General features: G+C 40.8%; 51 protein-coding genes and 1 tRNA gene (2 of these 52 running past the window's edge). 23 read left to right on the top strand and 29 right to left on the bottom strand.

Annotation, left to right across the window (positions count from 1 at the left end):
• Nucleotides 1–219, top strand: the 3' end of a protein-coding gene (locus tag J2Y37_RS04285; protein ID WP_171063413.1) for an amino acid ABC transporter ATP-binding protein. It extends 507 nt beyond the left edge of the window; the window shows 219 of its 726 coding nt (coding positions 508–726); the start codon falls outside the window, past its left edge; it ends in the stop codon at nucleotides 217–219.
• Nucleotides 220–409: 190 nt separating this feature from the next.
• Nucleotides 410–1,219 carry a hypothetical protein gene (locus tag J2Y37_RS04280; protein ID WP_349031987.1) on the top strand — a complete coding sequence of 270 codons (810 nt, stop codon included), beginning with the start codon at nucleotides 410–412 and terminating at the stop codon, nucleotides 1,217–1,219.
• Nucleotides 1,220–1,232: 13 nt separating this feature from the next.
• Here J2Y37_RS04280 and J2Y37_RS04275 read toward each other — a convergent pair whose 3' ends face one another.
• From J2Y37_RS04275 to J2Y37_RS04255, 5 genes are all read right to left on the bottom strand, one after another.
• Nucleotides 1,233–2,603, bottom strand: a complete 1,371-nt coding sequence (locus J2Y37_RS04275) for an ATP-binding protein (RefSeq protein WP_349031986.1) — start codon at nucleotides 2,601–2,603, stop codon at nucleotides 1,233–1,235.
• Nucleotides 2,604–2,608: 5 nt separating this feature from the next.
• Entirely contained in the window at nucleotides 2,609–3,286 is a 678-nt protein-coding gene (locus tag J2Y37_RS04270; RefSeq protein ID WP_004669301.1) for a DNA-binding response regulator PmrA, read from the bottom strand.
• A 14-nt stretch (nucleotides 3,287–3,300) separates the two neighbouring features.
• Entirely contained in the window at nucleotides 3,301–4,941 is a 1,641-nt protein-coding gene (locus J2Y37_RS04265; protein WP_349032016.1) for a phosphoethanolamine--lipid A transferase, read from the bottom strand.
• Nucleotides 4,942–5,097: 156 nt separating this feature from the next.
• Complete coding sequence (locus J2Y37_RS04260) at nucleotides 5,098–6,432, bottom strand: DcaP family trimeric outer membrane transporter (RefSeq protein WP_349031985.1); 1,335 nt, start codon at nucleotides 6,430–6,432, stop codon at nucleotides 5,098–5,100.
• 704 nt (nucleotides 6,433–7,136) lie between these two features.
• On the bottom strand, nucleotides 7,137–8,411 hold the full coding sequence (locus tag J2Y37_RS04255) for an MFS transporter (RefSeq protein ID WP_349031984.1): 1,275 nt from the start codon (nucleotides 8,409–8,411) through the stop codon (nucleotides 7,137–7,139).
• A 144-nt stretch (nucleotides 8,412–8,555) separates the two neighbouring features.
• Between J2Y37_RS04255 and J2Y37_RS04250 the strand changes: the two genes are divergently transcribed.
• The 4 genes from J2Y37_RS04250 (at nucleotide 8,556) to J2Y37_RS04235 (ending at nucleotide 11,593) form a co-directional block, all read left to right on the top strand.
• Nucleotides 8,556–9,182 carry a 1-acyl-sn-glycerol-3-phosphate acyltransferase gene (locus J2Y37_RS04250; RefSeq protein WP_349031983.1) on the top strand — a complete coding sequence of 209 codons (627 nt, stop codon included), beginning with the start codon at nucleotides 8,556–8,558 and terminating at the stop codon, nucleotides 9,180–9,182.
• 38 nt (nucleotides 9,183–9,220) lie between these two features.
• A complete protein-coding gene (locus J2Y37_RS04245; RefSeq protein WP_349031982.1) occupies nucleotides 9,221–10,162 on the top strand; it encodes a patatin-like phospholipase family protein in 942 nt (313 codons plus the stop codon).
• Between the two features lie 98 nt (nucleotides 10,163–10,260).
• Nucleotides 10,261–10,722: an NfeD family protein gene (locus tag J2Y37_RS04240; protein ID WP_004669312.1), complete on the top strand. Its 462-nt coding sequence runs from the start codon at nucleotides 10,261–10,263 to the stop codon at nucleotides 10,720–10,722.
• 19 nt (nucleotides 10,723–10,741) lie between these two features.
• Entirely contained in the window at nucleotides 10,742–11,593 is an 852-nt protein-coding gene (locus tag J2Y37_RS04235; protein WP_004669314.1) for an SPFH domain-containing protein, read from the top strand.
• A gap of 46 nt (nucleotides 11,594–11,639) precedes the next feature.
• On the opposite strand, the gene J2Y37_RS04230 is transcribed toward J2Y37_RS04235, so the two are convergent.
• The 3 genes from J2Y37_RS04230 to prpF form a co-directional block, all read right to left on the bottom strand.
• The gene (locus J2Y37_RS04230) at nucleotides 11,640–11,999 is read right to left on the bottom strand and encodes an MmcQ/YjbR family DNA-binding protein (RefSeq protein WP_349031981.1); all 360 of its coding nucleotides are present in this window, start codon (nucleotides 11,997–11,999) and stop codon (nucleotides 11,640–11,642) included.
• Nucleotides 12,000–12,055: 56 nt separating this feature from the next.
• A complete protein-coding gene (locus J2Y37_RS04225; RefSeq protein WP_349031980.1) occupies nucleotides 12,056–12,967 on the bottom strand; it encodes a polyprenyl synthetase family protein in 912 nt (303 codons plus the stop codon).
• A 171-nt stretch (nucleotides 12,968–13,138) separates the two neighbouring features.
• Nucleotides 13,139–14,326, bottom strand: a complete 1,188-nt coding sequence (gene prpF, locus J2Y37_RS04220) for a 2-methylaconitate cis-trans isomerase PrpF (protein ID WP_349031979.1) — start codon at nucleotides 14,324–14,326, stop codon at nucleotides 13,139–13,141.
• A gap of 355 nt (nucleotides 14,327–14,681) precedes the next feature.
• On the opposite strand from prpF, the gene J2Y37_RS04215 reads away from it, so the two are divergent.
• Together J2Y37_RS04215 and J2Y37_RS04210 are read left to right on the top strand one after the other, a co-directional pair.
• The gene (locus J2Y37_RS04215; RefSeq protein WP_349031978.1) at nucleotides 14,682–16,037 is read left to right on the top strand and encodes an amino acid permease; all 1,356 of its coding nucleotides are present in this window, start codon (nucleotides 14,682–14,684) and stop codon (nucleotides 16,035–16,037) included.
• Between the two features lie 70 nt (nucleotides 16,038–16,107).
• Nucleotides 16,108–16,183: transfer RNA gene (locus J2Y37_RS04210), tRNA-Arg, on the top strand.
• A 1-nt stretch (nucleotide 16,184) separates the two neighbouring features.
• Here the strand turns inward: J2Y37_RS04210 and J2Y37_RS04205 are convergent.
• Nucleotides 16,185–17,465: an OprD family outer membrane porin gene (locus tag J2Y37_RS04205; protein ID WP_349031977.1), complete on the bottom strand. Its 1,281-nt coding sequence runs from the start codon at nucleotides 17,463–17,465 to the stop codon at nucleotides 16,185–16,187.
• A 32-nt stretch (nucleotides 17,466–17,497) separates the two neighbouring features.
• Nucleotides 17,498–18,844 (bottom strand): MFS transporter, encoded by a 1,347-nt coding sequence (locus J2Y37_RS04200; RefSeq protein WP_349031976.1) that lies wholly within the window; start codon nucleotides 18,842–18,844, stop codon nucleotides 17,498–17,500.
• Nucleotides 18,845–19,243: 399 nt separating this feature from the next.
• Between J2Y37_RS04200 and J2Y37_RS04195 the strand changes: the two genes are divergently transcribed.
• The 5 genes from J2Y37_RS04195 (at nucleotide 19,244) to J2Y37_RS04175 (ending at nucleotide 25,310) form a co-directional block, all read left to right on the top strand.
• Nucleotides 19,244–20,920, top strand: a complete 1,677-nt coding sequence (locus J2Y37_RS04195; RefSeq protein WP_349031975.1) for an arylsulfatase — start codon at nucleotides 19,244–19,246, stop codon at nucleotides 20,918–20,920.
• A gap of 10 nt (nucleotides 20,921–20,930) precedes the next feature.
• Complete coding sequence (locus J2Y37_RS04190; protein ID WP_349031974.1) at nucleotides 20,931–21,893, top strand: formylglycine-generating enzyme family protein; 963 nt, start codon at nucleotides 20,931–20,933, stop codon at nucleotides 21,891–21,893.
• Nucleotide 21,894: 1 nt separating this feature from the next.
• Entirely contained in the window at nucleotides 21,895–23,082 is a 1,188-nt protein-coding gene (locus J2Y37_RS04185; RefSeq protein ID WP_349031973.1) for an OprD family outer membrane porin, read from the top strand.
• Between the two features lie 194 nt (nucleotides 23,083–23,276).
• Nucleotides 23,277–24,353, top strand: a complete 1,077-nt coding sequence (locus tag J2Y37_RS04180) for an aromatic ring-hydroxylating dioxygenase subunit alpha (RefSeq protein ID WP_349031972.1) — start codon at nucleotides 23,277–23,279, stop codon at nucleotides 24,351–24,353.
• Between the two features lie 12 nt (nucleotides 24,354–24,365).
• Nucleotides 24,366–25,310: a PDR/VanB family oxidoreductase gene (locus J2Y37_RS04175; RefSeq protein WP_349031971.1), complete on the top strand. Its 945-nt coding sequence runs from the start codon at nucleotides 24,366–24,368 to the stop codon at nucleotides 25,308–25,310.
• A gap of 39 nt (nucleotides 25,311–25,349) precedes the next feature.
• Here the strand turns inward: J2Y37_RS04175 and J2Y37_RS04170 are convergent, their stop codons facing one another.
• On the bottom strand, nucleotides 25,350–26,036 hold the full coding sequence (locus J2Y37_RS04170; RefSeq protein WP_349031970.1) for a GntR family transcriptional regulator: 687 nt from the start codon (nucleotides 26,034–26,036) through the stop codon (nucleotides 25,350–25,352).
• Between the two features lie 154 nt (nucleotides 26,037–26,190).
• Complete coding sequence (locus tag J2Y37_RS04165) at nucleotides 26,191–27,177, bottom strand: DUF6607 family protein (RefSeq protein ID WP_004669326.1); 987 nt, start codon at nucleotides 27,175–27,177, stop codon at nucleotides 26,191–26,193.
• 162 nt (nucleotides 27,178–27,339) lie between these two features.
• On the opposite strand from J2Y37_RS04165, the gene J2Y37_RS04160 reads away from it, so the two are divergent.
• Together J2Y37_RS04160 and J2Y37_RS04155 are read left to right on the top strand one after the other, a co-directional pair.
• Nucleotides 27,340–29,376, top strand: coding sequence for a TonB-dependent receptor (locus J2Y37_RS04160; RefSeq protein WP_349031969.1), 2,037 nt, complete (start codon nucleotides 27,340–27,342; stop codon nucleotides 29,374–29,376).
• Between the two features lie 14 nt (nucleotides 29,377–29,390).
• On the top strand, nucleotides 29,391–30,623 hold the full coding sequence (locus tag J2Y37_RS04155; RefSeq protein WP_349031968.1) for an HmuY family protein: 1,233 nt from the start codon (nucleotides 29,391–29,393) through the stop codon (nucleotides 30,621–30,623).
• A 41-nt stretch (nucleotides 30,624–30,664) separates the two neighbouring features.
• Here the strand turns inward: J2Y37_RS04155 and J2Y37_RS04150 are convergent, their stop codons facing one another.
• Entirely contained in the window at nucleotides 30,665–31,129 is a 465-nt protein-coding gene (locus tag J2Y37_RS04150; protein WP_349031967.1) for a phosphatase PAP2 family protein, read from the bottom strand.
• A 243-nt stretch (nucleotides 31,130–31,372) separates the two neighbouring features.
• Between J2Y37_RS04150 and J2Y37_RS04145 the strand changes: the two genes are divergently transcribed.
• Nucleotides 31,373–32,833: a coniferyl aldehyde dehydrogenase gene (locus J2Y37_RS04145; RefSeq protein ID WP_349031966.1), complete on the top strand. Its 1,461-nt coding sequence runs from the start codon at nucleotides 31,373–31,375 to the stop codon at nucleotides 32,831–32,833.
• A gap of 59 nt (nucleotides 32,834–32,892) precedes the next feature.
• Here the strand turns inward: J2Y37_RS04145 and J2Y37_RS04140 are convergent, their stop codons facing one another.
• The 8 genes from J2Y37_RS04140 to kdpA all read right to left on the bottom strand — a co-directional run bounded on the left by J2Y37_RS04140 (nucleotide 32,893) and on the right by kdpA (nucleotide 42,489).
• Nucleotides 32,893–33,570, bottom strand: coding sequence for a GNA1162 family protein (locus J2Y37_RS04140; RefSeq protein WP_349031965.1), 678 nt, complete (start codon nucleotides 33,568–33,570; stop codon nucleotides 32,893–32,895).
• A 2-nt stretch (nucleotides 33,571–33,572) separates the two neighbouring features.
• Nucleotides 33,573–33,935, bottom strand: a complete 363-nt coding sequence (locus tag J2Y37_RS04135; RefSeq protein WP_349031964.1) for a DUF4810 domain-containing protein — start codon at nucleotides 33,933–33,935, stop codon at nucleotides 33,573–33,575.
• Nucleotides 33,936–33,953: 18 nt separating this feature from the next.
• Nucleotides 33,954–34,625: a CsgG/HfaB family protein gene (locus tag J2Y37_RS04130; protein ID WP_349031963.1), complete on the bottom strand. Its 672-nt coding sequence runs from the start codon at nucleotides 34,623–34,625 to the stop codon at nucleotides 33,954–33,956.
• Between the two features lie 145 nt (nucleotides 34,626–34,770).
• The gene (locus tag J2Y37_RS04125) at nucleotides 34,771–35,469 is read right to left on the bottom strand and encodes a response regulator (RefSeq protein ID WP_349031962.1); all 699 of its coding nucleotides are present in this window, start codon (nucleotides 35,467–35,469) and stop codon (nucleotides 34,771–34,773) included.
• A gap of 10 nt (nucleotides 35,470–35,479) precedes the next feature.
• Nucleotides 35,480–38,131: a sensor histidine kinase KdpD gene (locus J2Y37_RS04120; protein ID WP_349031961.1), complete on the bottom strand. Its 2,652-nt coding sequence runs from the start codon at nucleotides 38,129–38,131 to the stop codon at nucleotides 35,480–35,482.
• 13 nt (nucleotides 38,132–38,144) lie between these two features.
• Nucleotides 38,145–38,756: a potassium-transporting ATPase subunit KdpC gene (kdpC, locus tag J2Y37_RS04115; protein ID WP_349031960.1), complete on the bottom strand. Its 612-nt coding sequence runs from the start codon at nucleotides 38,754–38,756 to the stop codon at nucleotides 38,145–38,147.
• Between the two features lie 9 nt (nucleotides 38,757–38,765).
• Entirely contained in the window at nucleotides 38,766–40,778 is a 2,013-nt protein-coding gene (kdpB, locus tag J2Y37_RS04110) for a potassium-transporting ATPase subunit KdpB (RefSeq protein ID WP_349031959.1), read from the bottom strand.
• A gap of 13 nt (nucleotides 40,779–40,791) precedes the next feature.
• On the bottom strand, nucleotides 40,792–42,489 hold the full coding sequence (gene kdpA / locus J2Y37_RS04105; RefSeq protein WP_349031958.1) for a potassium-transporting ATPase subunit KdpA: 1,698 nt from the start codon (nucleotides 42,487–42,489) through the stop codon (nucleotides 40,792–40,794).
• Nucleotides 42,490–42,975: 486 nt separating this feature from the next.
• Here kdpA and J2Y37_RS04100 point away from each other — a divergent pair, with 486 nt between their 5' ends.
• Nucleotides 42,976–44,322 carry an outer membrane protein transport protein gene (locus J2Y37_RS04100; RefSeq protein ID WP_349031957.1) on the top strand — a complete coding sequence of 449 codons (1,347 nt, stop codon included), beginning with the start codon at nucleotides 42,976–42,978 and terminating at the stop codon, nucleotides 44,320–44,322.
• Between the two features lie 223 nt (nucleotides 44,323–44,545).
• Nucleotides 44,546–45,775 carry an outer membrane protein transport protein gene (locus J2Y37_RS04095; RefSeq protein ID WP_349031956.1) on the top strand — a complete coding sequence of 410 codons (1,230 nt, stop codon included), beginning with the start codon at nucleotides 44,546–44,548 and terminating at the stop codon, nucleotides 45,773–45,775.
• 78 nt (nucleotides 45,776–45,853) lie between these two features.
• On the opposite strand, the gene thrH is transcribed toward J2Y37_RS04095, so the two are convergent.
• A complete protein-coding gene (gene thrH, locus J2Y37_RS04090; protein WP_241322172.1) occupies nucleotides 45,854–46,471 on the bottom strand; it encodes a bifunctional phosphoserine phosphatase/homoserine phosphotransferase ThrH in 618 nt (205 codons plus the stop codon).
• 500 nt (nucleotides 46,472–46,971) lie between these two features.
• Between thrH and J2Y37_RS04085 the strand changes: the two genes are divergently transcribed.
• Together J2Y37_RS04085 and J2Y37_RS04080 are read left to right on the top strand one after the other, a co-directional pair.
• Nucleotides 46,972–47,703: a phosphoadenylyl-sulfate reductase gene (locus tag J2Y37_RS04085; protein WP_349031955.1), complete on the top strand. Its 732-nt coding sequence runs from the start codon at nucleotides 46,972–46,974 to the stop codon at nucleotides 47,701–47,703.
• A gap of 224 nt (nucleotides 47,704–47,927) precedes the next feature.
• Entirely contained in the window at nucleotides 47,928–49,313 is a 1,386-nt protein-coding gene (locus tag J2Y37_RS04080) for a wax ester/triacylglycerol synthase family O-acyltransferase (RefSeq protein WP_004669349.1), read from the top strand.
• 35 nt (nucleotides 49,314–49,348) lie between these two features.
• Here J2Y37_RS04080 and J2Y37_RS04075 read toward each other — a convergent pair whose 3' ends face one another.
• From J2Y37_RS04075 to J2Y37_RS04050, 6 genes are all read right to left on the bottom strand, one after another.
• Complete coding sequence (locus J2Y37_RS04075; protein ID WP_004669351.1) at nucleotides 49,349–49,522, bottom strand: PA1571 family protein; 174 nt, start codon at nucleotides 49,520–49,522, stop codon at nucleotides 49,349–49,351.
• A gap of 134 nt (nucleotides 49,523–49,656) precedes the next feature.
• Entirely contained in the window at nucleotides 49,657–51,111 is a 1,455-nt protein-coding gene (gene rng, locus J2Y37_RS04070) for a ribonuclease G (RefSeq protein WP_349031954.1), read from the bottom strand.
• A 42-nt stretch (nucleotides 51,112–51,153) separates the two neighbouring features.
• The gene (locus J2Y37_RS04065; RefSeq protein ID WP_349031953.1) at nucleotides 51,154–51,720 is read right to left on the bottom strand and encodes a Maf-like protein; all 567 of its coding nucleotides are present in this window, start codon (nucleotides 51,718–51,720) and stop codon (nucleotides 51,154–51,156) included.
• Nucleotides 51,708–52,202 (bottom strand): rod shape-determining protein MreD, encoded by a 495-nt coding sequence (gene mreD / locus J2Y37_RS04060; RefSeq protein ID WP_004669357.1) that lies wholly within the window; start codon nucleotides 52,200–52,202, stop codon nucleotides 51,708–51,710. Before mreD ends, J2Y37_RS04065 begins: the two co-directional genes overlap by 13 nt.
• Entirely contained in the window at nucleotides 52,189–53,046 is an 858-nt protein-coding gene (mreC, locus tag J2Y37_RS04055) for a rod shape-determining protein MreC (RefSeq protein ID WP_004669359.1), read from the bottom strand. Before mreC ends, mreD begins: the two co-directional genes overlap by 14 nt.
• 17 nt (nucleotides 53,047–53,063) lie before the next feature.
• Entirely contained in the window at nucleotides 53,064–54,107 is a 1,044-nt protein-coding gene (locus J2Y37_RS04050) for a rod shape-determining protein (protein ID WP_228128687.1), read from the bottom strand.
• A gap of 136 nt (nucleotides 54,108–54,243) precedes the next feature.
• Here J2Y37_RS04050 and gatC point away from each other — a divergent pair, with 136 nt between their 5' ends.
• The 3 genes from gatC to gatB are packed head-to-tail and all read left to right on the top strand — an operon-like array spanning nucleotide 54,244 to nucleotide 57,577.
• The gene (gatC, locus tag J2Y37_RS04045) at nucleotides 54,244–54,561 is read left to right on the top strand and encodes an Asp-tRNA(Asn)/Glu-tRNA(Gln) amidotransferase subunit GatC (protein ID WP_004669364.1); all 318 of its coding nucleotides are present in this window, start codon (nucleotides 54,244–54,246) and stop codon (nucleotides 54,559–54,561) included.
• 53 nt (nucleotides 54,562–54,614) lie between these two features.
• Nucleotides 54,615–56,093, top strand: coding sequence for an Asp-tRNA(Asn)/Glu-tRNA(Gln) amidotransferase subunit GatA (gatA, locus tag J2Y37_RS04040; protein WP_349031952.1), 1,479 nt, complete (start codon nucleotides 54,615–54,617; stop codon nucleotides 56,091–56,093).
• Nucleotides 56,093–57,577 (top strand): Asp-tRNA(Asn)/Glu-tRNA(Gln) amidotransferase subunit GatB, encoded by a 1,485-nt coding sequence (gatB, locus tag J2Y37_RS04035; protein WP_349031951.1) that lies wholly within the window; start codon nucleotides 56,093–56,095, stop codon nucleotides 57,575–57,577. The genes gatA and gatB overlap by 1 nt, the downstream gene beginning before the upstream one ends.
• 45 nt (nucleotides 57,578–57,622) lie before the next feature.
• Here the strand turns inward: gatB and J2Y37_RS04030 are convergent, their stop codons facing one another.
• Nucleotides 57,623–57,671: the end of an ATP-binding protein gene (locus J2Y37_RS04030; RefSeq protein ID WP_349031950.1), read on the bottom strand. The gene runs 986 nt beyond the window's last position; 49 of the gene's 1,035 nt are visible here — the last part of the coding sequence; its start codon lies off the right edge, out of view; the stop codon is at nucleotides 57,623–57,625.

Here is a 57,671-nt window from a genome sequence, read left to right as displayed (position 1 = left end):
GAAATGATCAATGAAGTGCTTGATGTGATGGTTGGACTTGCTAAAGAAGGCATGACCATGATGTGTGTCACCCATGAAATGGGCTTTGCTCGTCAGGTTGCCAATCGCATTATTTTCATGGATCAAGGGAAAATTGTGGAAGACTGTTCCAAGGATGAATTCTTTGGCACCCCACGTGGTGAACGTGCTCAACAGTTTCTTGATAAAATTTTGCATTGATATTTTTTAAAATACCAACCGCTAATAAAGCAGCCTCTTTGGGCTGCTTTATGCTGAAATAAGATTAAATGATTTATCTTCTGATCAATCACATCACTAGATGTATTTTCAATTCCGTAAATGAACCACAATATGATAAAGTGACTCCTGATTGAAATGGATATGATGACTTAGGAATAGATTGCTGCTAATGGATGACTTTCAAAAATTCTTAGAAACCACTGTTATCACTCAACAAGATTCGATCCAAGCATACGAATTAAGCACGGGTAAAGTCTGGTTAAAGAAAGCGTCTGAACGTCATGGGTTGTGGTTATATACTCCTTTAAAATGGTTAGCCAAAATATTTAACCTTGGTGCCATGATCCCTGTACCCAATCAAGGTGGGGCTGCTGCGATTCAATGTGAATATAAACGTATCCAACAACTCAAAACACTCGGGATTTCTACCCCGAATGTTTTAGCACTATCTGAAAAAGGGATTTTATTAGAAGATATTGGCTCGCAACATCAAAGCAAGGTTCAACAGCTTGACCAAACCTTAGCTAGTCTTAAAAGCAATCATGAAGCACAGTTTTTATTATTTACTCAAGCCATCCAAGCTATCCAAACTCTGCATTTGAAGGATGGATATTTAAGTGAAGCTTTTGCTCGTAATATTCTAGTGGATAAACAAAATCAGTTTAGTTTTATTGATTTTGAAACAGACCCACTTGATGTACTTAGCCTACATGATTGTTTTGTTCGAGACTGGTTGCTGTTTATTTTTTCAACTGCTTATCATTTTGAGTTTGAAAAATTAACTGAAGCGAGCCAAATTTTTCATAACGCTTTGCAGACTGAACCACAAGTCTATAAAGATATCTGTAAGGTCGGCAAACGCTTAAATTGGGTATTGCGCTTCAAAGTCAGTAAAGTGGGTAATGATGGAAAGCGTATTCAAAAGTGTGTGTTATTTCTACGTTATTTAAGAGATCACGCCGAATCCACAACGAGCTAAAAAAAGACTTTATTTATTTTCTAGCATCAAGTTTTGTGCTTATTTCATACAATTCTAGTTTCTTTGGTAATTTAACCAATACCGATAAACCACCCAAATCAAGGCTTTTCGATAACGTCAAAATGCCACCTAAGCGTTGAGTCGCCTTATCGACAATCGAAAGTCCAAGGCCACTCCCCACTTCTAAATGATGGTGGATCCGATAAAAGCGTTTCAATACTTCATCGTATTTTTCTGGCTCAATCCCAGCACCACTGTCTTCGATTTGGATATAAGCAAAGTCATCCGTATCACTAAAAACCGAAATATTAATAATGCCCTGATTAGGCGTGTACTTAATCGCATTGTCGATCAAATTAAAAATAATCGAATGTACTGTTGATTCAAGACTCTGCATTTCAATCAATTCATTGCGTACAAAACCTAAATCGATTTCTTTTTGCATCGCTAAATTGACCAATTGCTCAACACAGTTGAGCGCGACATCATTTAAGCGAAATTGTGTATTCGGCTCAATCAAACTCAGAGCCACGTCTTGTTTCGCCAGTGCTAAAAGCTGTGTGACCAAATGTTGGATTCGCGCTAAACCTTTACTTAAATTTTGTAAGGCATCATGTTCAGGAAACTGCTTAATCAAAATTCGCGTTTGTAAATTCAATGCAGTTACAGGGGTTCTCAGCTCATGTGCGGCATCCGCAATAAATTGTTTCTGCTCAGTTTGAGCATGTTGAATCCGCTCAAATAAACGATTCATTTCTTCAATCGTCGGCATAAGCTCTTGAGGATAATGATCACTATTAATCGGTGCTAGTCCATCCGAATCACGCTGAGTCAGTTCTGTCTTAAAATCATCCAAAGGCTTTAAGTTCAAACTAATAATAAAAGCCAAAACCAAGATCGCAATCGGCAATAACAGCAAATATGGCATAAACATGCTGCCCGCCAACTCCCACGCAAAGGTTTGGCGTACACTTTCACGTTGACTGACTTGAATCTGATAGTGTTTAAGTGGAATCACATAAACGCGCCAGTTTCCTTGATTGGTCTGCTGACTATAAAAACCAGCTTGTTTGACTGGCGGAAGCAATAACTGACTTGGATCAGATAAATGGTTGTGATCTTGATATGCCCAAATATCAACAAGTAGCGCTTCTTTATGATAATAATAGATTTCGTGCGATTCGATACGACTCGCCATACTTGGCACTGGACGAGTTGCGGATTGCTCTGCCATATACTGCATTTGCGTATCTAAAATCTTATCGACTTCATGCAACGAAATTTTGTAGGCGGCTAAAATCAATACACAACCCAACAATAGACTGAAAATCGAGGTTCCCCAGATCAGTCTTTTCTTGAGCGAATAATGCTTAGCCTTTTTCATCACGTTTATGCTTGCCCCAAACGATAACCCAAGCCACGTATGGTGCGAATAAAATCTTTGCCCAGCTTGGCACGCAAATGATGTACATAAACCTCAATGGTATTACTGGTCACTTCACTATCAAAATCATATAACTTATCTTCAAGATTTACTTTAGAGAAGATTTTATTGGGATGTGTGACCATCGGGATTAGAATCGCCCATTCACGATTAGACAACTCGATTTGTTGCCCCTTAAAGGTCGCCAAATGTTGTTCCACATCGAGTACCAACTCACCACATTTGAGTAGCTGCGACTGATTTTTTAGCTGAGCAGTATCCGAATGCCCTCTCCGCAATAATGCATGAATCCTTGCCAGCAACTCATCGAACTCATAAGGTTTAACCAAATAATCATCTGCACCTTGATTCAAACCATCCACACGGTTTTGCAATTGATCTCGTGCTGAAATAATTAATACTGGAATCGAAGTACGCTGACGAAGTTGTTTAAGAATCTGCATCCCATCCATCAAAGGCAAACCTAAATCCAATAACACCAAATCAAAAGCATGTTTGCTCAATAAAGCCAAGCCATCTACGCCATTGTTGACCCACTCCACATCAAACTGATGATATTGCAATAGCGTCAAAGTTGACTCTGCAATCATAAAATCATCTTCTATCATCAAGATTTTGGTCATGATTTCATCTCACCTTATGGATTCAAACATGTATCTAACATGTCATTTTTAGGGTTAATTATCTTACTTTTAATATCCAACAAGCTCAGCATGGTTGGAAATAAATTATCTTGGCTAAGCTCATCTTTGGCTTGCTGAGCGAGACACTGTACTTGTTTTTTTGGGTGTTGTTTCCATGCGTCAGAAAACCACATCAACATCGGGATATGCGTTTGTTGGGTGGGTGCAATCGCATAAGGCGCACCATGTAGATACATACCGCTTTCACCCGTTGACTCACCATGATCTGATAAATACCATAAAGCTGTTTGATATTGCGTTGTACTTTTTAGTGTTTTAATTAAAACATCTAAAATATGATCGGTATAAAGCAAACTGTTGTCATAACTGTTAATCAATTGTTCTCGTGTACACCCTTGAATGGCATTGGTTTCACAGGTTGGGTTAAACACTTTAAATTGTGACGGAACACGTCTGTAATAGGCTGGCCCATGGCTGCCGATTTGATGGAGTACGATTAATCGCGGTCGCTTGTCCTTTTGATCAAGTTCAGCTAAATAAACACCAAGGCTATCAACGAGAATATCATCTAGACATTCACCCTCATTACACCACTTCTGTTGTAAAGATTCAGGGATTTTAAACTGTTCAACACGATCACATGCCCCTTTACAGCCAGAATTATTATCAATCCAAGTGACTTGATAACCTGCGCGCTTTGCTATATCCAATAAGCCTTCGCGGTGACTCGCAAGCTGTTCATCATAGGCTTTTCTTGGCATGCCTGAAAACATACATGGAACGGAGACTGCGGTGGCTGTACCGCATGAACTGACTTGAGAAAAGTTTAGAATATCTTGCTTGGAGAGTTTTGGATTGGTCTCTTTTTCATAACCATTCAAGGAAAAGCTTTCGGCGCGTGCAGTCTCACCCACGACCAACACCATCAATTTCGGCAATGTTGATACACTCTTTGCCTGCATATTCGCGTCTTCACCATAGCTTAGCAACGCTAAATTCTGTTTCGGTGCTTTGTGCTTATAATACGATGCAACAGATGCGATCAGATTTTGTGGTGAAATCATTTCTTTCAAATCACGATTTTCACGAAAGATCGCTGAAAAATCGACATAAAAGATAAACAGTAAACCCGTAATCAATAGCAACGAAAGTACAAGAGAAACTGCTTTTTTCCAGATGTGTTGAAAAAACGATTCTGACTTCAATGTCACGGATAAAATCACAATAGTGGGCAATACCACTATGCCTAAGCCCCATATCACCAAATCCCAAGACCATATATCACGCACTTCTGCGATATCGGTTTGCATCAAATTCTGGATTTGGTCTGGCGTGATCAACACCCCTAAACTCGTCACTACATAGGAGGCAAAGCCACCCATCACCACCAATACAATCGCAAGCGGCTTAGCCGTCCATGTCCAACTGAAAATCTGCAAAATAAAGTAATATGCGGCTGCAACCACAATCACCGAAGCAGTGATGAACAATCCTGACTTGAACCCAGTATATGGCGTTAGTGCCTGTATTTTTTCATAGAATACAATATTCAAAAAAACACCTAACCAAATTGCAAGCATCAGATTGAATGCAAATAGTGAGATAGTCTTGGTCTTGATTTCCTGTGGCGGCATCACATTGTAAAATTCGATTTCTGAGCTGTTTAAATATAATTTAAGAAACTTAAAAATGACTTAAAGCTCTCTACGAAACTGGTGGCTATTCATATAAACAAAAAAGTCGAGGTTAACGTTAACCTCGACTTTTTATAACTTAAGTTTTGATAAATTTTAGAAGCTGTATTTAGCCATCAAGCCAACACGATTATCTTTATAAGACTTGCCATCGAAAGTTTCACGTTTACCATTGATATACTCTACCCCCATATCAATAGGTTTTACTGGCGTATAGATAAAGTTGATCCAAGCTTGTTGGACTTTTTCATTGGCGGTAGCATTGGCTTTGGCATAGTCTGTACCATCATCGGCGAAATGAGCACCGTATGCTAAAGTCGAACGCAAGTTTGGTAAAATCTTATAGGTTCCACCTACCTGCACTGCGATTACTTCATTCTGCTCAATATCATTATTCACTACTTTATAGGCTTTGTTACTACCATATAAATAACTACTATTACCTACAACATAAGAAGCATCAGCAAAAAGTTTTAAAGGATCAGAGACTTTAAAATCTGTACCTACAGCAACCCCCCAACCTGTTTTATCTCCACCTGTCGTTTCTGACTTATAGTTTTCGACTAAAGCTCGAGCTGAGGCAGAACCTTTGCCTTCTGCATAGCCTTGGATTAATTTGGCAGTGAATACTGGTAAACTGTATTTGACGCTATCATCTGTATCTACAAATGTAGTATTACCCCCTGCATCTTTCTTGGCGATTGTAGTTATACCAGAGCTATCGCCTTCTTCTGCTGAAACAAGTAATTGTGTAGTCGGGCTCAATTTGTAGTTATAACGTACTTGCGGAAGACGCTTTGTACCACCACCAATGTTGGTGGAGAAGTCAATCATTTCAGGTGCGTGGCTCGACAAGAAGTTAGAAGTCGTTTGACCAAAAAGCCAGTTGTTATAAGTTAAGTATGCATGGCGGATACGTAATGCTTCATTGGTGCCCGCGAAGTCTACTTCAACCTTCCCCCCAACCTTCGCATCACCAACTGGCGTGGTAAAATCTAAACCAAGACGCGTTGTTTTGGCTGTGGCTCGTAATTTATCTTTCGTTTCGCCAGTTGACTTACTTACAGCATTAAAATCATCGTCTGCACCTTCAATTATATAGTTCGCATCTCCCCGAACAAAACCATATAGGCTCACATCAGCACCTGTCTTAGATTTTAACGAAGCTAATGGAGAAACGGGTGCAGTTGCTTGAGGTTGTGTTTTAACTTCAGCTAACTGTACTTGCTGTTGTTGCTGTACTTGTTGCTGCTGTTGCTGCACTTGTCGTTGTTCTTGAACTAAAGCTTTTAATGCTTCAACTTCTTGACGAAGCTTTTGAATTTCTTCTTTATCCGAAGCTGCCGCATGTGCTCCACTCATCATCAAAGCGGTGACCGTAAGCGCTAAGCCTTTAATTACAAATGATTTACCATTAAAAAATAGTTCCATCAAAAACTCCTAATCTATATTTTATATTGCCTATCCATGCTAAGTTGATCTGCACTATTCCTAAGAACCGAAAAACCAACTGTCTTCCAAAGTATTGAGTTGCATGGATTTGGTTACTAAGTTTCTACCCTTACTTCTTTGAGTAACAAATCCTACACAGCACCTTTATCTTACAGAACGATTAAAAAATTATTTCATTATTCTTATTTAGACTTTAGGCTAATACCCAAGGGCGATGAGGTCTTGTAAATTTACTTAGCTATTCACATGATTTTACTAATTGTAGCTACACTACTCCTTTTGTTTTTTTATTCCTAATTCACATAAGTTATGTGTAGGGTCTGTTGACATTTCACAGATGCTTGCGACAGTGGACATTTTTTAGATGGTACAAGGCATGTTTTTCGAAATTTAGTCATTCTAAATGAGAAAGACATAACGTAGTAACAGCAAAAAATGTCCCTGTCCCATAGGGTTATGGCTAAAACTTCCCCAAACTTCGTTACGAAACTTGACAAGGGGATCGCCATTGCCTGCGTTTCATGCCTTGTTTGAGTCGTTTTTGCCTATAACGCAATGCATGGCTGAAATGTCAACAGACCCTAATTAAACTTGTATTTAAATGGCTAAAACATACACTTCACAGCATGCTTAAAAAGCATATCCAAAATATAAAAATGAGTTACCTCTAACATTAAAATATTTTATTTCAAACACTTATGATTATTCTTATGTAAAACTATTTTTTTCCACAAGTAAATCGGCATTAATGTAAATACACCAACAATCACAATAATAATCAAATAATGATAATAACCAAATAAATCCCCCAGTACACCACTGACCATGTACAGTGAACCGCTTACTGTCGCCATAATCGACACCTGAAAAGTAAAATCTGTTCCTGCAAATGCTTTGCGACTGTATTGCATAATCAAAGTCAACATCACCACCAGCAACATCGCAGAACAGGCATCTTCAAATGCATTGACTGCATATAACCACACGGGGCTAAGCTGATATTGCTGTTCATAGGCAAATGCTAAAAACACATAACCGATTAAACTACTGATTTTTAAAACTGAGAAAAAAATCAAGGCTGAGGGTCTGGAAACAGATCGAAGTAATACACCTGCAAGCCCTGCTCCGATGAGTGCCGCAACAGCACCAAACATGGTGATGTAAACCCCAATCTGCGAAAAGCTTAAACCCATATCAACCATTAAGGGTTTTAATAATGGCCCAGATAAACCATCTGCAACTTTAAAGCTCACTAAAATAATCAACCATGCTTTTAACTCTGCGGATGATTTAAAATAATTCAAATAGTTTTTAATGGCTTGAATAACCGAAGTTGCAACTGCATCAGGGTTATTTTGTTTGCTGGAATGTATTGGTTCTTGAAAAAACAAAACAGGCAGCGTATTCAAAAAAACCAATCCAGCCAATGTCAAAAAAGTCGCTTGCCAGTGTAGCCAGTCTAAGCCCCAAAGCACGGCCCCACCACCCACAATAAAACCAAGTCGCGAACCGATCACTTGAAAAGTGTTGCCCCAATGTTGCTGATCACTTTTTAGTAAATTTACAGCCAACGCATCTGTTGCAATATCTTGGGTTGCACCCGTTAGATTCATTAGAAAGAGTAATGCAAAGAAAATGAGTAAATAACTCGGTTGATCCAAGCTTTGGATCGGGAAAAATGAAAGGATAATTAGGATAATCACACTGCATAATTGCGTTGGGATGATCCAACTGCGGTACTGCCCTAAGCGCGACAATCCGATTCGATCAACAAAGGGTGCCCAAAAAATTTTAATCGCCCAAGGCAACATCAACAGACCAAAACCGCCAATATGTGCCAATGACACCCCTTGTGCTCTTAAAATCACAGGCAAAGCATGCGTCATAAAGCCAACAGGTAATCCCTGTGCCCAATATAAAGAAAATAACAGGACATAAACCTGCCGCATATTCGGCATTATTTGCATTCCTTTAGAGTTCAATCAGCGCGCCTAAGTATCTAATTCTTCCAGCATAGTGACAATAAAATCTTATTTTTTGCCAATGCAGCCGATTTAATCAGCGTTTAACATAAAATAAGTTGTCATTATATATCTTCATTTATGCCACAACATTTTCCTGATTTACCGCCACTCGTTCCACAACGCGGAACCGCGTCTAGTCGCGCTTTATGTAAAAAACTTTTTCTTCGCCAAGGCTGGAAGATCATAGGCGAAATCCCCAATCTACCCAAAGCCGTTGCAATTATCTCACCTCATACCTCGAATATTGATGGATGGTATGGTTTTCTAGCCATCGGCGGTCTAGGTTTAAAAGTCACTGTTTTAGGCAAAGATACTTTATTTAAACCGCCCTTTAAAGCTTTTCTCAAATGGGCTGGACTAGTGCCTGTACATCGTGACACTGCCCACGGTCTGACCGAACAAGTGGTTGCGACTATTCAACAATACGACAGAATATGGGTCGGGATGGCGCCTGAAGGTACACGAAAAAAAGCGGAGAAAATGAAAAGTGGTTTTTATCATATTGCACATGCGGCTAGTATCCCGATCGTCATGTTTGCCTTTGATTATGATCACAAAACTATTTATAGCTTAGGTGCTTTCACACCAACAGGACATTATCAGCAAGATCTTGAGCAGATCATGCAACACTATGTAGGTCACTTCTCTCCAAAGAATCCAGAATGGCTGGCCGAGCCATTACAAAAACTTGTGAAAAAAAACTAGAAAAAAAAGGGCAAATCTGATCTGATGTGCCCTTCCAATTGGTTAATTTATCTACACTCGATATGAATATTGCTCGACTGTCTTGTTTGGCACTTGTTAGCTTCACATTATTTGGCTGTGATCCCACTGCAAAAAAAACTGTCCCTACTCCAACGATTCAAGCGCGTGAGCCTGTCATTGCGATTGCCTTGGGCGGTGGTGGTGCGAAAGGCTTTGCCCATATAGGTGTAATTAAAGTACTGGAGTCACATGGAATTAAACCCAAAATTGTGACGGGAACCAGTGCAGGTAGCTTTGTTGGCAGTATTTATGCCAGTGGACAAACGCCTTATCAAATGCAAAATCTTGCACTCAAACTGCAAGAGTCTGATATCCGCGACTTAACCCTTAATAGCCAAGGATTCGTTCTGGGTCAAAAACTACAGAATTACGTCAACGCGCAAATTGGCAACAAACCGATTGAGAAATTTCCAATCCGTTTCGCAGCCGTTGCAACACGCTTAGATAATGGTAAAAAAGCCGAATTTATCAAAGGCAATGCGGGTCAGGCTGTACGTGCCTCTTGTAGTATTCCAAACGTATTTGTACCTGCGCTCATCGGGAATACGAAATATGTTGACGGTGGTTTAGTCAGTCCAATCCCTGTTAAAACAGCAAAAGATATGGGGGCTGATATTGTGATTGCAGTCGATATTTCTGCTCGCCCAACGGGTGATAAGCCTTTGAGCATGTGGGGGCTGTTAGATCAGACCATTAATATTATGGGGCAACACAGTATTAATGAAGAACTCAGACAAGCGACTGTGGTCATTCAACCCAAAGTAGGACATTTAGGCGTGCTTGATCTCAAATCGAGTAATCAAGCCATCCTAGAAGGCGAGAAAGCCGCTCAAGCGAAGATCGTCGCCATTCAAAATGCAATCACTGCTTTTAAGAAGTCACCTGCTGCATTAAAGCCTGCTCCAGCGCCTAAATTCTAAAAAAACAATCTTTTTATATTCATAAAGATAATGATCTGCTAGAGTATTGGAGGTGAATATTTATTCACCTCCAATACTTTAATAATGCGAGCAAATCTATGGAGTTTGTAGTTGAACCTTGGCACTGGTTTGTATTAGGGATTTTACTGATTCTTTCAGAATTGATCATACCTGCATTCGCCGCTTTATGGTTCGGCATCGCAGCAGTCATGGTCTGCATTTTATTGTGGCTTTTCCCGATGATGGGCTTTCCAACGCAGGTCATTACTTGGGGCATTTTATCTATTTTATGTACCATTCTTTGGTTCAAATTTATCAAGCCACTTTCAATAGATAAAACCAAAGCAGGACTATCTCGTGAAGCAACTATCGGGCAAGTTGGGATGGTCATCCAAACTGGGCTTGAGCACGAACAAATTTTAGTCCGCTTTTCACTCCCTGTATTGGGTTCTGATGAATGGCATTGTCGCTGTACAACGCCAGTCAAAGTGGGTGATCGTGTTCGAGTAATTGATATTTTGGGCAATGATTTAGTCGTCCAACCACACTGCATTTCATAAACAAAAAAGAGGGTTTCAAATGTCTGTCGGTACTATAGTTGTCATTGCGTTTTTAGCATTTGTTGCGACAACCATTTTCAAAGGGGTACGTCTCGTTCCTCAAGGTTACAAATGGATTGTTCAACGATTGGGTAAATACCATACCACTTTACGTCCTGGTCTAAATTTCGTTATTCCTTATATTGACGAAGTCGCTTATAAAATCACCACCAAAGATATTGTTTTGGATATTCCGTCGCAAGAAGTGATTACTCGTGACAATGCTGTTTTAGTGATGAATGCTGTGGCATATATCAATATTACAACACCTGAAAAAGCAGTCTATGGTATTGAGAACTATACTTGGGCGATTCAGAACATGGTTCAAACTTCACTTCGTTCAATCGCTGGTGAAATGGCTTTAGATGATGCTTTGTCTTCTCGTGATCAGATCAAGGCAAAACTTAAAGCAGCCATTTCTGATGATATTGCAGATTGGGGAATTACCCTTAAAACTGTTGAGATCCAAGATATTCAACCATCACATACCATGCAATCTGCAATGGAAGCTCAAGCAGCTGCTGAACGTCAACGTCGTGCAACCGTAACCAAAGCTGATGGTGAGAAACAAGCGGCGATCTTAGAAGCGGACGGTCGTTTAGAAGCATCTCGTCGTGACGCAGAAGCACAAGTTGTTCTTGCTGAAGCATCAAAACGTGCCATTGAAATGGTCACCAGTGCTGTTGGCGACAAAGAAACGCCTGTCGCTTACTTGCTTGGTGAACAATATGTGAAAGCAATGCAAGAGTTAGCTAAATCAAGCAATGCCAAAACAGTGGTATTGCCTGCTGACGTCTTGAATACGATTCGTGGATTGATGGGTAAACACTAAACTTGTCTCTACCGATATCCTCAAAAACAGCCTACGGGCTGTTTTTTTATTGGGCCTTCAAACGTTTTTGATCTTTGAGTGGAAGCTTTTTCACGACGAGCGTATAAGAATCATGAATCAAATCGGTTAGTAAGTCGTAGCTGAGTAAATCGTTTGCAACAATAGAAATCCAGTGTTTTTTATTCATGTGATAGCCAAGTTTAATAAAAGAATATAATTCTTGGTATTCTAGAATCTTATATGGATCACATTTTACATTGACCATTTTGACACCATTCACTTCAGCCGTGAGCAAGAAGATTTTACCTAGAATCTTAAAAACTTCATAATCAGGTCCGAAAGGCTGGGCAAAAGGAAGTTGTGCTGCAATCTCTAGTGCCTCTTGATGTAACTGCTCTCCATTCATGAGATGCTCCTCGATGAATTTATCCCAATCGGCAAGATCATTAAAATGACAAAAAATTAGCTTTTTCGTGCAAGCAGGAAATGTGAAATCTCCAACAACTCCCGAGCTTGATCACCAAAGTGTGCTAAGGCCTCAAAAGCTTGATCATGCAAAGTTTGAGCATAAGCTTGGGCTTGTTCTAATCCCATAAGCGCAGGATAAGTCGATTTTTGAACCTGCTCATCTTTACCCGCCGTTTTACCTAAAGTTTCTGTGCTTGCGGTAATATCCAAAATATCGTCTTGCACTTGGAAAGCCAGACCAACGGCCTGTCCAAACTGACGTAATTTAGGAATCGCCTGATCCGTCCCTGCAAAAATCGTCACTGCACCCATCATAATTGCAGCCTGAATCAACGCCCCAGTTTTATTGCGATGAATATTTTCCAATTCAGCTTGATCGACCATTCGAGCTTCAGCTTGGATATCTAAAACCTGTCCGCAAACCATTTTTGAGCTGGCTGTTGCTAAAATCTGAACTTGTTTAAGCACAATCGCTGCATCTGTTCCCTGTCCTTGCTCATCGAACAAACGACTGCCCAAAATCTCAAATGCCATCGATTGTAAAATATCACCCGCCAACAAAGCAGTATCTTCGCCAAAAGCGACATGACAAGTTGGTTGTCCACGGCGCAATAGATCATTATCCATACATGGCAAATCATCGTGTGCCAATGAATAACAATGAATCAGTTCTACTGCAACAGCCGCACGACGAGCAGCGGCAAAATTAGGGTTGGGTTGTAATGAAGCAGTTGCATAGCACAAAGCAGGACGAACACGCTTTCCACCCAACATCACGGTGTGGTGAACTGCTGCTTTTAAAGGTTCTGGAATTGAAAACGCAGCCAATGCGGTCAATAAATCTTGTTGAATACGTTGTTGAGCTTGTTTTAAAACATCCGCATTAACTTGAGAAATAGATGACACAATTGCCTCGGGAAATCTGAATGGAAGAATAAAATGACAAGACACTTTAGCCTGTCAGAATGGCGATATCATAACATTATTTATGATCCTAAATTGTGTTTGAATTTTTAATCAAATCAAAATAATAAAGTCCCCGAAAATGGAGACTTTATCTAACATCACGCAATGAATTTAGAACGTATCACCAGGTACACGTACCCAACCTTCCATTAACACACGCGCACTACGGCTCATAATGGCTTTTTTCACAGCCCATTTTCCATTGATAAATTCAGCCTGAGCGCCAACACGAAGCGTGCCTGATGGATGGCCAAAGCGAACCGCTTCTCGCTCAGTACCACCAGCAGCCAAATTGACCAAAGTACCTGGAATCGCAGCCGCAGTACCAATTGCAACAGCCGCAGTTCCCATCATGGCATGATGTAATTTACCCATAGAAAGCGCACGAACCAGTAAATCAACGTCAGCTGCTTCAACAGTTTTACCGCTTGAAGATGGATAGGTTTTAGGTTGAGAGACGAAAGCAATCTTCGGGGTGTGCTGACGTGATGCAGCTTCAGAAATATCTTTAAACAGCCCCATTTGAACTGCACCATAAGCACGAATCTTTTCAAAACGAGCCAATGCAGCGGCATCTCCATTGATATGATCTTGTAACTCTGTACCTTGATAACCAATATCTTCTGCATTCAGAAATATCGTTGGAATACCTGCATTAATGAATGTCGCTGGAAAAGTCCCAACCTCAGGAACATCGAGTTGATCAACGACATTTCCTGTAGGGAACATATCGCCACCTTCTTCACCATCATCAGCAGGGTCTAAAAATTCAATTTGAACCTCTGCTGCGGGGAAAGTCACGCCATCTAGCTCAAAATCACCTGTTTCCTGCACTTGGCCATTGGTGATAGGTACATGCGCAATAATGGTTTTTTGGATATTTTTCTGCCAAATACGTACCGTACATATCCCATTTTCAGGAATACGATCTGCTTCGACCAAACCATTTGAAATCGCAAATGACCCCACGGCAGCAGTGAGATTGCCACAGTTACCACTCCAATCTACGAAAGGTTGATCAATGGAGACTTGCCCAAATAAATAATCCACATCATGGTTTGGCTCTGAACTTTTTGCCAAAATCACCGTTTTACTGGTACTCGAAGTTGCTCCACCCATCCCATCAATTTGTTTGCCATATGGATCTGGGCTACCAATAACACGTAAAAGCAGTAAATCACGTGCTTTACCAGCGACTTGTGCCGCTTCTGGTAAATCATCCAATTTGAAAAACACACCTTTGCTTGTACCACCACGCATATAGGTTGCTGGGACTTTAATCTGTGGAACTGAACTCATGTTAATTTCATCCTTTTATCATGTTCTTGGTACAAAATGTTGCATCTAAAACTACGGTATAGCGATATACCCTATTTTTCTAAGTCTAAGGTCAGGGTTAAAATCTACTCTGTATATTCTGCATATTGAGATAATTTAACAATGGCAACAAAATAAAAAAATGTGATCTAAACAGCAAAACAGTGGTTTGGTTGCTCAAATATTCTTCTCCCACCATTTTACCGTCAATTCAAATATATGATTTTAAAATATTTTTCCAAACTACTTTCCAGTCATAGCCTTGCTGTACTTTTACTAGGCGAAAATCTTTCAATCTATTAGAATAATCCACTTATTCCTCGTCGAGCTCAGTCCTTTGAACAACGATTCCTCTCAACTTCAGCGTGGACTAAAAAACCGTCATATCCAACTCATCGCAATGGGTGGGGCAATTGGTACGGGGTTATTTTTAGGTTCTGCACAAGTGATCCAGTCTGCTGGACCATCTATTATTTTAGGTTATGCGATTGGCGGTTTGATTGCTTTTCTAATCATGCGTCAACTCGGTGAAATGATCGTCGAAGAACCAGTTGCAGGTTCATTTAGTCATTTTGCATATCAATATTGGGGTAAATTTCCAGGCTTTTTGTCTGGTTGGAACTATTGGGTCCTTTATATTTTAGTTGCCATGGCGGAACTCACCGCTGTCGCAAAATACATTAGTTACTGGTGGCCTCATATTCCAGCTTGGGCTTCCGTCTTATTTTTCTTTGTGGTCATCACCGCAGTCAACTTAACCAATGTCAAATTCTACGGCGAGTCAGAATTTTGGTTAGCAATCATCAAAGTCACCGCAGTAATTGCCATGATTCTTTTTGGTTTGTTCTTGATTGCGACTGCTGATGCAAATTCAACCGCTTCATTTAGTAATCTTTGGACCCATGGCGGCTTCTTCCCAAATGGTTTTGAAGGCTTATTCTTCATGTTGGCTTTCCTGATGTTCGCTTTTGGTGGTATTGAACTGATCGGAATGGCGGCGGCTGAAGCGAAAGATCCAAAGAAAACAATTCCGAAAGCCATTAACCAAGTCGTGTTTCGTATCCTGATTTTCTATATCGGTTCATTAACGATTTTACTATCGCTTGTACCGTGGAATCAGCTTGACTTAGGTGGTTTGGATAAAAGCCCATTTGTAATGATTTTTAGTCAGATGGGGATCGGCTGGGCTGCTCATTTATTGAATTTTATTATTTTAACAGCAGCACTCTCGGTTTATAACAGTGGTATGTATGCCAATAGCCGTATGTTGTTTGGTTTAGCTCAACAAGGTAATGCACCGAAGGTATTTGCCAAAACCAACAAACAAGGCGTACCAATCCCTGCTGTTTTACTCTCTGCGTTATTGATCTTTGGCTGCGTACTCTTGAACTACTTTGTGCCAGAAGAAGCACTTGGCCATTTGATGTATGTCGTTGTCGGCGCTTTAGTTTTAAACTGGGCAATGATTAGCTTAACGCACTTGAAGTTTAAGGCGATGGTAAAACAGAAAGACCTAAAAACCAGCTTCCCTGCGCTTTGGTCACCTTTTAGTAACTATCTAGTTTTAGCATTTATTGCTGTAGTTCTCTATATCATGTGGCAGCAAGGCTTTAAAGAATCTGTGTTGATGATCCCAATCTGGATTGTATTGATGTTTGTTCTTTATAAAGCACTAAATCTTAAAGGCAAATAAGGCAATTGGTCGGTTTGATCAAAAGTGATTGCTTCGGCAATCACTTTTTTGTTTATAATCATTGCACTATGCGCTCATAGCTTAACTGGATAAAGCAGTTGCCTCCTAAGCGACCGACGTGGGTTCGAGTCCCGCTGAGCGTACCAATCAGAACTTGAAACTATAATCAATATTGAAACGTGTTTCGTTAGCTGAGTGAAAAGTCATATTCATCGGCATATCGTTACGATAGTGAGAGAAACGTGCACGCATTCCCAAACCCTGTAATTTTCCTTCGGGGATTTTATACCCAAGATCGAACTCAATTGATTCCTCTTTAAAACGTTGATCTCCATATTGGAGCAAATCAATATCTTGCCCTTTCGCATATCGGGTCATAAAGCGAAGTCCATTTAAGGGCAGATCACCTAACTGTGCATTTTTAAAGTCATACTCATAACGAACTGAATAGACTTTTTCATCCTTGTTGGAATAATCCGAACTCATAAAATCAAGCACAGCAGGACTTTCGGTTCCCGACAAAAATGGCAATCCGGTCGAACCAAACGACTGCATATATCCCAAAGAAATCGTATGATTGTGATAATTCAAACCAAATAAACCACTCATATGACGGTTATCAACCTCTCCGATTTGTTTGCTTCCAGTTTCAGTACTATTAAAAAAACGTACATCACTTAGAAAATTAAGTTGTTCGTTTAAAGCCTGTTTTCCGTTAAATCCTAAAAACTGTTGTTGGTAAATATCTTTAAGTTCAGCATGATAAGCTCGCAAACGGTAATCTTTTAATTGGTAACTGCCCCCAAAACTATAGAAGTGCTCAGTCGTTGCGGCTCTATCAAAACGGTGGTTAATATTATCTGCACCAACATCGGTATAGCGAATCGAATCGCGTTGACGAACTTCATCGACATAAAATCCTTCTAACTGAAAATTGGGAATTTCATTGGAAACAAAGCGAATGCCGCGATAAGTCTGTGGAAACAAACGCGCCGGAGATGAAAATATAGTCGGCAATTGCGGCACCAGATCTCCTACGAAAAGTTCATTTTTTCTAAATTTAGCTTTACCTGTTAGCCCGATTTTTCCATAGTAATCATCGCGCGAATTATCGGCATTTATTTGCAATAAACCACTACGGGCATAATCATCTGCCCGACTTCCCATTAGGTTAAAACCAGCCATAGCCAATACATCGACACCGAATCCAAGTGGACCTTCGGTATAACCCGACTGTCCTTTAAAAATTAAACCCTGCGCCCAATCTCGCGCAGCAGTAGAAGGATATGGGTCTTTTTTATAATCTCGATCAAAGTAAAAATTTCTAAGTGTCAGTTCTGCGCTACTGTCCAAAATCAGCTCAGCATGCGCCAAATGACTAAATAACGGGTACAAGCAGATCCCCACCCATACAGATGTCCTTTTCATTTATTATCTCAACTATTTAATTTTAAGCAGATTTAAGAGGTCACTTCTGAAGAAAATTCTTGTACTTGGTTTTTTCGATAAAAAGCTTTTGCTAACGCTAAAATCAGGAAAATAGCAAAAATAAACACGACCCCGTAGTACGCATAAAGTGTGGCTGGTGCTAAACCTTTATCCAAGAAAACACCTGCAACGGTTGGCGATAAAATAGCGCCAATACGCCCAAAACCAATCGCATAACCCACGCCACGACTACGGATATCAGCCGCATAGATTGTAGGTGAAATCGAATATAAACCTGCTACACAGCCATTAATAAGTGTCCCTAAAAGTAATCCAACAATTAGAGCCACACTTACTTGTGCCGAAACAGCAACAAATAAAAATACACAAATTGAGGTTAATCCTAAAAATAGGCTTAATGCGTAGAAGATTTTGATACGAGACGCAAGTAAACCAATAATTGCGGCCCCAAAAATCCCACCAATACTGATTAATATACCGATAGTCACACCTTGATCAGCCGACATGCCCATCGAAATTAAAATCTTTGGTGTCCAACTCATCACAAAATAAAAACCGAACATTACTAAAAAGAAAGCAAACCAAAGACAAAGCGTTTGAAATCCAAGATGACCACCAAACAACTTCGCAAAATCGCCCCGATTATCTTCATCAGTTTTTGGATAAAATGGTAAAACTGAAAGTGGATTAGCTCCCATACGTAGCATGGTGCTGTTAACTTGTTTTAATGCCTGTTTTGGTCTTTTTGCTAATAGATAATCTAAAGATTCTGGTAATAACCAAATACTCACAAACAGCATCATGATCGTTGCAATACCACCCGCCAAGAAAATTGAACGCCAACCTAAATGCTCAATCAGTGCAAGCGATAACACACCACCCAATGTTGCACCAATACCATAACCAGTGGACATCAAACTCACCGCAAGACTTCGCCATCGACCGTTCGCATATTCACTCGCCAAAACATTACTACTTGCAAGAATACCGCCGACTCCGATCCCTGTGATAAAGCGGAGGAACGCCAACATACTATGACTATTGACCAAAGCACACGCTGACATACTTAAGCCCGCAATCACAAGGCAAACCAAGATCAATAAACGGCGACCAATTTTATCAGCGAATGGAGCCAAAAAAATCGAACCAGCAGCCATACCAAATAGTCCTGCACTCAATAGCAACCCTATTTGTGCCCCAGAGAGTGACCATTCCACAGATACTGAAGGTGCAGTAAAGGCCATGACCATGACATCAAAGCCATCGATAATGTTTAGACAAATACAAATTAAAATCACGAACCACTGATAGCGGCTCATCTTATTTTGATTTATTTCACTGAGAACATCTCTGCTCATGTGTATATCTCCAAGATTGGACAAAATACACATATATCAAAGCAAAAAGCGTGCGATGGCTAATCATGCATATCCCTATCCAAAATGATTTATAAAAATTGTTTGATTTCACAAAACGTATGCTATCGATACGGTTGTTAAGCATCCTGCTACTTTTATATTGAATAAATGGATCCAAAAAATCAATATGTTTTTCAAATCAATTTAAAATTTAAAATTATACTCTTGTATTTTATCGTTTTTAAGCCTAAACAATATAATCAATAAACATTTATTAAATTATTAAAATTAAATATGGATCCAATTGGAAAAATAAATTATGCTTTTAGTGAGCTTACTTTTTAAACAAAAAATACCCCTTGAGTGCACGATGCACCACCCAAACCAAAGGATTGCGATATGAAGCTAAAAAAAATAGCCCAGTTCACACTTGGACTCACTTTTCTAGGAAGCCCCCTCCCCATAACTCATGCCAAGACAGCCCAAACGCCTAATATCATGATTATTTTGGCAGACGATTTGGGCTTTTCAGACATAGGGGTTTACGGTAGTGAAATTAAGACACCAAACATTGATCGCTTATTAAAGCAAGGAAAAATGCTTTTCAATTTCCATGCGTCATCAATGTGCTCACCAACCAGAGCACAACTCATGACAGGAGCTGACAATCATCTCGTGGGTTTAGGCGCGATGTATGAAACATCCAAACGCCAAGCGACTCTAGTAGGTGAGGATAGCCCTCGCGCACTACTAAAAATTGATGGTTATTCTGGTCATTTAACCCCAAATGCCTACACCCTCGCCGAAATTCTTAAGCGCAAAGATTATTACACCTTCATGGTTGGTAAATGGCATTTAGGTCACGCACCAGAACACAATCCTCATACACGTGGTTTTGATCAATCCTTTGTCCTACTGGATGGCTTCGACTTACACTTCAAAGACCAACCCAAAAACTATCCACGGAAGGTCCAATATACCGAGAATGGTCAAAAAACCGAGTTGCCCGATGGCTATTTCTCCACCGATTACTTTACTCAAAAAGCTTTTGAATATCTTGATAAGAATAAACAAGCCAAACCTTTCTTTGCTTATCTTGCCTATACCGCACCCCACTGGCCAATTCAGGCACCAGATGCTTATTTAAATCTTTATAAGGGAAAATATGATCAAGGCTATGACGCGATCAGAAAACAGCGCTTTGAAAAGCAGAAAAAATTAGGATTGATTCCAGCTAACGCCAAACTCCCAACACAACAAGGGAATCAGGCACTCAATACCAAAAGCTGGTCAGAGCTATCTCCAGAAGAACGTAAATATGAAGCTCGGAAAATGGAAGTGTATGCAGGCATGATCACCCAATTGGACGATCGTATTGGAGATATTATCCAATATCTAAAAAAACATAATCAATATGAAAATACACTCATCATTTTCATGTCAGATAATGGCGCCGAAGGGGGAAATCATAACTTCCCAATGGGTGAAGCAGACAACAGCTATGAAAATATTGGTAAAGCCACCTCCTATGTATATATGGGACCACGTTGGTCAGAAGTGAGTAGCACACCCTTCACCTATTGGAAATCTGCCGCCTCAGAAGGTGGTGTGCGAGTCCCTTTTATCATCAAATATCCGCAACACCTCTCCAAAGATCGAGGAATCAACAATCATTTTGCGACTGTACGCGATGTCTTCCCAACCGTGATGGAACTAGCAAATATTCAATCTGATCAACTTTACCCAACATCAAGCAAAAAAACTCAACCCTCTGGTTTTAGCCTAATTCCTGCATTAAAAAGCAATCATGCACGTATTCGCCCCATAAATTACTACGACTTCAAAGAGCTACACGGTAGTCGTTATGCAAAAAATGATGAATGGAAAATTGTAGAAAACTCACCATCAAAATTCAACAGTCAAGGTTGGGAACTTTATAATTTAAAAAGAGATTTCAATGAACAGCATAATGTTTCTACTCAACACCCAGATATCGTAAAAATCTTAAATGATAAGTACTTAAAATATGCCGATGAAAATGGTGTTGTCGATTTCGAACAATACATCAAGAAATAGGAGTTAGCTGATGAAAATGATCATCATGCTCTTACCACTCCTCTTCATATCTGGATGTCAAAAACATACACCCAATGAGCAGATGGCTTTAAACCTAGGCGACATATCAAAATGTTCAGATTATTCTGGCCTACCTCCCGATTGGCCAGAAAACAACACTGCAGGTAAGATTCAACTCCCTGCTGGCCAAATTCAGCTTGGTTCAACACAAGGTTATGACGATGAAAAACCTTTCAAACAAGAACCCAGCTCAGTCAAATCATTTTGGATTGACGCAACCGAAGTAACCAACGCTCAATTTGCTGAGTTTATCCAGCAAACTGGCTATATCACAGATGCTGAAAAACAAGGCGGTGCCGCTGTTTTTGTTCAACCGACTCCCCCCGTAGAGGAAATGCAATGGTGGACTTTTAAACAAGGAGCTAATTGGAAGCAGCCCTGGGGTACAAATAGCAATAGATCTCCACTTCCAAGTGAGCCTGTACGCCTAATCACATGGAATGACGCCCATGCCTATGCACATTGGTTAGGACATGACCTACCAACAGAACTCGAATGGGAATATGCCGCCAAAGGATTTCAACAACAGCCAGATATTGGCCCAACCCATCAAGGACACATTATTGCAAATTACTGGCAAGGTGAATTCCCCTATCAAAACACCCAACAAGATGGCTTTGATGACGTGGCGCCCGTAGGTTGTTTCAAGTCAAATCCCTTTGGGCTATACGACATGATTGGAAATGTTTGGGAGTGGACTCAAACGCCTTATACAGGACCAAGAGACCACCATATGGGAAATCCAGCAATTTACAGAAATGACCCAAACAGTATCCTTCAATACACCATTAAAGGAGGTTCATACCTGTGTGCAAGTAATTATTGCGCACGTTATCGCGCTGCTGCGAGACACCCACAAGAGCTTGATTTAGCAACGAGTCACGTTGGATTTAGAACCGTAAAAAGGAATTAACATGAAAGATTTTTTAACGTATGGGATGTTTGTCTCAGGGATTACTATTGCCTGCTGTTCTGCATATGCAACCGAAACTTTTAATTTTCAAAATGAGCTTAGCTTTAAAACCTTTAGCTTTGAGCGCGACTACAAAGATGATCGTAGTGCGAATTCAAACAGCTTGAGCCAAGGCTTGCTCTATCGTGGCGACTGGTCGGTAAAATTAAATGATGTCCAACTTCACCTTATGCCCAGCTTACAATATGCCTATCGGCTCAGTTCCGATCAGCACTCAAATGACTTCACCCTACCATTTGACCCTGACACAAAACAACAAGCCCAGCACTACAGTAAATACGGTTTAGGCGCAGCAGTTGAGTACCAAGACTTTCGTATCAATATCGGTGAAATCACTCCAAACACCCCACTGACACCACAAGTAGACACCCATCAATTAAGGGTTAATTACAAAGGCGCTGAATTTAAATATCATCATCAACAACAGAATTTCACGCTCGGATTTATCAACCGATATTCTCCTCGAAATGAAGAGGACTATAGAAAACTGGCTATCTCCAAACAAGAATCTGATGGTTTATATTTTTTCGAATGGAATGGAAAAAAACCACAGTACACATGGAAATTCTACAATGGTTATTTAACCGATATCATCAATCAGAGTTACTTCGCCTTTGACTATCAATGGTCAAATCAACACAGTACAAAATTCCGCATGCTTCAACACACAGATATTGGGAATGCAAAATTAGGTGAATACAACAATACATCCTTAGGCGCAATGCACTTTATACAGCATGGTAACTTTAGCACCGGATTCGGCTATCAAGAGAATTTTGGTAGAGATGGGATACCCAAACTCGATGGATCACCGATTCCACACATGATGAACTGGACATTAGGGGCATTTACTAAAGCCAATGAAAAATCCTATCACTTCGTGACTAGCTATGATTTTAAAGACCACATAAAAGGACTAAAGATCACCTACAAATACATATACGGCGATTCATTTCAAACGCAAAATAAAGATGATTTTGAACAAGAAAGCGACCTACTCATCCAATATGATTTAAATCACGTCGTCAAAAATTTGAAACTTCTCTTCTTAAACATCAACTACGATACAAAATATGGAAAAAGCCTAGATGAGCAAAGAATGATGCTTCACTATACATTAAAATTTTAAAAAACCCTAAATATGGATCCAATAAATACTTCCCTTTAAATCACCCCACAAAACAAACCAAGCTAAAAATACCAAAATCAATCAATTTAAGCACAAAATAACGTTTAAAGTTGCATTCAACCCAACTGAACGGGTTGACCAACTTTATCATTTATTATAAATTGGATCCAATAAGTGATAAGGAGACGTCACACATGTTTATTAAAAATGCTTGGTATGTGGCATGCCGCCCAGAAGAAATTCAAGATAAACCACTTGGTCGTACAATTTGTGGCGAGAAGATTGTTTTTTATCGTGCAAAAGAAAACCAAGTAGCAGCCGTTGAAGATTTTTGCCCGCATCGCGGTGCCCCCCTATCCCTAGGCTATGTGGAAAATGGAAATCTGGTCTGTGGCTACCACGGTTTAGTCATGGGGTGTGATGGAAAAACTGTTTCTATGCCAGCCCAGCGCACCCACGGTTTTCCTTGCAATAAAGCGTATGCGGCGATTGAAAAGTTCGGGTTTATTTGGGTTTGGCCAGGTGAACAAGCGTTGGCCGATGAATCAAAACTTCCAACGCTAGAATGGGCCGAACATCCTGAATGGAGCTATGGTGGCGGCTTATTTCATATCCAATGTGATTATCGCTTAATGGTGGATAATCTCATGGATCTGACACATGAGACCTATGTTCACTCAAGCAGTATTGGTCAAAAAGAAATTGATGAAGCACTACCTGTGACAAAAGTGGACGGTGATCACGTCATTACTGAACGTTATATGGAAAATGTTATTGCACCACCATTTTGGCAAATGGCACTTCGTGGCAACAATTTAGCCGATGATGTGCCTGTAGATCGTTGGCAGCGCTGCCATTTCTACGCGCCAAGCAACGTACATATTGAAGTGGGTGTCGCACATGCGGGATGTGGTGGATATGATGCACCGAAAGATAAAAAAGTATCTTCAATCGTCGTAGATTTCATTACACCTGAAACCGAAACTTCGCACTGGTATTTCTGGGGAATGGCACGCAATTTCCAACCAGACAATGTCGAACTCACCGATGAAATTCGTGAGGGCCAAGGCAAGATCTTCACTGAAGATTTAGAAATGCTGGAACAGCAACAACAAAATATTTTAAACAATCCGCACCGAAAATTACTAATGCTTAACATTGATGCAGGTGGCGTACAGTCACGCAGAGTTATTGATCGTCTGCTTTCTGAAGAAAACAAAACGACTCCCGATATACCTAAGCAGAAGTTTCCAAATATTCGTGTGATTTAAAGGAAGATGAACATGGACGTGATTATTCAGAAAATTCATCAACTCACCCCCTCGATTCGTGCATTTGAACTCGTTTCAGCGAATGGCTCAAAGCTTCCCGCTTTTGAAGCAGGCGCACACATTGATGTACATCTTAAAAATGGTTTAACCCGACAATATTCACTTTCGAATTGTTGCAGTGAGCGACATCGCTATGTCATTGGTGTTTTACATGATACTCATTCGCGCGGTGGGTCACGTTGTATTCATCATGAATACCATGAAGGCGACCATTTACAGATTGGGGAACCACGTAATTTGTTTGAGATCCAATCCAAAACCAAACAAGCCATTTTATTTGCAGGTGGTATCGGAATCACCCCCATTTTATCGATGGCATATCGACTTAAATCAGCACGAATCCCGTTTGAGTTACATTACTTTGTTCGCAGCCATGACATGATTGCTTTCTATGGTAATTTAACCGAGCATTTTAGCGATCAAGTCCATTTTCATATTCAAGATCAACCAGGTACTGGTTGTGATATGTCACATGCACTGGAGCAAAGTTCTCCTGATAAACATTTATATGTCTGTGGCCCTACAGGTTTTATGGAATTTGTTATTAGCTCAGCTTTACAAGCCGGCTGGTTGGCAGAACAATTACATCAGGAACATTTTGTTGCTCAAATCGCGGATACTTCCACGAATGAAACCTTCACCATTGAGGTTAAGGGCACAAATCGTCAAATCGAAGTGTTAGCTCATCAAACCGCAACCCAAGCCTTAATTGAACATGGTTTTGATGTGCCGATTTCCTGCGAACAAGGTATCTGTGGAACATGTATCACTCGTGTGGTTGATGGCATTCCAGACCATCGTGATATCTTCATGACGGATGAAGAGCATGCACTTAATAACCAATTTACCCCTTGCTGTTCTCGAGCAAAATCAGGAAAACTAGTGATTGAACTTTAATGTATTGAGTTCCTTTTAAAAATGGTTAAAAGGAACTCTTTAATCTTGTTCACTTAGAATATTTTTTAAAGTTTCACCCAAAATCACCACACTACTGTGCTCACGCATTAATGTTTCTGCACGCCCAGCTTGACGGTGGAGCAAAGCATCATAAATGGAACAATGCTGTAAATGCGCATAATGCAGTCGACGGTACTCCGACAAAGCTTGGGTCTGATCATAAGTAATTGCTTGTGCCGAAGCCATAGGCAACTGATTATTTTTGGCTAAGGCTTGTAGCAAGGCTACATTTTGCGCTCCTTGAATAATCGTATCGTGAAAAATTACATTAAAGTGGTGATAGCGCTCTAATTCAGCATCACCAAATTCAGTATGCTCATTAAAAAGCTGTTCTATTTCCTGAATGCATTCTTGCAAGGTGAGTTTTTGCTGATCAGTTAATCCTTGCTCTGCTAATGTTTTTGCCGCCAATCCTTCCAGTACACCACGCACCTCAAGCGCATCGTGAATAAGCTTCTCAGAAATCTCTCTCACGGTATAACCCCGTGTTGGATTTTTAATCAGCAAACCCTCTTGTTCAAGCAGACGAAATGCCATTCTGATGGGTTGTCGAGAAACCCCAAGCAAGTCAGCTGTTGGAATCTCTGCAAGTCTAGTACCGCCTTCAAAATCTCCTGCAATAATCATTTTTCTGAGTTTAATTAAAACTTGTTGTCCTGAAGACATGCTGTTCCACACACTATCGCAAATTATCTTTGATCTTCGATGCTAGCAAGTTCACTAATAAAATGAAAATAATATTTTCCTTAGAGGCGCAATTAAACACATCAAATAAACAATCCCATGCCCCAATAAAGCATGGGATTTAAGCTGTAGTTAATTAATGAATTTTACCTTCAACAAGCTGCTGATTAAGTAGCGTTTTAGCTTGTAATTTCAGTTGATCTGCTTGAACCGATTTGCCAGCTACTGATGCCGCCTCATCATTAAAATAGCTAAAATGCGACTTCTCATCTTTCTTGGCAAATTTTAAAGCAACTACTTTATTTTGATTAAATGCCTGATCCCATGCAGCTCTTACCGCACTCCAATAAGCTGCATTTTCTTTCCAATAATCATAAGCAGGTTTGAAATCAAAATTACCCACTTTATTGTATTGATTCACCCCCAACTCACGCGCAAGCGCAGTCTTGGTCTTGGTATCAAATTTAATATTATCTTGCTCATGCACCCAGCCCGTTGCAGTTAAGGCATGGCGATTAATACCAATAATCACATCGTAATCATTCCGAATGGTATGCTCACGACGTGGCAATGGTCGATAAGTTTCATTCGAGACCCATTCAACCGCTCCATTATTTTGCGTCCACTGCCCTAGACCTGCATATCGAGGAGAGTCGTCCACTTGCCAAACAGTTTGTAACCACTTGCCTTTAGTTTCTTGTTTCTTTAATGGAATACTTTGCCATTTGTAATCGCCAATATAACTCCACATGTGTTTAGGTTCATATTCCCAGTCCTGACGCCAATGCTTAACAACATGCCCACTTGCAACCAAAATATGCTGTAAAGAAACTTTGTTGGCTGTATTTTCAAGCACAATTACAGTTTCATAGCCACTTGATAAGTCATCATCTTTGATCGAATAACCATCTTTCAATGCATACAGCTCTTCAAAACGAAAATCAACTCGATACTCACCCGCCATTTTCAATATTGCTTGACGAGCTTGTTCTTGGGTTAAGTTTTGATGTAAAGATGAGTACTGTAATGCCTCAGCTAATTTAGCTGGTTGCTGTTGAGCATTTGCATTTACTCCCCCCAGAGCCAATACTGCGACTAAAACATAAGACAAATTAAGTTGCATAAAAACGTCCAATCCTATTTAAGATACTGATTTAAATCAACAAAAATAAAACACTCATGTAAGTGTTTGTGTCTTTTTGAAATAAATATTTAAGGTATTGTAAATTATTACGATAATCATTACCATTTACATTATGAAATAATTTTCATTAGTGATCATATTGTGACTATTCAATCTCCCCCATGCTTATCTAAACCATGCTTTTTATTTACGTCTTTACTTGCCGTGGGCTTAGTTTCTACCCATACACAAGCGGATCAAAATTCACTTCATGCCACTCAACAGTCAACACCACATGTATTGGATACGATTGTTGTTACTGGTACACGCTCAGAAAAACGCTTATTGGATAGCCCGATTCGGACAGAGATCATCAATCAAGATGAATTAAAACGCACCAACGCCACCACCCTAAAAGATGCTTTGAAAAATATTCCTGGAATTTTATTACGAGAAATTCATGGTAAATCAGGTTATGAAATTTCATTGCAAGGTCTAAGTAGCGATCAAGTCCTCGTACTCATTGATGGGCTACCTTTAGCGGCAAGCACAGGTTCAACCGTTGATTTAAGTCAATATCTAATTGGCGGTATTGATCATATTGAGGTGATTAAAGGAGCCGCATCAGCACAATACGGCTCATCAGCGATGGGCGGTGTGATTAACATCATCACAAACAAAGTCCAAGAAGGTATATCTGTTTCAGGACAAGTCGATATCGGTTCTTATGGCAAACAAAATGCCAATGGAAAATCAGCCTCAATCAACAACCATCATCAAAAAATCAGTATTGAAGCAGCCAATGCCACACTGAAAGGTCGGTTGCTAGCAGATCAACTCAGCAGCGATGGCTTTGCAGTTAAACCGAGTGATTATCCATTGCAAGGTGATGAACAAAAACGTCAACAATACACGCTTTATGGCGCTTGGCAGCCAAATGATCAGTTCATGTTATGGAGCGATTTCAATCAATATAAAGAAAAAGATCATCAAAAAGATTTACTCTTTGTCTCTCCTTTCAACTTAAAACAATACAAAGTTGAAGACATTGAACGTCAACGCATCAGTGCAGGTTCACAACTGCAACTCTTAGATTTAGGCAAAATTGATTTAAAGGCTGTCCATGAAACCTATGATACAACTTCAGTTCAAACTGTAGATGGTTTTCTATCCGCACTGCGTAACTCAAAACAAGAAAATAACCATTTCAGTTCACAATTTTCATTCCCGACTTGGCATAAGCAAAATTGGCAATTCGGATATGATTGGCACGAAGAAAAACTAGAACAAAGCAATAACGGTAAGTTTGAAATGCAAGGCGGTAAAGTACAACGCGATCGCCATGAGTTTTATCTACAAAATGATCTCAATCTACTCAAAAATCTAGATGCAGTGTTAGGCTGGCGCTTTCAAAATGATGATGATTTTGGCAACCACAATGCCTTTAAACTCAGCACAAAATATCGCGCTTATGACCACAACAATCTTTTGGCTGATCTGCGTTTTAGCTACGGTCAAGGCTATCGCGTACCCAATTTAAAAGAGCGTTTTTATTCTTTTGATCACAGCCACTTAGGTTATGTCGTCATTGGCAATCCCAACTTAAAGCCAGAGTCATCTGATAGTTACCAACTCGGACTTAGCCTTGTTCAAAATGAAGTATGGAATGCTGACATCAATCTGTTTTGGAATGATGTTAAAGACCTCATCCAAACAGACTATGACAATGCAAGCAGCAACAACGGCATTACCCAATACAGTTATAGCAATGTCGCAAAAGCTCAAACCAAAGGCATTGAAAGCTCAGCACAATGGAAAATAACCCCATCTTGGTCACTAAACGGCGCTTATACCTACACCGAAGCAAAAGATAAAACCCTAGGTACTTTCTTAACCCGCCGACCAAAGCATATCGCACGTCTAGGTAGCGATTTTGCACTCAATGATCAGCTTGATTTGACCATACGCGCCCGTTATCAAAGTGAAGAATACACCGATAACAGCAACAAACTTCGTTCTCCAGATTGGTTCAGCATCGACACTCAAGTTGATTATCAAATCAACCCGATGATCAGCACCTTTGTCGGCATCGACAACATTTTTGATGAACAACGTGATTTCTCTGCCCCTGTCGATTATCGACCACTTGCTGGTCGCTATAGCTACATGGGTGTGCGCTTTCACTGGAATAATTTTTAAAGGATCAATAGAGTATGTCTAATCTAAGCACACATTTCTGCAAGCTTTTTGCATTAAGTACCTTAAGCGCTTTACTGGTTGCATGCGGTGGGGGTGGCGGAAGCAGTAGTAATAACAACGCATCAAATAATGGTTCCAGCAATACCGACCAATTTAAAATCAAATCAGCGCAATGGACGATTACACCCAGTGCAAATTCTTCCTATTGCTATGACATTGACACGCAAGCAGAAGTTTCATGTACAGCATCGGATTGGGATTTGCAATTTGCAATGGGTACACGTACGCCAATGTTATTTACCAACAGTGGAGTGAGTGGATCTGGTAATGGTGGTGCACTCTATTCACCCTTCTCTGCAACATGGCAACAACTCTCAAAAGAGCTGGATGCAACCCAAGGTGGAAGTTTACCAAGTCAAGCATGGAACACAGATGCCTACAGCAATGCATTTATGGCAACGACAAATGGTTATAACAGTTTCTTAGAATATAACTTATTTGGTGATCATCGCATGTCACCAAATTTTAAAACCTTTTTGGTGACCACCAATACTGCCTCAACTAATGTGATTGGTAGTGCAGATCAACCTGTATTTGCAGTACAAATATACAACTATTACCAAGGAACTACGTCAGGATATGTTTCGATCCGTTATATCGACACTCGGTATCCGAATGATGTCAAAACCTTAACCGTTGATGCCACTAAAGGCTGGAACTATGTTGACCTTGTCAGCGGCACCACAACCAAAGATACTCAAGCAAAATGGCAACTCGCATTTAATCGTTACTATGTGCAAGTGAATCAAAATATTGGTAGTGCAGTGGCATCCCAACCTGAAGGATTCTACTCTGCTGAAGGTAAAGCCATTTTAGATAAATTCAAAGATACCAATGCCTATGCGAGCACTGAAGCAGACCTCAAAGCAGCTATTTCAGCAAAAATAACGCGTTGGGGGTCTAATACCATTAGCTCTATCCTGAATCCAGCACCTCAAGAAACTTCTTCACAAAAACTATCGTATGGCTGGTATAACTACTATCCAACGCTGGCGGCTGCTCAAGCAGATGGACTACAAGCGATGCATACCATTAAAGCAGACCCTACTGGAGCAAGCATGATCCGTAGTAACAAAGGTAATAGCTATGCACGTATGCATCTCACCGATATTCGTTATGCAGATCCAATGAACAATAAGAGTGCGACCACATGGACCTTTGAGTTTGATATTCAACCAGCAAAATAAACCATAAAAAAACGGAGCAAATGCTCCGTTTTTCTTTAGATTTAATACAGTAATGGTATCGCTTTACGCAATCTTAAAGCCAATTCTCTTAAAGCATAGTTGGCGAACACCACCAATATAAAGCCCATCAGGAAAGCGCCCATGATATCAAATGGGAAATGTACGCCGACATAAATTCGAGATAATCCAACCACGAGACTCAAAACTAAGCCGATACCGCCAATCAGCTTAAATCCAGCCATCAAATACGAACATGCAATGATCACCATCGTCAAGGTATGCTGACTCGGAAAGGATGAACTCGCACCATGACCGATCAATTTATGTCCCACCCCAAATTGAAATGGGCGTGGATGATGATAGAAAGCATCCACTAAATCACACAATAACAATGATATAAGAACGATGAACAATGTTTTTGCAAACACTACATTGTAGATTTTCCACTGCACAACCAATAAAAACACAAGAAAACTGATAAAGACTGTGTTTAAATCATCAGCCAAGAATATCGCTATTTTGTCTAAAATCGGATATTTCAAAGCAAAAGAATTTATACAATGAAATAAATGAAGGTTTAAATTTTCAAAAATCATCTCAAGTCTATTTTTGATCAATGAATGAGTTCCAATCATTGTACAACAGCCAAATGAAAGAATGATGAATTCGGTTCTCCAAACCTAAACAATTGAGATGAAATATTTAGAATATTTAAACAATCGAGATAATGAAGTATAAAAGGAGCAATAATGAATTCCCCACACTCACTCGAATCTAGTCAATCCGCCGATAAATATATGCAATCTGTTTTTACTCGACAATGCGCTGCTTTCAATGCTCAACCCTATCCTGACCTAGACACACGACGCAGTAAATTATTTAATCTTAAAAAACAGATCATTCGTTACCAAGATGCGATCGCAACAGCAATCAATACTGACTTTAGTTCACGCTCACTCGATGAATCCAAACTACTCGATTTATTGGGTTCAGTATTAGAAGCTGAACATGCGATTCGTCACTTACGGAAATGGATGCGACCAAGCAAACGTAGTACTGAATTACTTTTCCTATCCAATCGATTACGTGTGCAATACCAACCCAAAGGGGTTGTTGGCGTTGTCGTGCCGTGGAATTTCCCCGTTTATTTGGCGCTCGGTCCTCTCGTTGCAGCGATTGCAGCAGGCAATCGCGTCATGATCAAACTTCCTGAGATTACCCCAGCCACCAACGCCATGCTCAAAAGAATGTTGGCTGAAGTTTTTAGTGAAGATGAAGTCTGTGTGTTTGGTGAGGAAATCACTGATCCATCACTCTTCACATCGCTACCGTTTAACCACATCGTCTTTACTGGCTCACCTGCGATTGGACGTGTGGTGATGCGCGCAGCCGCAGAAAACTTAACGCCTGTAACACTTGAATTAGGTGGTAAGTCCCCTGCACTGATTAGCCGAAATTATCCATTAGCCGATGCAACAAAACGTATTTTGCATGGCAAAGCCACCAATTGTGGTCAGATCTGCGTTTCCCCTGACTATGCCCTAGTGCCTAAAGAAAAAATTGAGCAGTTCGTGCAGGAATGTAAAACTAATTTCACGGCGATGTATGGCAACAATATTCACAATAATGACAATTACACTTCTATTGTAAATGACCGCCATTTAAAGCGTATTAAAGAAATATTAGCAGACGCAAAAACCAAAGGTGCTCAAATCATTGTTTGTGGTGATTACGATCATGAACAAGATGCGCGTCGTATGCCAGTGCATATCGTACTAAACTGCACAGCAGAAATGCGTATTTTAAAAGAAGAGTTGTTTGGACCTGTGCTACCTGTTGTTGCTTACGACACCTTAGATGAAGCGATTGATTATATTAAAGTGGGCGATCGACCTTTAGCCTTATATTGTTTTACTCATGATGCCACAGAACGTGATCACATTTTAAAACAAACTCACTCGGGCGGTGTCACCATCAATGACTGGGGTTGGCATGTTGTCAACCATGATGCACCATTCGGTGGGATCGGCAACTCAGGTATGGGTACATATCATGGTGTAGAAGGTTTCCGAGAACTTTCACATGCAAAAACAGTCTTTATTCGACATCGATTCTTCCCAACCCAATTATTTTATCCACCTTATGGTACATGGGTACAAAAACTCGCTTTGCATTTCTTTTTGAAAAAAGGCGATCCAAATATTAAATAACCTTCAATAATAAAAAAGCCTCATTCAGAGGCTTTATTATTATGTGTATGAACAATGGATTACTTCACAACACCATCTTGTTGATATCGAGGAGATCGTGGTCCATAGAGTAAGCCCAAACCCGGATTATGCTGCGTCGGTGTAAATAATTGCGTATTCACAATCGTTGCTAAAGGATAAGCACGATCATTTAAACTACCCGCAATTTGTTCAACCAATGCCCCAACAAGTGCAGTGAGTAAATCATTGTTGCCATTATTACTGGATTGAACCGCCTTTTTCTCACCTGTCCAAAGCGTCTCATTGGTTTTTAAATCAACCAGCTTTGCCTCTACACTCACCGTCGCAACACTTTGGACGACTTGATATTTAGAGCCATATTCTTTAATTCGAATATAAAGTGCAGCATCAGCACCAAAAATTTCGTGTAATTTCTGAGTCGGAATGCTTTGAGCATCATGGCCATTGGTCACGCCATTCTCTTTAAACATCGAATCAACCACAGAAATTGGAAAGACGTAATAACCTGCTTCAGCAACAGGTGTGATCACAGTTGGCCAATAGCTATAGGTTGCCTTCACATCTGGGGAATCATTGACAGGTGGTAACACCAAAATTGATTTTGGCATATGCTGCTTATACACAGTCATATCTTTATTCACCACAGGTGAGGATGCACAGCCCGTAAACACCAAACCTGTGAGCAAAACACTCGCAACTAAAAACGTCTTGATCATGGCTATGTCGATCCTACATTGGCATTCATTTTCTGCAACAAACGATCCATCAACACTGTTGATTCTGGATAAACTTGTCGTTCCAATTGAAAATATTCAACTGCTTTTTGCGCATTGTTCTGTTGTAAAAACAACAACCCTAAATGCGCATAGAGTCCCGGTGGAACAGCCAAATTTTTCGCTTTTGCTTTTTCTATTTCCGCTTCTAACTTGATGATTTGTGCATTGGGTGTGGCTTTTTCTGGCGCGTTATACATCAAATAAGTCTGTTGCGTATAAGACCCCCAACTGTATAAAGGTTGAGGTCCAGCAGCACAGCCAACCAATCCAACACTCATCAGACTGGTGAAAAGAATTTTTTTCATTTTTACAGCGACCCTGTCTTATTGTGCAGTCCAACGGTTATTCTGAATATCGGTAACCAAATTGTTGACTGCTTCACGTACCGCTAAATCAAGTACCTTACCATTCAAGGTTGAGTCATAAGAAGCTGTAGAACCAAAACCAAGTACTTCGCGCGCGCCCAATGCATATTCGCCCGCACCCTGCACTGAATGCACGATCTCTGATGTTTTCACATCCACAATATTCAAGTTCACTTTGGCATAAGCAATTTGTTGTTTACCTCGTCCCAAAATCCCAAATAATTGCTGATCACCAACTTCTTTGCGGCCGAACTCAGATACATCACCTGTGAGCACATAACGCGCGCCTTTGATCGCTTGAGTGGTATTGCTATAGCCTACTTCTTGCTTGAGTTCAGACAAGTTATCGCGGTTTAAAACCGAGAAATAACCAGTTTGCTGTAGGTGAGTTTCTAAAATGGTTTTCGCCTGTCCACCAAGACGATCGACATTGTCCGAGAATATTCCTCTCATATAACTTGAACGATTATCAAACTTACCAATCGAAACAGGTACTTTCGCTCCGTTATATTTAATTTGTTGTACCGCTGCCCTCACTTGTGGGCTTTGAATTGATTTTGATGTTTCTGTGGTTGAACAGGCCATTAAGCCTAAAGAACTAAATGCCGTAATCGCTAATAATTTTTTCATTGTTGCTCAATCAAAATAAAGATAAAAAAACCATAAAATTATAGCTTAAAAACGTTTAACTACCTAACAATTTACAATTCAAGCATCCCTTTAAATCAGAACAAATCATTTTATAATCCAATCAATTAGATCGATTTAATCGACACTATTCGCAAAATCGCAAACCAACTCCAGCAATCGTAAAAATATAATGTGGCGTTGCGGCAGAATCACCAATTTTAGTTCTAAGCTTTTTCAGTAAAATTCTGAGATAGTGAGTATCTTCTTCATGGGTGATGCCCCACAACTCATTCATAATTTGTTTTTGCGTCACTATTTTGCCTTGATGGCGGATCAACAATGCGAAAAGCTGAAATTCTTTTTTGGTTAAAACAATTTCCTCACCTGCAAGTTTCACGACATGCTCAGCGACATCGACAAATAATTGCCCATCATTAAAAATGATATTGTGTTCTGATTGCTGTGATTTATTACGAAACAATACACGGATTCGAGCGCATAACTCCTGAATACTAAATGGTTTGGTCACATAGTCATTGGCACCCGCATCCAGTAGCTTAATTTTTTGATTTTCATCGGGTCGTGCTGAAAGAACAATGACTGGAATATCGGACCATTGCCTCATTTCAGTTAAAACAGCTTGCCCTTCCATATCAGGCAGACCTAAATCCAAAATCAATAAATCTGCACCGCGAGTTGCTAATGTCTCCAACCCTTTCATACCAGTTTCAGCAAAATGCACTTGATAACCTTGAGCACGTAAGGCGATATCGAGAAATTTTCTGATTTGGGGTTCGTCATCGATAATAAGAACCGACGCTTGTTGATTAAATGTTTGTGGCATACAAATGATTTTAATCCTGATGTAACGGTAATCGTATTCGAATTAAGGTACCTTGACCATATGCTCCAGCATGGGCTGTAATGCTTCCCATATGTGCACCAATAATCGCTTTGACGATAGCAAGACCTAAACCTGTTCCAGTTTTACCACGATCACCACGTTGCATGGTATAGAACATATCAAAGATTTGCTCTCGCTCATCTTCAGGAATCCCAACACCTTGATCCACGATATCTATTTGAAGTTCAGTTTCATGCTGCTGGATCTTTACTTCAATTGGAATGTCATCGGGTGAGAACTTGGCAGCATTTTCCAAAACATTGAAAATCGCCTGTTCAATCAAAGCAGGATGCACATAGAGTTGCGGCAAATCTTGGTGAAAAGACACTTCAATATTGATATTCGGCTGATAACGTTTGAGTCGTTGGGTTGCAGAACCGATCAACTCATCCACCCCAATCCAAGCTCGACTGAGCGTCAAACCTTGATGACCCAATCGCGTCATATCGAGTAAGTTTTGAATATAACGATCTAAACGTTCCCCCTCGATATGAATCGTATCCAATAAATCGTGGCGGTCAGACACCGACATCTGCTCACTATAATATTTTAAACTGTCCGCAGAACCAATCATCGCAGCCAATGGTGAGCGTAAATCATGCGAAACAGATGACAATAAGGCTGAACGTAACTTTTCAGTTTCAGCCACGACCCGAGAGTTTTCCAACTGTAATGACAACTGTACCCGAGATACAGTTTGAGCAATATCATCGATCATCAACTCAGCCAAACGTTGTTGTTCAAAGCTGATGGTTTGGGGATGTTGGTTAAATTGAATCGCAATAACACCATATCCATCAACTAAATGAACTGGATTGAACCACCATTCCGACTGAGTCAATGTATTGGTAAAACGTCCGCAAGGTTTAGCATTTTTTTGCGTCCAGTCTGCTGCGATTTGATCTTTGTCATTCAACAAAGAAGCTGTATCGGCTAACTCTTGAGTCCCTATTCTCAACCAAACTGCTGCATTTAAAGCGCTTTCTAAATGTTGTTTCGCCACATTTAATACTTGCTCAATATCAACACAACTTGAGAGCTTCCTTTCCAGTTCTTGGAGTTGTAAGGAAACTGAATTTGCAGCACGCAAACTTAATACTTGAGCACGTAACTGATTTGCCAAACGTCCAACCAATAATGCCGTGACGATAAATGTCACAATCGTAATCACACCACGTTCGGCACTGACTCTAAACGTATAGCGAGGGTCAATAAAAAAGTAGTTATAAAGTAAAAAACAAATAAATACCGTCGCGAGGGTAATCACCATCCGCGCTCGCATAGCGACCAAAAGTACGGTAACAATAAAAATTAAAGCTAAATCACTATAACCAATAAATCGGTCACTCACGACCGCAGCAAAAAATCCAAGGAGAATGATAAAAATACTTTCAATCACTTCACGTTGATTAAAAGCGAAACCTTGCTCGAAAAATGATTTACTTGAAGCATCCCCTTGCTGTTGATGATCATTCTGCCTATCCTTCAACGGCTGAACAAAAGTGATCTCAAAAGGATGCTGTTTTTCTAAGAGTTGATCGGCAATATGATCTGAAAACAGTCGCTGCCACACTGATTTTTTGGGGCTTTTACCGAGTAAAATATTTGATGCGCCATAATCATAAGCCGCCTGTAAAATACTTGAGGCGATATGATTGCTATAGAGCAAATAAGTATCTGCACCTAACTTACGTGCCAAATTAAAAGCTTTAGTGACTGCAAAGGTTTGCGTGTCTTGATATCGACTCTTTTGAATCGACATCACGCTCCACGTTGCATTGCGTCTTTCTGCGATTCGATGTGCTCGTCTGACCAAATCCTCTGAAAACTCTGAGCCATCAATCGCCAGCATGACATGGTTTTGGATCGGAATAATTTGCCCTTGAGCAACGAACTTTTCTCGATAATCAATTTCCACTTGTCCAGCGACAGTTTGAATTGCTAAATCACGTAACGCAGTCAAATGTGCTGGCTTAAAAAAACCTTGCAAAGCATGCGGTGCAACATCTGCTCTATAAATTTTGCCGTGATTCATCCGTTCCAACAATTCTGGAACGGGCAAATCAACCAACCGAATATCTTTCAGACGTTTCAATAATGCATCGGGAACTGTTTCACTGACTCGAATCCCTGTGATTTGATAGACCACATCATTCAAACTTTCGAGATGCTGGATATTTAAAGTGCTATATACATCAATCCCAGCATCAAGTAATTCATTGACATCTTGCCAACGATATTCATGGCGACTATTGGGTACATTACGATGTGCCAATTCATCAACCAACACAATTTCAGGTTTTAAACTCAGTATGTGATCGAGATCCATCTCATCCAAAGTTCGATCCTGATATTCAACATTCTTCCTTGGTATAACATTGAGCCCCTGAATCAAGCGTTCCGTATCAGATCGACCATGTGTTTCCACCACGCCCACAACCACATGATGACCTTGTTGCATCAACTCATGTGCTCGGGTCAGCATGGCATAGGTTTTACCCACACCGGGCGCTGCACCCAAGAAAATGGTTAAACGTCCAGATTGTTCACGCTGACTATGTGCCAACCATGCATCAGCTTTATTGTTACGGTCGATCTGCATAACGTTCGCTCTATCAACGTGGTGTAGAAGATAATTGATCTAATGCCAAGTTTAGCTGAAGTACATTCACTCGTGCTTGCCCATATATCCCCCATTGAGCAGGTTGAATATGTTGTTTGACCAGATTAGTAACCTGTTGCTCAGCTAAATGGTGTTGTTCAGCCACACGTTTGACCTGTAATAACGCACTCTCTGGGGAGATATCAGGATCAATCCCACTTCCCGAAGCAGTGATCATCTCATTCGGTACTTGCTCTGCCGTCGTATGATTGTATTGCGCAAACTGGGCTGTTCTTTCTTTTATTTGCTGATGGAATTCAGGATTTGAAACAGCCAAATTACTTCCCCCAACCGCAAACGCATCATAGGCAATAGCGCTAGGGCGGGCGTGAAAATAGCGATCACTCACAAAGGACTGTCCAACCAAGCTTGACCCTACAATTTTACCATTCGTAGTAATTAAACTACCATTCGCCTGCGTTGGAAATATGAGCTGTGCAATCGAGACACTCGCACTGCAATACAGCACACCAGCAATCAGGAACCCAACCATAATCAAACCAAGGCTAGGACGGAGTAACGACTGAGACTCAATCATTGATGGAAGGTTTTCTAATGTATTCATTTCACACTCCTAAATCCACAACGAAACAACAAGATCAATCAGCTTGATTGCAATGAATGGAAATACCACCCCACCGACACCATAAATCAGCATATTACGACGGAGTAATTGCAAAGCACTTGCTGGCTTGAATTGCACCCCTTTGAGTGCAAGTGGAATCAACATTGGAATAATAAGTGCATTAAAGATCAAAGCAGAAATAACGGCACTGCTTGGACTACTCAATTGTAAAATGTTGAGCACTTCAAGTTGAGGGATTGCCACGGCGAACAATGCAGGCAAGATAACGAAGTATTTAGATACATCGTTTGCCAAAGAGAATGTGGTTAACGCACCTCTTGTGATCAATTGTTGCTTACCAATTTCAACCACATCTAACAGTTTGGTCGGATCAGAATCCAAGTCCACCATATTGCCAGCTTCTTTAGCGGCTTGCGTACCTGAATTCATTGCTAAACCAATATCAGCTTGTGCCAAAGCAGGTGCATCATTGGTACCATCCCCCACCATGGCCACTAACTTACCAGCAGCTTGCTCTTTACGAATACAGTTCAGCTTATCTTCTGGTTTAGCTTCGGCAATATAGTCGTCAACCCCAGCTTCAGCAGCAATTGCGGCGGCAGTTAAAGGATTATCCCCGGTCACCATAATGGTTTTAATGCCCATCTCACGTAGCAAAGCAAAACGCTCTTTAATCCCAGGCTTGATCACATCAGACAACTCAATCACACCTAGGATCATTTCACGATCAATCACCACCAAAGGTGTTGCACCTTTACGAGCAACTGTTTCGACTACTTGCTTTAACTCAGCTTGAATCGTTTGATTTTGATAAGGTAATTGAATAATTGCATCATAAGATCCCTTACGAATCTGGCGATTTTCTGCCAAGTCCACACCTGAAATACGTGTCTGAGCACTAAAGGGAATAAACTGCATTTCAATCTCAGAAGAATGAACCTGCTCACCTTGTTCTTGAGCCAATTTAACAATCGACTTACCTTCAGGCGTCGGATCAGCTAAAGATGATAATACTGCTGCTTGACGTAAGTTTTGAATCGCAACACCCTTGAGTGGATAAAATGCGGTTGCTTGACGGTCGCCATAGGTAATCGTGCCAGTTTTATCTAACAGCAACACATCAATATCGCCTGCCACCTCAACTGCTTTTCCTGACTTTGCCAATACATTGGCTTTTAATGCGCGGTTCATCCCTGCAATCCCAATTGCAGGCAATAATCCACCAATCGTCGTTGGAATCAAACACACCAACAAAGCAATCAACAACACAAGACTAATCTTGATTCCCACCATTGAACCAATGAACGGTAGCGTTGCAACCACCACCACAAAAGTTATGGTCATAATGTTGAGTAAGATACTCAGTGCTATTTCATTCGGTGTTTTCTGACGATTGGCGCCTTCTACCAAAGCAATCATCCGATCTAGAAAGCTATGACCAGCTTCATTACTGACTCGAATAATAATTTGATCAGACAATACCTTCGTTCCTCCGATCACCCCTGAACGATCAGTATCAGCTTCACGAAGTACAGGCGCAGATTCACCAGTTACGGCTGATTCATTAATGGTGGCGAAACCTTGGATTATTTCTCCATCAGCAGGCACAATCTCACCAGCCTTGACCACGACTAAATCATCTTTCTTAAGTAAATTTGCAGATATGACATGTGGGGTCGCATTGAGGTCTGCGATTCGATTTGCAGTTAAATTCTCACGAGCTTGTCGCAATGAAGCGGCTTGCCCCCGTCCTTTGGCCTCTGCAACAGCTTCTGCATAATTGGCAAATAACACCGTCACCAATAAAATCAAAGTCAGCAATAGACCAAAGCCTAAACTGGTACTTCCCATTAAAGTTGCAATAACGGTTAAAACAGTCCCCACCCATACACACGCCATCACAGGGTTTTTAAATGCATGTTGCGGCAGCAGTTTATAAAAGGTTTGCTGAATAATTACTTTATTCAAAATATCCATTTGTGTCGCATTTGAATGATTCATTGAGCTTGCTCCACTAGATGTTTACAGATAAATAATCAGCAATTGGTCCAATCACCAACACTGGCATAAATTGCAATAACGTGAGGATCAATACAATTGCGATCAACGTCAGGGCAAATGTAGGCGACTCAATCTGTAAAGAACCTTTGCTTTCTCCAGCTTGCGGTTTGGTTGCCAAGCTTACGGCGATTAAAACAGGGATCATCAATACGCTATAGCGCCCTGCTAACAATGCGACACTCGCACTGAGATTCCACCACAAGCTGTCATCGCCCAATCCCTCGAAACCAGAACCATTGTTGGCATAAGCAGAGACATACTCATAAAACACTTGGCTGATTCCGTGGAATGCAGGGTTTGAATTGCCTTTCAGCGAAGGAAATGCGATTGCAATCGCAGTTAACCCAAGAATCACAACAGGCTGTAATAGGATCACAAATGCTAAAAGTTTAATTTCAGTGACTTCAATTTTTCGCCCAAATAACTCTGGCGAGCGCCCTGTCATTAAGCCTGCAATAAAAACGGCTAAGAACAGATAAATAAAGAACTGTAATAGACCACAACCGATCCCACCCCAAATCGCATTAATCAACATATTGCATAGCTCTAGCAAACCCGTCAGAGGGGAAGCAGAATCATGCATCATATTGACAGAGCCATTATTTACTTGTGTGGTCAAGCTGCCCCACAACGCGGATGCATCAGCGCCAAAACGGACTTCTTTCCCTTCCATCAATGCTGAGTTTGCAAGCAACGATGATTTTTCAGTCCACAATGTCAACGAGGCAGAAGCAACAGACATCAACAACATCGTTCCGAAAATCATCCACATCAATTTCCGACGTTGGACAAAGCGCCCGACCATAAACACCACCGATAATGGAATCAATAGGATTGCAATCATTGCAAGAACATTTGAAAGTGGGGTTGGGTTTTCTAAAGGCACACTGCTGTTTGGACCATACCAACCACCACCATTACTCCCTAATTGCTTAATCGCAACCATCGGTGCCACTGGGCCAAGAGGGATACGTTGAGTTTGAACTTCTGCTGATTGATCCAAAACTTGTACAGTCGGGCCAGCAGAAAGCGTTGCTGGAACGCCTTGAAAGGTGAGCAGTAAAGAGAAAATAAATGCTAAAGGAATAAAAAACCGAAATAATGGACGAATAATATCCATCCAAAAATTACCCAGATTAATATTCTTCCATGTCTTTTTCTCAGAGTTTTCTGTTTGACTCGGCTGTAAGAATAATGCTCTTAACATTGCCACTAATAATGCCAATCCCATTAAAGGTGACAAGTATTGCAGCCCCACGATCACTGTCATTTGTGATAAATAAGAAAGCTGTGCTTGTCCAGAATAATGCTGCTGATTGGTATTGGTCAGGAACGAAATCGCAGTATGTAACGCCAAATCCCAATTCATATTTGGAATATGATCAGGATTCAGTGGTAACCAAGCTTGTGTCATTAAAATAGTGACACTGGTCACCAACAATAAAATATTACTCAGAACAAAGGCTGCCAAATATTGGTGCCAATTCATTCCAACTTGTTTTACATTGAGAACAGTATAAATAGGCTGCTCTATCCATTTAAAAAATCGGTCGCTTCGCATCGGTTTTGCTTGCATCACATCGGCGAGATAGCGTCCTAAGGGATACGCTAGAAGCAATGCAAACATAAATACGGAAATAAATTCCCACATAGGTAATGCCATAAAAAATAGTTCGGCATAAGTATGGAAATTGAGTGCGTAAATTCTCTATATTGAAAAAAGACAGATGCGTAAATTTTGCGTAAACTTATTTACCTCACACCTAAACGGTTTAATAGAGCAATAAAAATAGCAGTATTGAAAAAATTTCCTATTTATTACAAAAAATCTTTGACCTTAAAAAAAATAATTTTCTAAAAAATGCAAAAAAAAATCCACCCACTCAAAAAAAATAATTTATATTTTTCATGATTTTATCAACAAAAACACAGATGTATAAAATATATATAGATTATTTTCCGTTCATTTTCATGTAAAAAATCGTACTGAATAGTTCATTTAGAACATTTACTCTTATTTTAATTATGGTATTTTTGTTACATGAAGTTATAGCCAATCACAATAGACAACTGTTTTGTTGTTAATTCATAGCTTCTCAACACTTAAGAATCTTAAAAGTTCAAGGAAAGATTTAAAATGAAATTAAAACACCTTAGCACTGCAATGATCTTAGCAACGTTACCTGCAACTGGAGTTTTTGCAGCGGCGTTAGACCGTTCAGGTCAGTCTATGTCTGCTTTTTTACAGCCAGGCAACTACTTTGAAGCTGGAATTTCAGTTTTGGATCCTACAGTAAAAGGTCAGGAAGCAGGCTCATCTGCAACAAATCGTAAAATTGATGATATGGCGGGAGATTATTTTTTCCCAAGCGCGGCATTAAAACTTCAACTCACAGATAAATTCTCTTTCGGTTTACTCTACGATCAACCTTTTGGCGCTGATGCAACATATACTGGGGATAATGTTTTTGTTGCATCACCAACAGATCGCGTATTAAGTTCACTACCTATCACAACCTCAGCTATTGGTGGTGCAACAACAGGAAACACTTCAGTTGAAGTCGACTCACAAAACATTTCTATGATTTTTGGTTTCCAACCAACTGAAAACTTTAATATTTATGGTGGTGGTGTATACCAAACTATTAAAGGTGATGTTCACTTACGTGGCTCAGCTTATAGTGTGTTTAATGGATATGATGCAAATATTAAAGAAGATGGTGCAGCTGGCTGGTTAGCTGGTGCAGCTTTTCAAATTCCAGAGATTGCACTTAAAGCCTCAGTAACTTATCGCTCTGAAATTGATCATAAATTTGTTGCTAATGAAAATCTTGGTCTAGCATCTCCTTTAGCCGCTGCTTTACCAGGTCTTGCTGGTCAACTTCCAGGTTTAGGTTTAACACCTCAACAAATTGCTGCAATCGGTCAAGCTGTAACGAATTTTTCGGCAGCTAACTCAGCTGAAGGAAAGACTAAAATCACTACGCCACAGTCTGTGAATTTAGACTTCCAAACTGGCATCATGGCAAATACTGTTGCGTTCGCAAATGTACGCTGGGTGAATTGGAAAGACTTCTCCATCACTCCTTACAAGTTTGGAAAAGCAGCTGAAGCAGTTGGTCCTTTAGTCAATCGTCCAGATGGTTTTTCTCTTGTTGAATACTCTGAAGATCAATGGTCAGTCAATGCAGGTGTTGGTCGCAAACTCAGCGAACAATGGGCTGGTAACGTTTCTGTAGGTTGGGATTCTGGCGCAGGCAACCCAATTACGACTTTAGGTCCTACAGAAGGCTATTGGAATGTTGGTTTAGGTGTTCAATATAGCCCTACTCCAGCGACCTTTATTGCTGGTGGCGTGAAGTACTTCTGGTTAGGTGATGCTAAAGCTCAAACTGGCGCTCAAGCGGGTAGCAATGATTATGTTGCTAAGTTTGAAGACAACGATGCTCTCGCTTATGGCTTAAAAATCGGTTACCGTTTCTAATCCATATCAACGAAAAAAGACCGTCATAAGACGGTCTTTTTTTGCTCATAATTTACCGTTAAATAAAAAAATTAGAGTGAATAATCTATAAGGCCATATAACTCAATACCTTTCCATGACTTTAGCAGTTCATTTATTGACATTTGTAAAATATTTCGGCTTCCCAAAATTATGTTACTTTCCGCGGCATTCTTGTTATACCGTGATATGAGAGAAAATATCAATGAAGCTGCATGCCATTCAAAAAGCTGTGTTACTCAGTTTACTACCAACGACCTCAGTCTTTGCTGCTGCATTGGATCGTTCAGGTCAGTCAATCGCTGCATTTTTACAGCCAGACAACTATTTTGAAGCGGGTATTACCTTTCTGAGCGCAGATGTTTCAGGAAAAGATATTTCACAAAACTCTACGGGTGATATGGCAAACCAGTATTACTCACCAAGTGCCGCATTAAAAATTCAAGCAACTGAGCATTTTTCTATTGGTCTACTCTATGATCATCCTTATGGTGCTGATGCTGAATATCACGGTCAAAACAATTTTGTCGAAAATCGACCAGTACCTTTTAACGGCAAAACATCGGTTACGGTAAGTACCGAAAATTTAAATTTACTTTTTGGTTATCAGCCAAATCAAAACTGGAATCTTTATGCGGGTGCGGTTTATCAAACTCTAGACAGCACCGTGTTATTACGTGGCACGAGCTATAGTGCATACAATGGCTATGACTTTAAAACTGGTAAAGATGAAGCAGTGGGTTGGTTAGCGGGTGTCGCTTATCAAATCCCTGAAATCGCCCTTAAAGCATCCCTAACCTACCGTGCGAAGATCAAGCACGAAATGAATGCTTATGAAAAACATGGTGTGGCAGGTATGACTGGCAATGCTGGTTTTGATGCTATTTTAAATCAAATTAATCATTCAGAAGGTACAACTGAGATTACCACCCCACAGTCGATCAACCTCGATTTACAAACTGGGATTATGGAAAATACTGTTGCCTTTGCTAACATACGTTGGGTGAACTGGAAAGATTTTGCCATTCGCCCATATAAGTTTGGTGAAGCTTCTGTGTTAGCACCAATCATTGCATCAACAGGCAAAAAAGAAGGTTTCGATCTCGTCGCTTATACCGATGATCAATATTCGGTTACTGCGGGTGTAGGACGTAAACTGAATGATCAATGGGCAGGTAACCTATCCGTAGGTTGGGACTCTGGTGCAGGCAATCCAGTCACCACGCTTGGACCAACAGAAGGTTATTGGAATGTTGGTGTCGGGGTTCAATACAGCCCTGCACCAAACTACTTCATCGCAGGTGGCGTAAAATATTTCTGGTTAGGTGATGCCAAAGCACAATCAGGTTCTCAGTTTGATACGCCTAATTATATCGCCGAATTTAACAATAACGATGCGATCGCTTACGGCCTGAAAATTGGCTATAAGTTCTAATTGCGTTTGATAAAATAAAAGGCGCTTTATGCGCCTTTTATTTTATCCATTTTTCACACGATGGTGAAAAAACACATATTATTCTGGAATATTACGTTGTGATACAGCGCGAATCGCTTGCTTCAATGCCTCATAGCCATGAAGTGGTGGAAATTGCGGAAACTCAGCAATGACATTATCTGGCGCATCAAACAAGAAACCATGATCTGCTTCACCAAGCATCGTTGTATCATTATAAGAATCGCCCGCTGCGATTACACGGAAATTCAAACCATGTAATGCTTTGACGGCTTGACGCTTTTGATCAGGTTGACGCAGTTTATACGCGGTAATCATACCATTTTCATCTGTCTCTAATTTATGACAGAAAATAGTTGGCCAACCGAGTTGTTTCATCAATGGGTGAGCAAACTCATAGAAGGTATCAGACAAAATAATCAGTTGAAAATGAGTACTGACCCATTCAACAAACTCCTTTGCCCCTTCAAAAGGTCCCATATCAGCGATCACAGCCTGAATATCGTTTAAACCCAGACCATGTTGTTTTAAAATATTCAGACGCTGCGTCATCAGCACATCATAGTCTGGAATATCACGCGTGGTCGCTTCGAGTTCTTTAATCCCTGTTTTTTTTGCAAAATTAATCCAGATTTCTGGAACTAAAACCCCTTCAAGATCTAGGCATACGATTTCCATGAATGCGTCCAATGTTGGTTAAAAATTGCTGTATCATACCATTAACATTTTCAATTTTTTGCGCTGTTGTTGAATAAAACGACTTTATTCTGCAAGATTAAAGTTGACGGCAAGCCCTCCGCTTTGCTGCGGGTCTGCTGACATTTCACCTTACGAGCTATAGCTCTCATTGCGACAGCGGGCATTTTTTAGTCGATACAAGGCAGGTCTTGCGAAACTTAGTCACTCTAAGTAAGCAAGACATAACGTAGTAGCGGCAAAAAATGCCCCTGTCCTCGAGCTTCGCCTTGCGCTGCGATCAAAGCAGTGCTTTGCTCTTGCTCAGGGTTATGGCTAAAACTTCCCTAAACTTCGTTATGAAATTTGACAAGGGGGTCGCCATTGCCTTCATTTCATGCCTTGTTTATGTCGTTTTAGCCTATAACGCAATGCATAGCTGAAGTGTCAACAGACCCTAAAATAATTTACAATTATGCCCAAGCCTATCGCCAGGAACATTCATGACTGTTATTCCGACTATTGACCTTGTAGACGCTCTCGCTGCTGACTATGCAGATAAATCGCCACGAGAAATTTTAGAACTTGCGCTCAGCCAAGAAGGTGAAATCGCTATTTCTTTTTCAGGCGCTGAAGATGTTGTATTAATTGATATCGCATCTCGTATTGGCAAACCATTCCGTGTATTTAGTTTAGATACGGGACGTTTACATGCCGAGACGTATCAGTTCATCGAAACTGTACGTAAACATTACAAGATCAATATCGAAATTTGCTTTCCTGAATCAGCAGCAGTCCAGCAACTGGTAGATGAAAAAGGCTTATTTAGTTTTTTTGAAGATGGTCATCAGGAGTGTTGCGGCGTTCGTAAAGTACAACCTTTACGGAAAAAATTGGCAACTTTAGACGGCTGGATTACAGGTCAGCGTAAGGATCAAAGCCCAACGCGGAGTGACGTTCCAGTGGTTCAAGCCGATGCAGGTTTTTCAGGTGAAGGTAAGCAACTGATTAAATACAATCCACTTGCGAACTGGAGCAGTGCGGATGTATGGAGTTATATCCGTATGATGGAAATCCCATACAACCCATTGCATGAGCGCGGTTTTATTTCGATTGGTTGTGAGCCATGTACGCGTGCCGTACTTCCAAATCAGCATGAGCGAGAAGGACGCTGGTGGTGGGAAGAAGCCACACACAAAGAATGCGGCTTGCATGCTGGCAATCTCAAAAGATAATCAATTACAGATTTGGTATATTAAAACCACTGATTCATCAGTGGTTTTATTTTTTATGACTGCCGTGTACAAAGTCATATTTTAACCAGAACAAACCGTATATACTCGACACAACGGTTCAATAATTCTAATAAGAGTTATAGGGTTTGTTGGCACTTCATGGTTGAAATATCAGCAAACCCTACGAGTATCTTATAAAAAATGCGACGAGAGGCTAATCTGCTATGCGCCCATTACACCCAATCGACTTCATTTTTCTTTCATTAGAAAAAAGACAACAACCTATGCACGTAGGTGGATTGTTTTTATTCGAACTTCCTGAGAATGCTTCGCCGACTTTCGTACATGACTTAGTGGAAGAAATTCGTCAATCAAAAAGCATTCCAGTACCTCCATTTAATAACCAACTCAATGGTTTATTTTGGGGTGAAGACAATGAATTCGACCTAGATCATCATTTCAGCCATATTGCACTACCCAACCCTGGCCGTATTCGCGAATTGCTGGTCTATATTTCACAGCAGCATAGTTCACTGATTGATCGTGCCAAGCCATTATGGACCTGTGACATTATCGAAGGTATTGAAGGCAATCGCTTTGCCATGTACTTCAAAATACACCATGCGATGGTCGATGGCGTTGCGGGTATGCGCTTAATTGAAAAGTCGCTGTCTAAAGATCCAAATGAAAAACACGTTGTACCGTTATGGTGTGTTGAAGGAACACGCGGTAAACGTCTAAAAGTACCAAAGCCACCGACCGTCAGCAAAATCAAAGGCTTTATAGATGGGATCAAATCTCAGCTTGAAGTCACCCCTAAGGTCATGCAAGAGTTGTCTCAAACAATATTTAAAGAAATGGGAAAAAACCCAGACTACGTTTCAACCTTCCAAGCACCACCTTCAATTTTAAACCAGCGTGTCAGTTCTTCTCGTCGTTTCGCAGCACAATCTTTTGAACTGAATCGCTTGCGCTATATTGCTAAAGTCTTGGGTGTGACCATCAATGATGTAGTACTTACCGTGTGCTCAGGTGCATTACGTGAGTATTTAATTAGTCAAAATAGTCTGCCGAAAAAACCGCTTATTGCGATGGTTCCTGCGTCATTACGTACTGATGATTCAGACGTCAGTAACCGCATTACCATGATTTTGGCAAATCTTGCGACGCACATTGAAAATCCAATTGAACGTTTAGAAATTATTCGTCGTAGCGTACAAAACTCTAAACAACGTTTTAGCCGTATGACTGCAAATGAGATTTTGAACTATAGTGCTGTTGTGTATGGACCAGCAGGTCTAAATATCGTTTCAGGCATGCTGCCTAAACGCCAAGCATTTAACCTTGTGATTTCAAATGTACCGGGTCCACGTGAGCCTTTATATTGGAATGGTGCAAGACTGGATGCGCTGTACCCTGCTTCAATCGTTATGGATGGCCAAGCGCTGAATATTACTTTGACCAGTTATCTCGATAAACTTGAGGTGGGATTGATTGCATGTCGTAATGCATTGCCTAAAATGCAAAATCTACTGACTCATTTAGAAGAAGAAATTCAACGCTTTGAACAAAAGATTCAAGAGTTCGAAAAGCAAAAAGTTGCGAATTAACTTTCAGAAAAAACTAAGGGGCTTTTCATAGCCCCTTATTTTTTAATTGCGCGACACCGTTGTAGCAGTTGATGACAAGCAGAGCGGATCATCGCCGTGGTAATCGGAACTTCTTTACCTTGGCTATCGACCATGTAACATGTATTTACAGGGGTGCTGTCCAAAACATGCTTAAAACCGTGACTCACTAATCTTTTACTAACATTCATATTATATACCTCATTATATTTGCTAAAGCACTGAAAAATGCCTATGGCTAATCTTATGGTTCTAGTATTTAAAATTCATGATAGAAAGTAAAATTTCAGTTGTAACAAGGATTAAGCGAAATCTTGTTACAACTTTAGCTTAAAATGATATCGTATTGCTCTTGCGTATATAGATTTTCAACTTGAAATTTTATGACGCGGTTCACAAAATGCTCTAAATCCGCCACGGCTGGGGCTTCTGCTGTTAAGAGCCGATCAATCACCGCTGGATGCGCAACGACAGTAAAGCCACCCTTGGAGTCAAATGCACGGGCATATCGCATGACCTCTCGAAATATTTCGTAACATACTGTCTCTGCTGTTTTCACATATCCTCGTCCTTGACAGGTTGGGCAGGATTCACAAAGCAAATGTTCCAATGATTCACGCGTACGTTTACGTGTCATTTCTACTAAACCAAGCTCAGAAACTTGAGTAATTTTAGTCTTCGCATGATCACGTTCGAGCATTTTCTCAAACTGACGCATCACCTCTTCACGATGCCCAGCTTCTTGCATATCAATAAAATCAATGATCAGAATGCCACCCAAATTACGCAAGCGGAGTTGCCGACTAATCACTTGTGTGGCTTCCATATTGGTTTTAAAAACCGTATCTTCTAAACTTCGACCACCAACATAAGAACCTGTATTGACATCGATCGTGGTCATTGCCTCAGTCTGGTCGATCATCAGATAACCACCAGATTTAAGTGCGACGCGCGTTTGCAATGCTTTTTGGATGTCTTCTTCGACGTTATACAAGTCAAATAATGGTTTTTCCCCCGGATAGTGAATCAGGCGGTTTTTGATCATCGGTACAAATTCATCGACGAAGTCACTAAGTTTGGCATGAATTTCACGTGAATCGACATAGATTTTAGCGGTTTCACCACTTGCAAGATCACGTACAATTCGCTGTGGAAGTGGCAATTCTTCAAAAATGATTTCTGGTGTCGCAACTTCTTTTTGTTTGCGTTGAATATATTCCCAAAGTTTACTTAGATAATTCATATCCTGGGCGATAGCAGCTTCATCCACACCCTCTGCTGCCGTACGTACAATCACACTACCAGGAAGAAGATGTTCTTCCTGAATATGCTCAATGATGCCACGCAGTCGATCTCGTTCTTCCTCAGATTCAATACGCTGGGATACCCCAATATGATTGCCATAAGGCATAAGCACAAGATATCGCGATGGAATAGAAAGATCCGTGCTTAAACGTGCACCTTTGGTCCCCAACATGTCTTTCATGACTTGAACCGTAAGCATTTGCCCCGGATGCAAAAGTTCAAAAACATTTGGGGTTGGCTGTGAACGCGGCCAGACCATATCATTGATATGTAAAAAGGCAGTTCTCGATAAACCGATATCCACAAAAGCCGCCTGCATGCCGGGCAATACCCGTACAACTTTACCTTTGTAAATATTACCGACCAACCCACGTTTTACTGTACGTTCAACAAATAGCTCATTGACCGTACCATTTTCGATTAATGCCACACGACATTCCATCGGTGTGACGTTAATTAGCAACTCTTCAGCCATAACCAACTCAAAACTTTATAAAAATTCTTATATCCGAAAGTATCAGCGAAATGCCTTTATGCTTTCTAATAACTGTGCTGTTTCATGCAAAGGTAAACCAACAACATTGCTATAACTGCCACGAATCTGAGGTATAAATTGTGCAGCAATCCCTTGTATCGCATATGCCCCAGCCTTTCCGATCGGCTCACCCGTTGCCCAGTATTTTTCCATTTCTGCATGGCTCAACACTTGTAACTCTACCTGAGTTTTTACAACTGTACTGAGCATCTTAGAGGATTGAGCAACACATAGTCCAGAAAACACGTCATGCCAGTGTCCTGAAAGCGTCGACCAGATTTCAAAGGCGTGCTGCTTTGACTCGGGTTTACCTATAATCTTTCCAGCAAAACTCAAACTGGTATCTGCTGCAATCACGATTGCTTCAGGATAACGCGTTAAAACAACTTTGGCTTTGTCTCTCGCCAAACGTTCCACATAGTGCTCGACGGTTTCACCTGCGAACACCGTTTCATCCACCTCTGGACTAAAAACCTGAAAGTCCAAACCGAGTTGCTGTAACAACTCCTGTCGACGAGGTGAGCTGGATGCTAAAATTATATTCGCCATTTATGTAAACAATAATAAATGACAGGCCATGCAAGTATACCCGTAATGAGCGGTTGCCAATGACGTGCAATTGAGAAATGTGTACCTGCAATCGTCTGAGCCACCCACAAAAAGGTAATATGTGCAGTAATGGCAATAATCGCAATCACCCATGAATTACCAAAGGTCAAAATTCGACGTTCACGGATAAAATAGCGTGTTGAAAAACAAATCAGAACAAAGCTCAGGGCATTTAAGCCAAGCGGTGCATCTAACAATAAATCGACAAAGATCCCCATCGCAAATGCGAACCAAATACCACACCAAACGGGCTGATAGAGAATCCAAAATAGCGTGATCATCAACATTACCGACGGTCGCCATCCAGATGTATCATAAGCCAATGGATAGACCATCAGTACCGACCCAATCACAATGGAGAGAATAATCATCCAAAGTGGGTCTTTATTGGTTCTGGCGTAATTTAATTTAGCGATCGGCATAAGGCTGCTCCTTTGCCAAAGATTCTGAGAACAGAACCACGACATGATGACCACTGGCCAACTGTGCAGTCGGCATGACATCAATTTCAGCAAACTCACCCGAGTTATGACGGCTGACCTTAGACACTGTTCCAACTAAATAACCTGCTGGAAAATGCTCACCTAAACCAGAACTAAAAACTTTGTCGCCCACTTTAATATTTGCACTGGTCGGCACATATTGCATTTTTAGCTGTCCCAAATCGCCAGTACCAGACACAATCGCTCGCATTCCTGTACGCTCTAATCGTACCGATAAGGAATGTTCTTTATCTGAAAGCAACATGATTCGGGCACTATGCGGATAGACATCGATAATCTGTCCCATGATCCCTTTGTCATCTAAAACGGTCTGACCGATTTTAAGTTGATCGAGCGCACCACGATTGATAATAATAATATGACGTAGTGGATCTGCATCTGTACCAATCACTTCGGCGATTTGCATACGCCCATCAATAATCAATGGGGTATCAAGTAGACCACGCAATCGATTATTTTCAGCAGAAAGTTCTGAAAGTTTTTGCAAGCGAACCTGTGCTTGCAATAACTCAGCTTGCATCGCGGTATTTTCACGGCGCAACTGAGCTTCAGACTTGGTTTGTTGATTCAGCCATTCACGCGACAGTACTGGATAACTTGCCAGCGCATAAATTGGATTATACGCAGCGTACAAGACTTCTCTGGCAGGTTGAACCACATGCGGCATGCGCCAATCAAAGAAAAGCACGACCAAACATGTGATGACCGCAATAACAAACGAACGAAAAGAGGGCGGTTTTCTTGAAAAAAGATTCGGTTGCACCGCCTATTCCTTATGAATTAACCAACAAACAGCATGTCATGGTTTGGATTGTCAAAGAACTCTAATACTTTACCTGCACCACGCGTAACACAGGTCAGCGGTTCTTCTGCCACAACGACAGGTAAGCCTGTTTCTTGTGCGATCAATTTATCGAGATTACGGAGTAAGGCACCACCACCAGTCAGTACGATCCCACGCTCTGCAATATCAGATGAGAGTTCAGGCGGTGTTTGTTCAAGTGCTGATTTCACCGCACTGACGATACTTTGTAATGGATCAGTAATCGCTTGGGTAATTTCATCAGAAGTCACGGTAATGGCACGAGGAACACCTTCAGCCAAGTTACGACCACGCACTTCAATCTCAAGCGTTTTGCCATCTGAATCTGCAATCGCCATACCGACTTCTTTCTTAATGACTTCAGCCGTGGTTTCACCAATCACACAACCATGCGCTTTACGCACATAATTGATAATTTGCTCATCAAAGACATCACCACCAATACGTAGAGAATCTGCGTAGACACAACCTTGTAATGAAATAATGGCAATTTCAGTGGTACCACCACCAACATCAACCACCATCGAACCACATGCTTGCTCAACTGGCATACCTGCGCCAATCGCAGCAGCCATTGGCTCTTCGATCAGACGAACTTCACGCGCACCTGCATTAAATACGGCTTCACGAATCGCGCGACGTTCCACCAAAGTTGATTTGCATGGTACGCAGACCACAACTTTTGGATGATTGGGGAACAAGCGTTTTTCATGTACTTTACTGATAAACTGATGCAGCATCGTTTCAGTAACTTCAAAATCAGCAATCACACCATCTTTCATGGGACGAATGGCTGAAATATTCGCTGGGGTACGGCCTAACATTTGTTTAGCATCAAGACCAACAGCAGCAACTATTTTTTGTGAACCACTGTGACGAATCGCCACAACTGTCGGTTCATTTAATATAATGCCACGGCCTGGTGCATAAATAAGTGTATTTGCAGTACCTAAATCTATGGCTAAATCCGGCGAAAACAAGCCAAGTAGTCTTTTTAGAATCACGGGGGCGTTCTCAATTAAACTTTGTGTGAATACAAGGTGGCAACTTTAACTAAATGTGATGATTTGAACAAGTCAATCGCTTATTATAACGCACTATATTTTGAATTTTTTTGATACTGAATTAGGTAAAGTTATGTCTACATCATCTGATGCGTCACAGACAGCGGATCTAAATGCGCAAACTGTATCGCAAATCGCAAATTTGGCTCGCTTATCCCTAAATGACACGCAATCTGCTGAATATGCTCAAAGTTTGAATAAAATCTTAGGTATGATGGAAACATTAAAAGGCATTAACACCGATGATGTTGAACCTTTAAAAAGCCCATTTGATCACCCACAACCCTTACGTACTGACGTTGTGAGTGAAACTAATCACCGTGATGAATACCAAGCGGTCGCTCCTGCGACAGAAGCAGGTTTGTACCTAGTCCCTCGTGTAATTGAATAATTTTTATTCGATTAGTCAATATTTTATATTTAGAATGTAAAGAAATTTTTCATATGACAGATTTACATCGCTTAACAATTCGTGAACTCTCTGAAGGCTTACAACAAGCCCAATTTTCATCACGTGAATTGACTGAACATTATTTAAATCGTATCGCCAAAATTGACACAAAAGTAAAAAGTTATGTGACGGTTACAGCAGAACAAGCTTTGGCTGAAGCGGATGCCGCTGATGCTGCATTAAAAGCTGGCAATGCATCTGTACTTGCAGGTATTCCACTGGCGCATAAAGATATTTTTTGTACCAAAGGCATCAAAACCACTGCTGGTTCAAAAATGCTGGATAACTTCATCTCACCTTATGATGCAACTGTGGTGGCCAAAGCCAAAGCCGCAGGTCTTGTGACATTAGGCAAGGTGAACATGGATGAATTCGCCATGGGTTCAACCTCGGAAAGCTCTTACTTTGGTGCAACAGTCAACCCTTGGGCACTTGATCATGTACCGGGTGGTTCATCAGGTGGTTCTGCTGCTGCTGTAGCGGCTGATCTCGCGCCGATTGCTACAGGTACGGATACTGGCGGTTCAATCCGTCAACCTGCCTCATTCTGCGGTTTAACGGGCTTAAAACCGACTTATGGTCGTGTCTCTCGCTTCGGGATGATTGCTTATGCATCATCACTGGATCAGGGCGGTCCAATGGCACGTTCTGCCGAAGACTGTGCTTACTTGATGAATGTAATCGCAGGCCATGATGCCAAAGACTCAACCTCTATCAATAAAGAAGTTGATGACTACGTTGCCAACTTGAACGCTACATCGGTCAAAGGTTTACGCATTGGTATTCCTAAGCAATACTTCAACGTCTCTGGTTTGGATGCTGAGGTCAAAGCTCGTGTCGAAGAATCATTGAAAAAGCTTGAAGAAATGGGTGCAAGCTTGGTTGAGATTGATCTCAACATGACTGAAGCCTATGTTCCAACTTATTACCTGATCGCTCCTGCGGAAGCATCATCAAACCTGTCACGTTTTGATGGTGTACGTTATGGCTACCGCTGTGAAAATCCTGTGGACTTGATGGACTTGTACAAGCGTTCACGTTCAGAAGGTTTTGGTGCAGAAGTACAACGTCGTATCTTGATTGGTACTTATGCCCTTTCTGCTGGTTATTACGATGCATATTATGTCAAAGCACAAAAAGTACGTCGTCTGATCCAACAAGATTTCTTAAAAGCATTTGAAAATGTCGATGTAATCGCTGCGCCATCTGCGCCAACTACAGCGTATAAAATCGGTGCGAATCTCAGCCCGACTGAAATGTATTTAGGCGATATCTATACCCTCGCGGTGAACTTGGCAGGTCTTCCAGCCATTAACGCCCCTGTTGGTTTTGATCAAGAAAGCTTGCCTGTCGGCTTACAGTTGATTGGTAACTACTGGTCAGAATCACAATTGCTTTCGATTGTGCATCAATATCAACAAAACACAGACTGGCATACCAAGCGCGCTAGCGTTGCTGAGGAGACTGCATAATGACTGAAGCTCAAAAGTTGGCTAAACCAAAATCAAATCTGATTGACGGTTGGGAAGTTGTTATCGGCATCGAGATTCACACGCAGCTTGCCACCAAATCAAAAATCTTCTCAGGTTCATCGACTGAATTTGGTCAAGACCCAAATACGCAAGCCAGCCTCGTTGATTTGGCGATGCCGGGTGTATTGCCTGTATTGAATGCAGAAGTGGTTGATCTTGCGATTCGCTTTGGTTTAGGGATTGATGCTTATATCGACCAAGCATCTGTGTTTGCACGTAAGAACTATTTCTACCCTGACTCTCCAAAAGGCTATCAAATCAGCCAAATGGACAATCCAATCGTTGGCTTGGGTCATATTGATATCCAACTTGAAGATGGCACGGTCAAGCGTATAGGCGTAACACGCGCACATCTTGAGGAAGATGCAGGTAAATCGATCCATGACCAGTTTGAAGGCATGTCTGGGATTGATTTAAACCGCGCAGGTACACCATTGCTTGAAATCGTTTCTGAACCTGATATGCGTTCGGTTGAAGAAGCGGTTGCTTATATCAAATCGATTCACACTTTAGTGCGTTGGTTGGGTATTTCTGATGGCAACATGGCCGAAGGTTCATTCCGTTGTGACTGTAACGTGTCTTTACGTCGTCCAGATCAGCCATTTGGTACACGCTGTGAGTTGAAAAACCTCAACTCATTCCGCTTCATTGAGCAAGCGATCAATGTTGAAATTGAACGCCAAATGGAAATTCTGGAATACGGCGGAAAGATCGACCAAGAAACACGTTTGTTCGATCCAGTGAAAATGGAAACGCGTTCGATGCGTTCGAAAGAAGAAGCGAACGACTATCGCTACTTCCCTGACCCTGACCTGCTTCCTGTCATCATTGCTGATGAGCAGATCGAAGCGGCTCGCGCTGCGCTTCCTGAGTTGCCTAAAGCACGTCGTGCACGTTTCATCGCTGACTTTGGCGTGACTGAATACGATGCACATGTGTTGACCCTGTCACGCGAAATAGCAGACTTCTATGAGGCTGTTGTGGTTGCTGCGGGTGGTGCGAAACAAGGTAAGATCGCGGCTAACTGGGTAATGGGTGAATTCTCAGGTGCTTTAAACAAAGCGGGCCTAGAATTGGTAGATTCTCCTGTTTCTGCTGAGCAACTCGGTGGCATGGTGGCACGTATTGTAGATAACACCATTAACGGAAAAATCGCGAAGCAAGTGTTTGGCTTTATGTGGGAAGCAGAAGGAAAATCTGCGGATGACATTATTGCTGAGAAAGGCTTGAAGCAAGAAACCGATACAGGTGCGATTGAAGCGATCATTAAAGAAGTACTTGCAGCCAATGAAAAAATGGTCGAAGAGTACAAGTCTGGTAAAGAAAAAGCCTTTAACGGTCTTGTCGGTCAAGTGATGAAAGCTGCAAAAGGCAAAGCTAACCCTGCGCAAGTGAATGAATTGATGAAGAAGTTGATTGGTTAATACCATCTGAGTTCAAAAGAAAACCCGCTTTAGAGCGGGTTTTTACTACTCCAAGTCCACCTTAATCTTGAAAATATTTCTTTGATATGTATTG

This window comes from Acinetobacter sp. 3657 (assembly GCF_031456775.1).
Classification (GTDB): domain Bacteria; phylum Pseudomonadota; class Gammaproteobacteria; order Pseudomonadales; family Moraxellaceae; genus Acinetobacter.
This window is presented reverse-complemented; position numbering and strand designations above follow the sequence as displayed.

What these genes read in the sequence shown, in the direction of transcription:
- J2Y37_RS04280 (WP_349031987.1), top strand. Translation starts at nt 410, where the DNA reads ATGGATGACTTTCAAAAATTCTTAGAAACCACTGTTATCACTCAACAA.
- J2Y37_RS04275 (WP_349031986.1), bottom strand. Translation starts at nt 2,603, where the DNA reads ATGAAAAAGGCTAAGCATTATTCGCTCAAGAAAAGACTGATCTGGGGA.
- J2Y37_RS04270 (WP_004669301.1), bottom strand. Translation starts at nt 3,286, where the DNA reads ATGACCAAAATCTTGATGATAGAAGATGATTTTATGATTGCAGAGTCA.
- J2Y37_RS04265 (WP_349032016.1), bottom strand. Translation starts at nt 4,941, where the DNA reads ATGCCGCCACAGGAAATCAAGACCAAGACTATCTCACTATTTGCATTC.
- J2Y37_RS04260 (WP_349031985.1), bottom strand. Translation starts at nt 6,432, where the DNA reads ATGGAACTATTTTTTAATGGTAAATCATTTGTAATTAAAGGCTTAGCG.
- J2Y37_RS04255 (WP_349031984.1), bottom strand. Translation starts at nt 8,411, where the DNA reads ATGCCGAATATGCGGCAGGTTTATGTCCTGTTATTTTCTTTATATTGG.
- J2Y37_RS04250 (WP_349031983.1), top strand. Translation starts at nt 8,556, where the DNA reads ATGCCACAACATTTTCCTGATTTACCGCCACTCGTTCCACAACGCGGA.
- J2Y37_RS04240 (WP_004669312.1), top strand. Translation starts at nt 10,261, where the DNA reads ATGGAGTTTGTAGTTGAACCTTGGCACTGGTTTGTATTAGGGATTTTA.
- J2Y37_RS04235 (WP_004669314.1), top strand. Translation starts at nt 10,742, where the DNA reads ATGTCTGTCGGTACTATAGTTGTCATTGCGTTTTTAGCATTTGTTGCG.
- J2Y37_RS04230 (WP_349031981.1), bottom strand. Translation starts at nt 11,999, where the DNA reads ATGAATGGAGAGCAGTTACATCAAGAGGCACTAGAGATTGCAGCACAA.
- prpF (WP_349031979.1), bottom strand. Translation starts at nt 14,326, where the DNA reads ATGAGTTCAGTTCCACAGATTAAAGTCCCAGCAACCTATATGCGTGGT.
- J2Y37_RS04205 (WP_349031977.1), bottom strand. Translation starts at nt 17,465, where the DNA reads ATGAAAAGGACATCTGTATGGGTGGGGATCTGCTTGTACCCGTTATTT.
- J2Y37_RS04200 (WP_349031976.1), bottom strand. Translation starts at nt 18,844, where the DNA reads ATGAGCAGAGATGTTCTCAGTGAAATAAATCAAAATAAGATGAGCCGC.
- J2Y37_RS04195 (WP_349031975.1), top strand. Translation starts at nt 19,244, where the DNA reads ATGAAGCTAAAAAAAATAGCCCAGTTCACACTTGGACTCACTTTTCTA.
- J2Y37_RS04190 (WP_349031974.1), top strand. Translation starts at nt 20,931, where the DNA reads ATGAAAATGATCATCATGCTCTTACCACTCCTCTTCATATCTGGATGT.
- J2Y37_RS04185 (WP_349031973.1), top strand. Translation starts at nt 21,895, where the DNA reads ATGAAAGATTTTTTAACGTATGGGATGTTTGTCTCAGGGATTACTATT.
- J2Y37_RS04180 (WP_349031972.1), top strand. Translation starts at nt 23,277, where the DNA reads ATGTTTATTAAAAATGCTTGGTATGTGGCATGCCGCCCAGAAGAAATT.
- J2Y37_RS04175 (WP_349031971.1), top strand. Translation starts at nt 24,366, where the DNA reads ATGGACGTGATTATTCAGAAAATTCATCAACTCACCCCCTCGATTCGT.
- J2Y37_RS04170 (WP_349031970.1), bottom strand. Translation starts at nt 26,036, where the DNA reads ATGTCTTCAGGACAACAAGTTTTAATTAAACTCAGAAAAATGATTATT.
- J2Y37_RS04165 (WP_004669326.1), bottom strand. Translation starts at nt 27,177, where the DNA reads ATGCAACTTAATTTGTCTTATGTTTTAGTCGCAGTATTGGCTCTGGGG.
- J2Y37_RS04155 (WP_349031968.1), top strand. Translation starts at nt 29,391, where the DNA reads ATGTCTAATCTAAGCACACATTTCTGCAAGCTTTTTGCATTAAGTACC.
- J2Y37_RS04145 (WP_349031966.1), top strand. Translation starts at nt 31,373, where the DNA reads ATGAATTCCCCACACTCACTCGAATCTAGTCAATCCGCCGATAAATAT.
- J2Y37_RS04140 (WP_349031965.1), bottom strand. Translation starts at nt 33,570, where the DNA reads ATGATCAAGACGTTTTTAGTTGCGAGTGTTTTGCTCACAGGTTTGGTG.
- J2Y37_RS04135 (WP_349031964.1), bottom strand. Translation starts at nt 33,935, where the DNA reads ATGAAAAAAATTCTTTTCACCAGTCTGATGAGTGTTGGATTGGTTGGC.
- J2Y37_RS04130 (WP_349031963.1), bottom strand. Translation starts at nt 34,625, where the DNA reads ATGAAAAAATTATTAGCGATTACGGCATTTAGTTCTTTAGGCTTAATG.
- J2Y37_RS04125 (WP_349031962.1), bottom strand. Translation starts at nt 35,469, where the DNA reads ATGCCACAAACATTTAATCAACAAGCGTCGGTTCTTATTATCGATGAC.
- J2Y37_RS04120 (WP_349031961.1), bottom strand. Translation starts at nt 38,131, where the DNA reads ATGCAGATCGACCGTAACAATAAAGCTGATGCATGGTTGGCACATAGT.
- kdpC (WP_349031960.1), bottom strand. Translation starts at nt 38,756, where the DNA reads ATGAATACATTAGAAAACCTTCCATCAATGATTGAGTCTCAGTCGTTA.
- kdpB (WP_349031959.1), bottom strand. Translation starts at nt 40,778, where the DNA reads ATGAATCATTCAAATGCGACACAAATGGATATTTTGAATAAAGTAATT.
- kdpA (WP_349031958.1), bottom strand. Translation starts at nt 42,489, where the DNA reads ATGTGGGAATTTATTTCCGTATTTATGTTTGCATTGCTTCTAGCGTAT.
- J2Y37_RS04100 (WP_349031957.1), top strand. Translation starts at nt 42,976, where the DNA reads ATGAAATTAAAACACCTTAGCACTGCAATGATCTTAGCAACGTTACCT.
- J2Y37_RS04095 (WP_349031956.1), top strand. Translation starts at nt 44,546, where the DNA reads ATGAAGCTGCATGCCATTCAAAAAGCTGTGTTACTCAGTTTACTACCA.
- thrH (WP_241322172.1), bottom strand. Translation starts at nt 46,471, where the DNA reads ATGGAAATCGTATGCCTAGATCTTGAAGGGGTTTTAGTTCCAGAAATC.
- J2Y37_RS04085 (WP_349031955.1), top strand. Translation starts at nt 46,972, where the DNA reads ATGACTGTTATTCCGACTATTGACCTTGTAGACGCTCTCGCTGCTGAC.
- J2Y37_RS04080 (WP_004669349.1), top strand. Translation starts at nt 47,928, where the DNA reads ATGCGCCCATTACACCCAATCGACTTCATTTTTCTTTCATTAGAAAAA.
- J2Y37_RS04075 (WP_004669351.1), bottom strand. Translation starts at nt 49,522, where the DNA reads ATGAATGTTAGTAAAAGATTAGTGAGTCACGGTTTTAAGCATGTTTTG.
- rng (WP_349031954.1), bottom strand. Translation starts at nt 51,111, where the DNA reads ATGGCTGAAGAGTTGCTAATTAACGTCACACCGATGGAATGTCGTGTG.
- J2Y37_RS04065 (WP_349031953.1), bottom strand. Translation starts at nt 51,720, where the DNA reads ATGGCGAATATAATTTTAGCATCCAGCTCACCTCGTCGACAGGAGTTG.
- mreD (WP_004669357.1), bottom strand. Translation starts at nt 52,202, where the DNA reads ATGCCGATCGCTAAATTAAATTACGCCAGAACCAATAAAGACCCACTT.
- gatC (WP_004669364.1), top strand. Translation starts at nt 54,244, where the DNA reads ATGTCTACATCATCTGATGCGTCACAGACAGCGGATCTAAATGCGCAA.
- gatA (WP_349031952.1), top strand. Translation starts at nt 54,615, where the DNA reads ATGACAGATTTACATCGCTTAACAATTCGTGAACTCTCTGAAGGCTTA.
- gatB (WP_349031951.1), top strand. Translation starts at nt 56,093, where the DNA reads ATGACTGAAGCTCAAAAGTTGGCTAAACCAAAATCAAATCTGATTGAC.